Source organism: Romboutsia sp. BSD2780061687b_171204_C1, assembly GCF_015560225.1.
In the GTDB taxonomy this organism is placed as follows: domain Bacteria; phylum Bacillota; class Clostridia; order Peptostreptococcales; family Peptostreptococcaceae; genus Romboutsia_C; species Romboutsia_C hominis.
Map to the genome: position 1 here is coordinate 1 of NZ_JADMRK010000010.1, position 57,671 is coordinate 57,671.

The 57,671-nt window shown below is 28.2% G+C and carries 50 protein-coding genes and 3 tRNA genes; 45 read left to right on the forward strand and 8 right to left on the reverse strand.

The features are described from left to right. Nucleotides 1-257 precede the first annotated feature (257 nt). Both I2H23_RS12865 and I2H23_RS12870 read left to right on the forward strand, forming a co-directional pair. Nucleotides 258-1,355 (forward strand): YkvI family membrane protein, encoded by a 1,098-nt coding sequence (locus I2H23_RS12865; protein ID WP_195581717.1) that lies wholly within the window; start codon nt 258-260, stop codon nt 1,353-1,355. Between the two features lie 45 nt (nt 1,356-1,400). Continuing rightward, nucleotides 1,401-2,267, forward strand: a complete 867-nt coding sequence (locus tag I2H23_RS12870) for a hypothetical protein (RefSeq protein ID WP_092923105.1) — start codon at nt 1,401-1,403, stop codon at nt 2,265-2,267. Nucleotides 2,268-2,419: 152 nt separating this feature from the next. On the opposite strand, the gene I2H23_RS12875 is transcribed toward I2H23_RS12870, so the two are convergent. Next, nucleotides 2,420-2,740: a hypothetical protein gene (locus I2H23_RS12875; RefSeq protein WP_195581718.1), complete on the reverse strand. Its 321-nt coding sequence runs from the start codon at nt 2,738-2,740 to the stop codon at nt 2,420-2,422. A gap of 209 nt (nt 2,741-2,949) precedes the next feature. Between I2H23_RS12875 and I2H23_RS12880 the strand changes: the two genes are divergently transcribed. Both I2H23_RS12880 and I2H23_RS12885 read left to right on the forward strand, forming a co-directional pair. After that, nucleotides 2,950-4,134, forward strand: coding sequence for a M20 metallopeptidase family protein (locus tag I2H23_RS12880; protein WP_092923111.1), 1,185 nt, complete (start codon nt 2,950-2,952; stop codon nt 4,132-4,134). A gap of 310 nt (nt 4,135-4,444) precedes the next feature. After that, on the forward strand, nt 4,445-5,473 hold the full coding sequence (locus I2H23_RS12885) for a BMP family lipoprotein (RefSeq protein WP_092923114.1): 1,029 nt from the start codon (nt 4,445-4,447) through the stop codon (nt 5,471-5,473). Nucleotides 5,474-5,547: 74 nt separating this feature from the next. Here I2H23_RS12885 and feoB read toward each other — a convergent pair whose 3' ends face one another. Together feoB and I2H23_RS12895 are read right to left on the reverse strand one after the other, a co-directional pair. After that, nucleotides 5,548-7,674, reverse strand: coding sequence for a ferrous iron transport protein B (gene feoB, locus I2H23_RS12890; RefSeq protein ID WP_195581719.1), 2,127 nt, complete (start codon nt 7,672-7,674; stop codon nt 5,548-5,550). Between the two features lie 29 nt (nt 7,675-7,703). Further along, entirely contained in the window at nt 7,704-7,931 is a 228-nt protein-coding gene (locus tag I2H23_RS12895; protein ID WP_092923120.1) for a FeoA family protein, read from the reverse strand. Between the two features lie 145 nt (nt 7,932-8,076). Between I2H23_RS12895 and I2H23_RS12900 the strand changes: the two genes are divergently transcribed. Together I2H23_RS12900 and I2H23_RS12905 are read left to right on the forward strand one after the other, a co-directional pair. After that, nucleotides 8,077-8,544: a metal-dependent transcriptional regulator gene (locus tag I2H23_RS12900; RefSeq protein ID WP_092923123.1), complete on the forward strand. Its 468-nt coding sequence runs from the start codon at nt 8,077-8,079 to the stop codon at nt 8,542-8,544. 110 nt (nt 8,545-8,654) lie between these two features. Further along, on the forward strand, nt 8,655-10,316 hold the full coding sequence (locus I2H23_RS12905) for a ribonuclease J (protein ID WP_195581720.1): 1,662 nt from the start codon (nt 8,655-8,657) through the stop codon (nt 10,314-10,316). Between the two features lie 90 nt (nt 10,317-10,406). On the opposite strand, the gene I2H23_RS12910 is transcribed toward I2H23_RS12905, so the two are convergent. Continuing rightward, a complete protein-coding gene (locus tag I2H23_RS12910; protein ID WP_166504857.1) occupies nt 10,407-11,201 on the reverse strand; it encodes a tetratricopeptide repeat protein in 795 nt (264 codons plus the stop codon). 656 nt (nt 11,202-11,857) lie between these two features. Between I2H23_RS12910 and I2H23_RS12915 the strand changes: the two genes are divergently transcribed. The 5 genes from I2H23_RS12915 (at nt 11,858) to I2H23_RS12935 (ending at nt 16,965) form a co-directional block, all read left to right on the forward strand. After that, entirely contained in the window at nt 11,858-12,037 is a 180-nt protein-coding gene (locus I2H23_RS12915) for a hypothetical protein (RefSeq protein WP_092923302.1), read from the forward strand. 324 nt (nt 12,038-12,361) lie between these two features. Next, nucleotides 12,362-13,870, forward strand: coding sequence for a DUF1846 domain-containing protein (locus tag I2H23_RS12920; RefSeq protein WP_092923132.1), 1,509 nt, complete (start codon nt 12,362-12,364; stop codon nt 13,868-13,870). Between the two features lie 280 nt (nt 13,871-14,150). Further along, entirely contained in the window at nt 14,151-15,263 is a 1,113-nt protein-coding gene (gene dinB / locus I2H23_RS12925; protein WP_092923135.1) for a DNA polymerase IV, read from the forward strand. Nucleotides 15,264-15,381: 118 nt separating this feature from the next. Further along, entirely contained in the window at nt 15,382-16,263 is an 882-nt protein-coding gene (locus tag I2H23_RS12930; RefSeq protein ID WP_092923138.1) for a cation diffusion facilitator family transporter, read from the forward strand. 33 nt (nt 16,264-16,296) lie between these two features. Next, complete coding sequence (locus I2H23_RS12935) at nt 16,297-16,965, forward strand: copper homeostasis protein CutC (RefSeq protein ID WP_092923141.1); 669 nt, start codon at nt 16,297-16,299, stop codon at nt 16,963-16,965. Nucleotides 16,966-17,024: 59 nt separating this feature from the next. Here the strand turns inward: I2H23_RS12935 and I2H23_RS12940 are convergent, their stop codons facing one another. Next, nucleotides 17,025-17,663, reverse strand: coding sequence for a Crp/Fnr family transcriptional regulator (locus I2H23_RS12940; protein ID WP_240276161.1), 639 nt, complete (start codon nt 17,661-17,663; stop codon nt 17,025-17,027). Nucleotides 17,664-17,768: 105 nt separating this feature from the next. Here I2H23_RS12940 and hcp point away from each other — a divergent pair, with 105 nt between their 5' ends. From hcp to I2H23_RS12995, 11 genes are all read left to right on the forward strand, one after another. Continuing rightward, a complete protein-coding gene (hcp, locus tag I2H23_RS12945) occupies nt 17,769-19,493 on the forward strand; it encodes a hydroxylamine reductase (RefSeq protein WP_195581721.1) in 1,725 nt (574 codons plus the stop codon). 262 nt (nt 19,494-19,755) lie between these two features. Then, a complete protein-coding gene (locus I2H23_RS12950) occupies nt 19,756-20,433 on the forward strand; it encodes a nitrite reductase (RefSeq protein ID WP_092923150.1) in 678 nt (225 codons plus the stop codon). Then, on the forward strand, nt 20,433-20,618 hold the full coding sequence (locus I2H23_RS12955) for a DUF1858 domain-containing protein (RefSeq protein ID WP_092923153.1): 186 nt from the start codon (nt 20,433-20,435) through the stop codon (nt 20,616-20,618). Before I2H23_RS12950 ends, I2H23_RS12955 begins: the two co-directional genes overlap by 1 nt. 180 nt (nt 20,619-20,798) lie before the next feature. After that, a tRNA-Cys gene (locus tag I2H23_RS12960) sits at nt 20,799-20,872 on the forward strand. An 11-nt stretch (nt 20,873-20,883) separates the two neighbouring features. Further along, nucleotides 20,884-20,959 (forward strand) — tRNA-Asn (locus tag I2H23_RS12965). Between the two features lie 4 nt (nt 20,960-20,963). Further along, nucleotides 20,964-21,038, forward strand: a tRNA-Thr gene (locus tag I2H23_RS12970). A gap of 173 nt (nt 21,039-21,211) precedes the next feature. Then, nucleotides 21,212-22,612: an MATE family efflux transporter gene (locus I2H23_RS12975; RefSeq protein WP_195581722.1), complete on the forward strand. Its 1,401-nt coding sequence runs from the start codon at nt 21,212-21,214 to the stop codon at nt 22,610-22,612. A 99-nt stretch (nt 22,613-22,711) separates the two neighbouring features. Then, nucleotides 22,712-23,407, forward strand: a complete 696-nt coding sequence (gene sfsA, locus I2H23_RS12980; RefSeq protein ID WP_166504863.1) for a DNA/RNA nuclease SfsA — start codon at nt 22,712-22,714, stop codon at nt 23,405-23,407. 122 nt (nt 23,408-23,529) lie between these two features. Further along, a complete protein-coding gene (locus I2H23_RS12985) occupies nt 23,530-24,795 on the forward strand; it encodes a 30S ribosomal protein S1 (protein ID WP_166504864.1) in 1,266 nt (421 codons plus the stop codon). 229 nt (nt 24,796-25,024) lie between these two features. Beyond that, a complete protein-coding gene (locus I2H23_RS12990; RefSeq protein WP_092923166.1) occupies nt 25,025-25,735 on the forward strand; it encodes a phosphatase in 711 nt (236 codons plus the stop codon). A gap of 148 nt (nt 25,736-25,883) precedes the next feature. Next, nucleotides 25,884-27,203, forward strand: a complete 1,320-nt coding sequence (locus tag I2H23_RS12995; protein ID WP_195581723.1) for a hypothetical protein — start codon at nt 25,884-25,886, stop codon at nt 27,201-27,203. 76 nt (nt 27,204-27,279) lie between these two features. Here I2H23_RS12995 and I2H23_RS13000 read toward each other — a convergent pair whose 3' ends face one another. Further along, nucleotides 27,280-28,593 carry a conjugated bile salt MFS transporter gene (locus I2H23_RS13000; protein ID WP_166504866.1) on the reverse strand — a complete coding sequence of 438 codons (1,314 nt, stop codon included), beginning with the start codon at nt 28,591-28,593 and terminating at the stop codon, nt 27,280-27,282. A gap of 323 nt (nt 28,594-28,916) precedes the next feature. Between I2H23_RS13000 and I2H23_RS13005 the strand changes: the two genes are divergently transcribed. The 10 genes from I2H23_RS13005 (at nt 28,917) to ybaK (ending at nt 42,755) form a co-directional block, all read left to right on the forward strand. After that, the gene (locus I2H23_RS13005) at nt 28,917-30,419 is read left to right on the forward strand and encodes a helix-turn-helix domain-containing protein (RefSeq protein WP_092923175.1); all 1,503 of its coding nucleotides are present in this window, start codon (nt 28,917-28,919) and stop codon (nt 30,417-30,419) included. A 438-nt stretch (nt 30,420-30,857) separates the two neighbouring features. Next, the gene (locus I2H23_RS13010) at nt 30,858-32,213 is read left to right on the forward strand and encodes an alanine:cation symporter family protein (RefSeq protein ID WP_092923177.1); all 1,356 of its coding nucleotides are present in this window, start codon (nt 30,858-30,860) and stop codon (nt 32,211-32,213) included. A 101-nt stretch (nt 32,214-32,314) separates the two neighbouring features. Next, complete coding sequence (locus I2H23_RS13015; RefSeq protein ID WP_092923180.1) at nt 32,315-33,967, forward strand: amidohydrolase; 1,653 nt, start codon at nt 32,315-32,317, stop codon at nt 33,965-33,967. 367 nt (nt 33,968-34,334) lie between these two features. Further along, entirely contained in the window at nt 34,335-36,308 is a 1,974-nt protein-coding gene (locus tag I2H23_RS13020) for a YgiQ family radical SAM protein (protein WP_195581724.1), read from the forward strand. A gap of 214 nt (nt 36,309-36,522) precedes the next feature. Then, nucleotides 36,523-36,909 carry a hypothetical protein gene (locus I2H23_RS13025; protein ID WP_092923186.1) on the forward strand — a complete coding sequence of 129 codons (387 nt, stop codon included), beginning with the start codon at nt 36,523-36,525 and terminating at the stop codon, nt 36,907-36,909. A gap of 292 nt (nt 36,910-37,201) precedes the next feature. Beyond that, nucleotides 37,202-37,759, forward strand: a complete 558-nt coding sequence (locus I2H23_RS13030) for an ECF-type riboflavin transporter substrate-binding protein (protein ID WP_195581725.1) — start codon at nt 37,202-37,204, stop codon at nt 37,757-37,759. A gap of 19 nt (nt 37,760-37,778) precedes the next feature. After that, nucleotides 37,779-39,485: an ABC transporter ATP-binding protein gene (locus tag I2H23_RS13035; RefSeq protein WP_092923192.1), complete on the forward strand. Its 1,707-nt coding sequence runs from the start codon at nt 37,779-37,781 to the stop codon at nt 39,483-39,485. Continuing rightward, entirely contained in the window at nt 39,482-40,312 is an 831-nt protein-coding gene (locus tag I2H23_RS13040; protein WP_092923195.1) for an energy-coupling factor transporter transmembrane component T family protein, read from the forward strand. Before I2H23_RS13035 ends, I2H23_RS13040 begins: the two co-directional genes overlap by 4 nt. A 169-nt stretch (nt 40,313-40,481) precedes the next feature. Beyond that, nucleotides 40,482-42,272 (forward strand): aminopeptidase P family protein, encoded by a 1,791-nt coding sequence (locus I2H23_RS13045; protein ID WP_092923198.1) that lies wholly within the window; start codon nt 40,482-40,484, stop codon nt 42,270-42,272. Between the two features lie 3 nt (nt 42,273-42,275). Beyond that, nucleotides 42,276-42,755 (forward strand): Cys-tRNA(Pro) deacylase, encoded by a 480-nt coding sequence (gene ybaK, locus I2H23_RS13050; protein ID WP_092923201.1) that lies wholly within the window; start codon nt 42,276-42,278, stop codon nt 42,753-42,755. A gap of 74 nt (nt 42,756-42,829) precedes the next feature. Here the strand turns inward: ybaK and I2H23_RS13055 are convergent, their stop codons facing one another. Next, on the reverse strand, nt 42,830-43,042 hold the full coding sequence (locus I2H23_RS13055; protein WP_092923204.1) for a DUF378 domain-containing protein: 213 nt from the start codon (nt 43,040-43,042) through the stop codon (nt 42,830-42,832). Between the two features lie 172 nt (nt 43,043-43,214). Between I2H23_RS13055 and I2H23_RS13060 the strand changes: the two genes are divergently transcribed. From I2H23_RS13060 to I2H23_RS13070, 3 genes are read left to right on the forward strand one after another with little or no spacing between them, the layout of a single operon-like run. Continuing rightward, complete coding sequence (locus I2H23_RS13060; protein ID WP_166504869.1) at nt 43,215-44,054, forward strand: fumarate hydratase; 840 nt, start codon at nt 43,215-43,217, stop codon at nt 44,052-44,054. A gap of 9 nt (nt 44,055-44,063) precedes the next feature. Then, nucleotides 44,064-44,612: a Fe-S-containing hydro-lyase gene (locus I2H23_RS13065; protein WP_166504870.1), complete on the forward strand. Its 549-nt coding sequence runs from the start codon at nt 44,064-44,066 to the stop codon at nt 44,610-44,612. Between the two features lie 16 nt (nt 44,613-44,628). Continuing rightward, nucleotides 44,629-45,807 (forward strand): NAD(P)-dependent malic enzyme, encoded by a 1,179-nt coding sequence (locus tag I2H23_RS13070; protein ID WP_092923210.1) that lies wholly within the window; start codon nt 44,629-44,631, stop codon nt 45,805-45,807. Between the two features lie 45 nt (nt 45,808-45,852). Here the strand turns inward: I2H23_RS13070 and I2H23_RS13075 are convergent, their stop codons facing one another. After that, entirely contained in the window at nt 45,853-46,695 is an 843-nt protein-coding gene (locus I2H23_RS13075; RefSeq protein WP_195581726.1) for a CvfB family protein, read from the reverse strand. Nucleotides 46,696-47,033: 338 nt separating this feature from the next. Here I2H23_RS13075 and I2H23_RS15505 point away from each other — a divergent pair, with 338 nt between their 5' ends. The 10 genes from I2H23_RS15505 to I2H23_RS13125 all read left to right on the forward strand — a co-directional run bounded on the left by I2H23_RS15505 (nt 47,034) and on the right by I2H23_RS13125 (nt 57,504). Then, a complete protein-coding gene (locus I2H23_RS15505; RefSeq protein WP_092923217.1) occupies nt 47,034-47,768 on the forward strand; it encodes a GntR family transcriptional regulator in 735 nt (244 codons plus the stop codon). Between the two features lie 11 nt (nt 47,769-47,779). Further along, on the forward strand, nt 47,780-48,910 hold the full coding sequence (gene nagA / locus I2H23_RS13085; RefSeq protein WP_092923220.1) for an N-acetylglucosamine-6-phosphate deacetylase: 1,131 nt from the start codon (nt 47,780-47,782) through the stop codon (nt 48,908-48,910). An 18-nt stretch (nt 48,911-48,928) separates the two neighbouring features. Beyond that, on the forward strand, nt 48,929-49,678 hold the full coding sequence (gene nagB / locus I2H23_RS13090; RefSeq protein WP_195581727.1) for a glucosamine-6-phosphate deaminase: 750 nt from the start codon (nt 48,929-48,931) through the stop codon (nt 49,676-49,678). A 340-nt stretch (nt 49,679-50,018) separates the two neighbouring features. Next, on the forward strand, nt 50,019-50,792 hold the full coding sequence (locus tag I2H23_RS13095) for a leucine-rich repeat domain-containing protein (protein ID WP_195581728.1): 774 nt from the start codon (nt 50,019-50,021) through the stop codon (nt 50,790-50,792). Between the two features lie 29 nt (nt 50,793-50,821). Continuing rightward, nucleotides 50,822-52,852 carry an immunoglobulin-like domain-containing protein gene (locus I2H23_RS13100; protein WP_330615417.1) on the forward strand — a complete coding sequence of 677 codons (2,031 nt, stop codon included), beginning with the start codon at nt 50,822-50,824 and terminating at the stop codon, nt 52,850-52,852. Between the two features lie 375 nt (nt 52,853-53,227). Beyond that, nucleotides 53,228-53,767: a helix-turn-helix domain-containing protein gene (locus I2H23_RS13105; protein WP_092923256.1), complete on the forward strand. Its 540-nt coding sequence runs from the start codon at nt 53,228-53,230 to the stop codon at nt 53,765-53,767. 17 nt (nt 53,768-53,784) lie between these two features. Further along, nucleotides 53,785-54,828, forward strand: a complete 1,044-nt coding sequence (gene potA, locus I2H23_RS13110) for a spermidine/putrescine ABC transporter ATP-binding protein (RefSeq protein WP_092923259.1) — start codon at nt 53,785-53,787, stop codon at nt 54,826-54,828. A 2-nt stretch (nt 54,829-54,830) separates the two neighbouring features. Next, the gene (locus I2H23_RS13115; protein WP_195581730.1) at nt 54,831-55,670 is read left to right on the forward strand and encodes an ABC transporter permease; all 840 of its coding nucleotides are present in this window, start codon (nt 54,831-54,833) and stop codon (nt 55,668-55,670) included. A 104-nt stretch (nt 55,671-55,774) separates the two neighbouring features. Next, nucleotides 55,775-56,452, forward strand: a complete 678-nt coding sequence (locus tag I2H23_RS13120) for an ABC transporter permease (RefSeq protein ID WP_092923305.1) — start codon at nt 55,775-55,777, stop codon at nt 56,450-56,452. Then, a complete protein-coding gene (locus I2H23_RS13125; RefSeq protein ID WP_195581731.1) occupies nt 56,449-57,504 on the forward strand; it encodes an ABC transporter substrate-binding protein in 1,056 nt (351 codons plus the stop codon). Before I2H23_RS13120 ends, I2H23_RS13125 begins: the two co-directional genes overlap by 4 nt. The last annotated feature ends 167 nt before the right edge of the window (nt 57,505-57,671 follow it).

Below are 57,671 nucleotides of genomic sequence, written 5' to 3' on the forward strand. Positions count from 1 at the left end.
TAGAACAGATATAGATTTACCATGGGAAAGAACTGATAAAGCAGAGCTATTAAGAAAAGAAGCATTAGGACAATAATAAATAAAGAGGTAATCTTTTAAAAGATTACCTCTTTATTTATTATTGATTCCAATGATTTCATCATAAAAATAGGCTAAATAATATAAACCTTAATATTATTTAGACAAGTAGTTAATATTTATATAGTAAACAAGCATATATATGTAATGAGATTTAATATCTATAAGGAGGAATTACTATGGGAGGTAAAAGTAGTATTAGTGAGATAATTAAATTTGCAGGAACATATATATCTGTATGTATAGGGTCTGGATTTGCTACCGGACAAGAAATAATGCAATTTTTTTCAGCACATGGGATAGTTAGTATATTGTCAAATTTAATATGTATGGGTTTACTAGCATATTGTGGATCTAGTTTATTAGAAATCGGGAAAACTCAAAAACTAAGAAGTAGCAATGATATATTTACATATTTATGTGGAAATTATATAGGTGGATTTTTTAAATTATTTATGCCTATATTTTTCTTTTGTAGCTTTATGGTTATGATATCAGGGGCAGGAGCATCTATAAATCAATATTATGGGATAGATAAACAAATAGGTTCCATAATAATAGGATTACTAGCATTAGTATCTGTACTTATGGGAATGAATAAGGTTATAGATATCTTGGGTAATATAGGTCCAATTATAGCTATAATGTCAGTAGGAGTTGGAGTAGTAACTATTGCAAGAAATTATGAATCTCTTTGTGCTGTTAATCAAATATTAACAACGATAGATGTTACTAAACCAGTAGATCACTGGTTAACTACAAGCATAATATACACAGGACTAAACCTAATAATAGCTACACCATTTTTAGTTGGAGTAGGTTCTACAGCAAAAAAGAAAAGCAGTTGTATATGGGGAGGCATTATTGGTGGAGTATTATTTATGGCAGCTGCTATAGCTCTTAATTTAGGAATAATGTCTGATATAGAAAATATATACATAACTGAAATACCTACTTTATACATGGCTGACAAAATTGGTCCAATCGTAGGGGCTATGTTCTCACTTATGTTAATTGCGGGAATATATACAACTGCAGTTCCGTTATTATGGACTGTATGCACAAGCTATTTTAAGGAAAAGAGTAGTAAGTTCACAGGCATAGCAATATTTTGTACTGTATTAGGAATAATCGGAGGAAGATTACCTTTTGCAACACTAGTAAAACTTATATATCCACTATCAGGTATGTTTGGAGTTATAATACTAATATCCATATTTGTAAATGAGATAAAAAATAATGTATTTGGTATTAATATTAAATATAAAGGTTTATAATATTTGATATAATAAATACATAATTAAAATACTAAGGAGAAAGATATGACAAAACAGCTAGAAATAGATTATGCATTTGGATATGTTTACGACAAAAGCAAGTTAGTAGTAATGTATCCAGTAGGAAGTAATATAATAGATGAAAACGAATATGAGATGGAAGTTGAAGTTGCTTTCTTAGAAGATGGAATAGAGGTTGCATTTGAAGAAAGTGACATAAAAGAAGCAAATGATACTATAAAACCATTAGAAATGTTTTTGATGAAACCAAGCAAAATAATACCATTTGTAACAAGTATAAAAGACTATGAAAGTAAAGAAGAAAATAAAAAATTATTAAAAGAATTTGATGAAGAATATAAAGTAAAGGAAAGTTACATAAATAAAGGATATGAGATAAGAGATGTATATCATGTATTTGAGAATGTGGTAAAATATATACCTCAAGAAAATTTAGATACTTTAAACATATTAAAAATAGAAAAAGAAAAATTTGATATGGACAAATTCATAGAAACTACTAAAAATAATTTAGATGAGGCTATAAACAGTGAATTAATACCTGTTAATATGGAAAAAAGTAACCTAACAAATAGATTATTCCTTAAAACATCAAAAGATACAAGTGCTAAATATGTAGTATTTGGAACAGATATAAGCACATATTCAGAAGGAATACTTTGTGCAAATAAAGAAATAATAAAAGATATGGATGTAGATATGGGAGATCTTGAATTATCAAATACAAAAGATGTTGGATATCTTATTGAAGAAGTTGATGGATACCTAACATTTAAAATATCAAATTATAATAGTCAAACACCTAATGGGAATCAATTAGCACAAATAGTAGATTATAGCGGCGTATTTAAGAAAATGATGATTGATTTTATAGGTCAATTTATAAAATAAAGTTATTGGTAAAATATTATAAAATTAAAAATATATTTACATAAATAAAAAATAGAAAAAGTGTCTATATTCATAGATACTTTTTCTATTTTTAATAAAAAAATTAGACATTATTAAAATATAAAGTAAGCTAACATTGATTATTCCAAAGTTTATCTATTATCATGTATTAATAATAAATAAGCTCCACCAGCTAGTTGATTATTGCAATCTATTCTTCCAACTAAATCATTTCCTTTAGATATATAACCATCAGAGTTAACTTTACCAATAGGCGAATTATTTATATGGTGAGAATGAATAGTACCATCTTCTTCTACTCTCCCAATTGGATTATCACTAAGATCATACATAACATTATCACAAACTTTGCCAATAGGACAGTCATGATATAAATGATTATGGACAATGTTATTAGCATCTAATCTTGCAACAGGTCTAGCATTATAAGGAAATTTAACCATTTCAAACATACTTATCACACCTCTCAAAATAAATGTAAAAATTTTGAAAATTAATACAATAATAAAATTCTATATTTATTAACTTACACCTTTTAAATAAAACAAAAATATATAATACATGAATTTAGGTATAAACAACAATATATATAAAATATATTTCTTAAAAAGTATTTTAATACATATATTTTTATGTAAATTATTTTTATAAAGGAGACTTTATGTATACTGAAAATATTAAAAGAAAGGTAGAAGATATAGAGAATTGGTTAATAGAGGTGAGAAGAGAGTTTCACAAGTACCCAGAATTATCATTAAATGAATACAACACTAAAAATAGAATATTAAATTACTTAAAGAAAATGAACATAGAGTATACAGAATTTGAAAAACACAACGGAGTTATGGCTTACATTATAAAACCCAAAAATAATATAACTATAGGAATTAGAGCTGATATGGATGCGTTGCCCATAAATGAAGAAAACGAAATTAATTATAAATCAAAAAATAAAGGTGTAATGCATGCTTGCGGACATGATGCTCATATAGCTATGCTACTTGGAGCATGTAAAATTTTAAATGATATGAAAGATGAGTTACATGTAAATGTAAAATTTCTATTTCAACCAGCAGAGGAAACAGTAGGAGGAGCAAAATTTTTAGTAGAAGATGGATGTATGAAAAATCCAGATGTAAATTATATGTTTGGATTACATGTAATGCCATATTTAGAGACTGGATATATAGAGACAAAATATAATATATTAAATGCAAGCACTGATAGTTTAAAAATTATTATAAAAGGTAAAAAATCTCATGGAGCATACCCAGAATCAGGAAAGGATGCTATAGTAGTAGCTTCTAGTATAATTTTAGCCCTACAAAGCATAGTAAGTAGAAATATATCACCATTAGATAGTGCAGTTTTGACAATTGGCAAAATTATGGGAGGAGAAGCTCAAAATATTATATGTGAAGAGGTTTCAATGAATGGAATATTAAGAACAATAAACAAAAATACAAGAAAAGAAATGATAAAAAGGATAGAAAATATAGTATCAGATATATGTAGAGCATTTGATTGTAAAGGAGAAGTATTATGGGGAAGCGATGGGTATCCTCCTGTAGTAAATGATGATTGTCTAGTAGATATAGTAGCTGAAAGTACAGAAAAATTATTTGGAAAAGATAGATTTATACTAAAGGAGAAGCCATCTTTAGGAGGAGAAGATTTTTCTTATTATTTAGAAGAATGTAAAGGTGTTTTTTATCATATCGGTTGCAGGAATAGTAATCAAGAGGTTACTCAGCTTCATACTTCTACATTTAATATAGATGAAAGATGCTTAGCAGTAGGAACTCTAATGCATATAGCAAATGTTTTATATTTTAATAAAAATTAATTATAAAATTTTGTATATAGAAAAATTAAATAGTTAAACTTAAAAAATAAAATTTAAATTTATTTGTTGTTTTATATATTGACAACTATGTATAAAAATGTAATAATAAATAAAAATGAAAACAAAATAATACTAAATCAGCTTTAAAATAGTCCAGAGAGACTAAAAAGATATTAATGTTTACACTAGTAGTATAGAAATTACTATCCTTTTATCATGCTGATAAAAGGATTTTTTTATGAAATAAAAAAGTTTTATCTTTGGACAACTTAAAAAGGCGGGGTTTTGAATAAAACTAGGAGGATTTATCATGACATTTAAAAAGTTAGTATCATTAGCAACTGTAACTGCATTATCAGCATCATTATTAGTAGGATGTTCAGGCGGAGAAAGTGAAAAGAAAGATGATGGTAAATTAAAAATAGCTATGGTAACAGATGTAGCAGGAGTAAATGATCAATCATTTAATCAATCTGCATGGGAAGGTCTAGAGAAGGCAAAAAAAGATTTAGGAGTAGATGTTACATACTTAGAATCAAAGCAAGATTCAGACTATGCAAGTAACATAGAAACTTTAGTAGACCAAGATACAGATTTAATACTAGGGGTAGGTATGAAATTAGCACCAGCTATAGAAGAAGCAGCTAAAATGTATCCAGACCAAAAGTTTGCTTTAATAGATGAAACATATAAAGAAGTACCTAAAAATGTAGAAGCAGTGCAATTTAACTCAGAACAATCTGCATATTTAGCAGGTATAGTTGCTGGTAAAATGACTAAGACTAATAATGTAGGATTTATAGGTGGTATGGAGTTACCAGTTATAGAAGCATTCCAATATGGATATATGGCAGGGGTAAAAGCTACAAATCCAGAAGCTAAAATACAAGTTCAATATGCAAACTCATTTACAGACCAAGCAAAAGGTAAGGCTATAGCTAAGCAAATGTATTCTCAAGGTGCTGATATAATATTCACTGCAGGTGGAGATGTTGGTACTGGAGCTATAGAAGCTGCCAAGGAAGAAGGTAAATATGCTATAGGTGTTGATAGAGATCAAAGTTCTCTAGCGCCTAAAAATGTATTAACTTCAGCTATAAAAAGGGTTGACGTTGGTGTATATGATGTAGTTGAGAAGTTAAAAGAAGATAAGTTTGAAGGTGGAACAACAACAGTATATGGCCTAAAAGAAGGTGCTGTTGGATTACCTGAAAGTACTAAAAACTTAGTACCACAAGATGTAATGGATTATGTAAATCAACAAATTGAAAAGTTTGAAAAAGGTGAATTAAAAGCACCTAAAAATGAAAAAGAATATAATGAAATGGTAAATCAATAGAATAATTTTTAATCTACTATAACTATAAAAAGAGAGCTATCTTATAAGATAGCTCTCTTTAGTATTTATTAATATTAAGCTAAGCCTAAAATGTTAAATAAGCAAGTTGTCATAAAGCAAATTGTAAATGCTATTACAGTAGGTAGTAAAAATCCGATTAAAGTCCATTTAGCACTACCTGTTTCCTTTTTTATAGTGATTAAGGTAGTAGCACAAGGCCAATGAAGTAAGCTAAATAACATAACATTAAGTGCTGTTAGATAAGTCCACCCATTATCTCTTAAAACTGTTCCTAAAGCTGAAAGTTCATCTAATTCAATCATTGAACCTGTAGCCAAATAAGACATTAATAAAACTGGTATGACTATTTCATTTGCAGGTAAACCAAGTATAAAGGCCAAAAGAATAAATCCATCAAGACCTATAAATTTAGCTATTGGATCAAGGAAATTTGCTACATGAACTAGAATACTCATGTCTCCTATATAAATATTAGCAAATACCCATGTTACAATACCAGCAGGTATGGCAACTATAATTGCTCTGTATAAGACAAATAAAGTTCTATCAATTATAGATGTATATAAAACTCTTCCTACTTGAGGAGTTCTGTATGGTGGAAGCTCTAGTGTAAAAGTAGAAGGAACTCCTTTTAATAGTGTCTTTGACAACCCATAAGAGACTAAAAGTGTTATTAATACACCAAATACTACTATCAAAGCAATGCAAAGAGCAGTTACTATACTTGTAGAAGTGGAACTTGCAATGGCTGAAGAGAAAAATATTGTAGCTACAGCAATCAAAGTTGGAAATCTACCATTACAAGGAACAAAGTTATTGGTAAGTATTGCAATTAGTCTTTCTCTTGGAGAATCAATTATTCTACAACCTATAACACCAGCAGCATTACAACCAAATCCCATACACATAGTAAGACATTGTTTACCATGACAACATGCTTTTTTAAATAAATGATCTAAGTTAAATGCAACTCTAGGAAGATACCCAAAATCCTCAAGTAAAGTAAATAGTGGGAAAAATATTGCCATAGGTGGCAACATTACAGAAACAACCCAAGCCAGAGTTCTATACATACCAAAAGTAAGCATTTCATTTAACCAAACAGGTAGATGTATAGTTTCTAAAAAATTATATATATGTGGTTCTATACCAAAAAGTACATTAGATATCATCTGTGAAGGATAGTTTGCACCTTGTATAGTTAACCAAAGTATAAAAGCAAGACACAATAGCATTAAAGGAATTCCAAATACTTTAGATGTAATAATCTTATCTATTTTATCATCTCTCTTGTACTTTATATCACTTTTTATATTTATAGATAAATTATATAGTTCAGAAGCATATTCATAATTAGTCTTACTTATACTATCTCTTATTGATTTTTTATCTATATTTAGTGGAAGTTTTGATTTAATTAAATCAATTGATTTGTTACAGTCACCATCTACATAGTCATTCATAGATTTATAAATACTATTATCTCCATCAATAAGCCTTAAAGCAAGCCATCTAGATTTTATAAAAGGAATATATTCTTTTAAGTCTTTTTCTATAATACTTACATAACTCTCAATTTCTTTATTATATTTTATAATTTTATTATTATACTCGTATTGATTTAATACTACTTTATCTAAAGTACATAAAAGTTCATCAATTCCTTTTTTATTTCTAGCTGATGTCAAAACAACAGGTATTCCTAGATATTTTTCTATTTTGTCCTTATTAATAGAAATACCTTTTTTCTCAGCTTCATCAATTAGATTTATGCAAAGTATAACTTTATCAGTTAATTCCATAATTTGAAAAACTAGATTGAAATTTCTTTCTAAAGATGTAGCATCAGCAACAACAATAACTGCGTCTGGATTTCCAAAACAAGCAAAATCCCTAGCCACCATTTCTTCCTGTGATGCAGCAAATAGAGAGTAAGTACCTGGTAAATCTACTAAAGCATATTCTTTATTATTGTATTTAAAATCCCCACGAGCAGTGCAAACTGTTTTACCAGGCCAATTGCCAGTATGTTGCTTTAAGCCGGTTAAAGTATTAAAAACAGTACTTTTACCAGTGTTAGGGTTACCAGCTAAGGCAATGACATACTGGTTGGGCTTTCTTTCAATGTCAAACATATCTTTTAAGGATTTTGCTTTTGTAGAGTCATGAGTTAAACCCATAATAAATCCCCCCTTTATAAAACTAAAAATTAAATTCTAGAAACAATAATGTTATCTCCCTCTTCTTTTCTAAGGGCTATTTTTGCTCCTCTTATATCGTATACTGTTAAATTATTTTTAGGTCCTTTTCTTATAACATGAACTAATGCACCATCTGTAAGACCTAGAGCAAGCATTCTTTCTCTTATATATCCATCAGTTAAAAGTTGTTTAACTATAACTGTAGAGTTTATATCTATATCACTGAGCTTAGTCATAATGCACCTCCATAAAATTCAAACTTAGTCTAAGCTAACTTTCACACTAAATACTATGAAAAAATTATAAGAAATGTTACATAAAAGTACTATTAAAAATAGGCATTTAATATATTTAATATAAGACACATAGGAGGTTAAAACAATGAATAATGAGTATTACACATTTAATGAATATATAAAAAATAATAAACTTAGTCCTAGCGAAGAAGACTATATTGAGATGATATATAGATTATATCTAGAAAATAAGAAAATTAAAGTTGCTGAAGTTGCATTAGCGCTAAATGTAAAAATACCATCAGCAAGTAAGATGGTAAAAAGGCTGAGTGGTAAAAATTTATTGGAACATGAAAGATATGGATGTATAAATTTAAGTCGTGAAGGCAAGAAAATTGGAGAAAAATTATTAAAAAGGCATGACACTATAGAATCGTTTTTAAAAATTATAGGTGTTCAAAATAATCTTCATGAAGAAACTGAAAAAATTGAACATACTATTAGGGAAGAAACATTAGAAAAAATAAGTTTATTAGTAGGATTTTTAGGTGAAAATAAATCTATATTGAAAGAGTTTAAAGACTATATATTAGAAAAAGGCGATGCATATTAATAAAAATAACTAATAATTAAATATATATTGTTAAAAATAACTTATAGAATGATTGAATACAAAATATTAAATTTAACATAAATTGAACAAAAGAAAAGGAGACATACTTTATGAATAAGGATAGCATAAAAGTTATTCCACTTGGAGGTCTTGGAGAAATAGGAAAAAATATAACTGCGATAGAGTATAATAATGAAATAATCATTATTGATTGTGGGATATCTTTTCCGGATGAAGATATGTATGGAGTAGATTTAGTTATACCAGATATACGATATCTGTTAGATAAAAAAGATAAAGTAAAGGGAATGTTTTTAACACATGGACACGAAGACCATATAGGAGCTATACCATATATATTAAAACAGTTAAATATACCAGTATACGGAACGAAACTTACAATAGGACTAGTAGAGAATAAGTTAAAGGAACATGATTTGTTAAATCATGTAGATTTAAACCCTGTAAAAGCTGGTCAAAGTATAAAATTAGAAAATATGAAAATAGAATTTATCAGGGTGACTCATAGTATAGCCGATGCGTGTGGATTAGCCATACACACACCTTTAGGTATAATACTTCATACAGGAGACTTTAAGATAGATTACACTCCTATAGATGGGCGAATGACAGATTTAAACAGAATAGCTACACTGGGCAAAAAAGGTGTACTACTTTTAATGGCAGATAGCACAAATGTTGAAAGAAGTGGACATTCTATATCTGAAAAAACTATAGGAGAAACATTAAATAGAATTTTTACAAATGCTAAAGGAAGAATAATTGTAGCTACATTTGCTTCTAATATTCATAGAATGCAACAGATAGTAAATGCATCTGTAATGCAAAATCGTAAAGTAGTATTTAGTGGGAGAAGTATGGAAAATATATCTCAAGTAGCTATGGAACTAGGATATTTGCATATACCTACAGAATACATAGTAGATATAGATGATATAAGTAAGTATCCAAATAATGAAATAACTATAATAACAACAGGAAGCCAGGGAGAACCAATGGCGGGTCTTTCTAGAATAGCTTATGGATCACATAGAAAGATAATTATAGAACCAGACGACTTTTTTATAATATCTGCATCACCTATACCTGGTAATGATAAGTTAGTTTCTAGGGTTATAAACCAATTATTTAAAAAAGGTGTAGATGTTATATATGAGGATTTAGAAGAAATCCATGTGTCAGGACATGCCTATCAAGAGGAGTTAAAGCTTATTCATAGCTTAGTTAAGCCTAAGTACTTTATGCCAGTACACGGAGAATATAGACACTTAAAACATCATAAAGATTTGGCTATAAAGTTAGGAATGAAGCCTCAAAATGTATTTACCTTAGAAACTGGACAAGTGTTAGAAATAACTAATGAAGGGGTAAATGCAAATAAAAGAGTTCATACAGGGGTTATATTTGTAGATGGTTTAGGAGTTGGTGATGTAGGAAATATTGTACTTAGAGATAGAAGAGATTTAGCTAAAGATGGAATGGTAACTATTGTAGTTGCTATAAATAGAGATAGTTATAGTATAGTAGCAGGTCCAGACGTAATAACTAGAGGATTTATATACGCTAGAGAAGCAGAGGATTTAATAAATAAAATAAAGGAGGTATCAAAAGAAGAGATAGAAAAATGCCTAGAACAAGAAATATTGGAGTGGCAAATACTAAAAACAAATATTAAAAGATCCATAGAACAATTGATATACCATAAAACTAAAAGAAGACCTATTGTTTTCCCTATAATAATGGAAGTATAGTATATAAAGATATATTAAATAATATAACAAAAAATTAAAAAGCCTTCTATTTGTTTATTTTAAACTAATAGAAGACTTTTTAATTTTTTACTACTTATTAGAGTTAGAAAGTGCTTTTGAGTACCACTTTAAAGATTTAGTATAGTCTTTTTCAATACCAAGTCCATCTTTATACATATTAGCTACTTTTATCTGTGCATATCCGTTCCCACCTTCAGCTAATTTAAGGTATATATCAAATGCTTTAGTATAGTCGATTTTACCTAAAGTCCCATTATAGTAGTTATCAGCATCTATTAGTCTTTTATCCTCAATATCATCGCTAAAATTAGAATTTTCAATAACTAACTCTTCAAAGTTGCCAAAATCTTCAATAGTGTAAGGAATATTAATATCATTATTCATATTTATATTAGAAAAATCTAAGATATCATTATTAATCCAATAATTTAATGCTTTATTATAGTCTTTATTTTCTCCATAGCCATTATAGTATAAATAGTCCAAAACATCTTTGGCTAATATATAGCCTAAATCGACAAGTTTCTCTAAATAGGCATGAGCTTTACAATAGTCTTTTTTATCTTCAGAGAAAACATAGATTAATGCTAGGTTAAACATAGCAGTTAAATTTCCTAAATCCTTAGCCTTTTCAAAGTAATATACACTATCTTCTAAATTTTTATTTACCCCTTCTCCATTAAAAGATAAAACACCGAGCATGTTAAAAGCTTCAGCTATATTAAAAGTGGAAGCTTTTAAATATAAACCAAATGCTTTTTTAAAATTTTTTTCTACATCTAGACCATAATAGTATATATTTCCTAAATTAAAAAATCGAATCCCATTATTTATATATTTATTTTCTGTATTTATAAAACTCAAATATATCTCCTCCAATAAAGTTACATAAGACTTTAACACTTATTATATTACTAAATATAATATGAATGAAATTTATAAAGGGTGAATTAAAATATACTATATGTAGGACTATAGTGGAATTGTTTACGATATAGAAATTACCATATAAAATGAAAAAGGTTAAGGTTATAGGCATAGCTGAGAATTATGTATCTCATTATGTTTAGATGTTTAACAAATACTATATAAAGTTTAAATTATGTAGTTATTATAATGACAGTATCAATAGGAGCTTTAGCCTTTATGCTTCTTTATAAACTGGCAAATGTAAATATTTCAGAAATAATGAGAAAAGTAATTACGATAAAAGTCTTGGGATTTTATGATAATGAGGTAAGTATTTATATACAGAGAAAGTACAATGTTTGGTAGAATAGCAGGTTACAAAAGTTATATAATTGCATTTATATTTAAAATAGTATTATGATTAATTATCAATATATCCATGTATCATAATTAAAAAATGTAGAAATAGTGGAATTTCTCAAATCTGTCGATTAATGATGTAAATTGCAAATATAAAATTATATCAAAAATAAACTGTCCTACATAATATATCTTAAGAGTATAAAAACTCTAAAATATAAATGACAACAGGAGGTAAATATATGAGTAATATGTTAGACAGATTCTTTGGAGGCTGTGAAGGTGGATTTGGAGCATGGTGGATAATAGTACTATTTTTCTTATTCCTAGCATTTGGAGATGTATGGTGTGAAATAGATATATGTTCATGGATACCATTTTTAATATTATTATTAATAATATGTGGACAAGAAGGATTCTTTGATTGTTAAATTAAACTAAATATAATTAAATTAAAAGCTAAGAGTAAAATCTTAGCTTTTTAAATTATTTTAAAACAAAACTTAAAAAAATAAGTATTTTTGCTGATTTACTTGTATATTTTAATATATTTGTGAATACTTAATATATATAAATATATATATTAAAAATACAAAAAATAATCTTGAAATATTGAAAAGTTGAATGTATAATATAACCTTAAAGTGAAAATAAGAGAAAAAATATTACATTTTTAAACAAATTTCACTAATACGAATAAAAATATATATAAAAATACGGTTATCAAAAATTAAATAATTTAGTGAGGTGCAAAGATGAAGATAGGATTCGATCACAAGAAATATCTAGAAGAGCAATCAAAATATATCTTAGAAAGAGTTAATAATTTTGACAAACTTTATTTAGAATTTGGTGGTAAGCTAATAGGAGATTTACATGCTAAAAGAGTATTACCAGGTTTTGATGAAAATGCCAAAATAAAAGTACTTCAACACATAAAAGAAAAAGTAGAAGTTGTGATATGTGTTTATGCAGGAGATATAGAAAGAAATAAGATAAGAGGAGACTTCGGTATAACTTATGATATGGAAGTTCTAAGACTTATCGATGATTTAAGAAGTTACGAATTAGATGTAAACAGCGTTGTTATAACAAGATATGAAGGACAACCTGCTACAACAGTTTTCATAAATAAATTAGAGCGTAGAGGAATAAAAGTATATAAGCATGCCCCAACAAAAGGTTACCCAACAGATGTTGATACAATAGTAAGTGATGAAGGATATGGAGCAAATCCATACATAGAAACTACTAAGCCTATAGTTGTTGTTACAGCTCCAGGTCCAAATAGTGGTAAGCTTGGTACTTGTTTAAGTCAGTTATACCATGAAAATAAAAGAGGAAATGCTGTTGGATATTCTAAATTTGAAACATTCCCAGTATGGAATGTACCTTTAAAGCATCCTTTAAATATAGCTTATGAAGCAGCTACAGTAGATTTAAAAGACGTAAATATGATAGACTCGTTCCATCTTGAAAAATACGGTGAAATGTCTGTAAACTACAATAGAGATTTAGAATTATTCCCAGTTCTTAAAAAAATAATCGAAAAAATAACAGGAAAAGAATCTATATATCAATCACCAACAGACATGGGTGTTAATAGAGTTGGATTTGGTATAGTAGATGATGAAGTTGTACAAGAAGCATCTAGACAAGAAATAATAAGAAGATATTTCAAGACTGCTTGTGAATACAAAAAAGGACAAGTTGATAAAGGTGCTTTTGAAAGAATACAAGTTATAATGCAAGGACTTAACTTAAAGCCAGAAGATAGAACAGTTGTTATGCCAGCAAGAGAGTACAGCAACAAATTAAAAGAAGCTGCAAATAAAAATGATATGTGCCCAGTTGTTGCAATAGAATTAAATGATGGGGTAATACTTACAGGTAAAGGTTCAGAATTAATGGATGCAACTGCAGCAGCAACATTAAATGCTATAAAACATTTAGCAAATATAGATGATGAATTACATCTAATATCACCAGCTATACTTGAGCCAATTGTAAACTTAAAAACTAAAACTTTAGGAAGTAGAAATCCAGAGTTAAGTTGTGAAGAAGTTTTAACTGCACTTAGCATATGCGCTGTTACAAACCCAACTGCACAAGTTGTACTTGACAAATTACCTTTATTAAAAGGAGCTCAAGCACACTCAACAACTATATTAAGTAAAAGTGATGAACAAACATTTAGAGAACTTGGAATAGATGTAACATCTGATCCAGAGTATCCATCGCAAAATCTTTACTACGCAAATTAAAAATTGATATAAAAAATCAGACCATATTACAAATAGTAGTATGGTCTTTTTGTATACAATTACAAAATAAAAATAAATATAAAAATACGGTCATCAAGAACTAAAAATAACTTAGTTCCTTGGAATAACTATTTTAAAGGTTTTTTCAAAAATTTGCAAGTTATTTTTTAAAAAACTTTAAATAATATATAAAAAGCAGAATTGAGGCAAATAAAATATAAAAATAAACCAAAATTAATGTAAGATATATATATAAATCAAGATTTAAAAGGTGATTAAATTGGTAGATAATAGAAAAATAATTCATATAGATATGGATGCCTTTTATGCATCTATAGAGCAAAGAGATAACCCAAGTTTAAGAGGGAAACCTGTGATAGTTGGAGGGAGACCAGAAAGTAGAGGAGTTGTAGCTACTTGTTCATATGAAGCTAGAAAATTTGGGATTCACTCAGCTATGCCATCAAAAACTGCATATAAGAGGTGCCCATATGCATATTTCATAAGGCCTAGATTTGAAGAATATCATAAAGTATCACAAAAGATAAGAAATATATTTTATAGATATACAGATTTAGTAGAGCCTTTATCTTTAGATGAGGCATACTTAGATGTTACTAAAAATAAAAAAGGAATAAAATATGCAACACAAATAGCTAAGATGATAAAGAAAGATATTTTAAGAGAAGTTGGATTAACTTCTTCTGCAGGGGTATCTTATAATAAATTTTTGGCTAAGCTAGCATCAGACTACAAAAAGCCTAATGGATTAACGGTAATAACACCAGAAAATAAACAAGAATTTTTAGACAAGCTCCCAATAAACAAATTTTTTGGAGTTGGCAAGGTAACAGCAAAAACACTAAATAATTTAGGAATAAAAAATGGATATGATTTAAGGCAATTAGATATTAGTGAATTAGAATCAATATTTAAAAATAGAGGTTATGTATTTTATCAATTTGCAAGAGGTATTGATTATAGAGAAGTTAAACCGCATAGAGAAAGAAAATCAGTTGGTTCAGAAACTACTTTAAAAAATAACTTAAGTATAGATGATGAGGAAGTTTTAGAGAGACTTTCACAAATATGTGAAGATGTATCACATAGACTATCATATTCTAATAATTTAGGAAAAACTATAACTTTAAAAATAAAGTATGATGACTTTAGTCAAATAACAAGGAGCTTAAGTTTAAGAAATCCAATATATAAAAAAGAGGATATTAGAACTAATGTATATGAATTATTAAAAAATGTGGATACTAAAAATAAACAGATAAGATTACTAGGAGTAACCGTATCTAATTTAGTAGATTCTAAAAAAGAATGCACAAATGTAACTATATTTGAATATATAAATAATATGAATAACAATACTAATTTAAATTAAAATCCATGAAAAGCATAAATATGCTTTTCATGGATTTTTTAGTTTAAAGGTAAATGATAGTTATTACCAGATTTTAAGAGATTTCATATAATTTTATTTATTACTAAAAGGAGGCACTATGAATAGTAATCTAAGAGAAGTAAAAAAAATATTATGGATAATTTTATTTGCAAATTTAATCGTAGCTTTGTTGAAGATAATAATAGGAGGTTTTATTAAAAGTGCTAGTATGATGGCTGATGGATTTCACTCCTTATCAGATGGAGCGTCAAATGTGGTAGGAATAGTAGGCATAAGTATAGCCATAAAGCCTAAAGATAGAGAGCATCCTTATGGACATAGGAAGTTTGAAATTCTTGCAAGTATGTTTATAGGAGCTATGTTAACTCTGGTAGGAATAAATATAATCATAGAGTCTATAGATAGATTTAAAAATATTGTAGAACCATCAATTACAATTGAAAGTCTACTTATATTAATTTTCACATTATTTATAAATATATTGGTGAGTAAATATGAGTATAAAATGGGAAAAAAATTAAATAGTCATATCCTAATAGCAGACTCAATGCATACAAAAAGTGACGTGTTTGTGTCGATAGGAGTTTTAATAACTTTATTTGGTATAAACATGGGTCTTCCTCCAATTATTGACCCGATAGTATCAGTAGTAGTAGCTTTATTTATACTTCATTCCGCATATGAAATACTAATATCGTCTATAGGCGTATTAGTAGATAAAGCTATTATAGATGAAAAAGTTATAAATGATATTGTAATTAGATTTGATGAAGTTAAAGATGTGCATAAAATTAGAAGTAGAGGAAGTCAAAATGATATTCATATTGATATGCATGTATTAGTAAATCCAAATTTAAGCACAGAAGAGGCACATATATTAGGTCATAAGATAGAAGATGTTATAAGAAAAGAAATAAATGAAAATTGTCAAGTTATAGTTCATACAGAACCTTATTATAACGATAGAATTAATGTATAATAGTTATAAATTATACTTAAAAAGGGAGAGAATATGTTAGAAATAATAGGGATGTCAGTTGAAGACGCTAAAACTATAGAAGCTTGTGGAGGTGATAGAATAGAATTTATTAGTGCGCTAACAGAAGGAGGTTTAACTCCAAGTTTTGCTACTATAGAAAAGGTAGTAAATAACGTAAATATACCTGTTAACGTTATGATAAGAAATCATGCAAATAGTTTTGTATATAGTGAGTATGATATAGAAATAATGGAAAAAGATATAGAGATAGCTAAAAGTTTAGGTGTAAATGGAGTAGTGTTGGGGCTTTTAGACAAAGAAAATAATATAGATGAAGTAAATCTACAAAGATTGCTTAAAAAATGTAAAGGAATTGATGTAACTTTCCATAAGGCTATAGATTTTACAAATGTGATTAAAAGTACTGAGATATTAAATAAATATAATATAACAAATATATTAACAGCAGGTGGTACTAAACGTATAGATTATAATATAGAAAAAATAAAGTCTATGATAGAAGTATCAAAAGATATAAATATACTACTAGGTGGGGGACTCAACTTTGAAAATATAAACACAATAAAAGAATCAACAAATGCCACGGATTACCACTTTGGGACAGCTATAAGAATTGATAATAGTCCTTTTGGTAGAATAGATGAAAATAAATTAAAAGAATTAATTAAAATAATAAAATAGACAATAAAATATAAAAGAGCAAAGAAGACATAATTGTTAAGTCTTACTTTGCTCTTTTTTTACTCCATTAATAACTCTTCTAAAGTTTCTATATCCAATATTTTAATTGTATCTTTTGAATAATCTATAAGTCCATCAGATTTCATTTTCATAAGCTCTCTAGATAAAGAAGGTCTAGGGATACCAAGCATTTCAGAAAGCTTTTGTTTTGTTATGCCAAGTTTTATAAATTTACTTTTCTGGATAGTATGTTGTGTAATTAGATAGTTACTTAGTTTTTGACGTATACTTGAAAAAGATAAATTTTTTATAGAATTATTAAGTTGTATAATCTTATTACTTAAGTCATTTAAAAACATATCTAAAAAATCTGGATTTTTAGTACAAAAGATTATAAATGAAGTTTTATGTATAAACATTATTTCACAATTACTAGATGCCATTATAGTAGCAGGGTACGCATTAGTATCTGAGAACGCTATAATTTCTCCAAAAAAGTTACCTACAGATAAAGAAGACATATGTATAACATTATTACTGGTTAATATACGTTTTACATCAATACTACCTTGTAATATTAATCCTACTTTGTCGCAAGGAGAACCTTCAATAGCTATAATATCATTTTTATTATATTTAGATATGGTATAAGTTGAATCTTTAAAAAAATGTAATGCTTCCTCTCTAGTTTTAAACAAAAAATCACCTACTTTTATAATTTTTTTATTAGTGTAACGTATGTTACAGAAATATATACTATTATAACATATAATTATCACATAAAATAAAGAGGAGGACATGAAATGGAAAATAAAATGTTTTGTTTTCAGTGTCAAGAAACAGCAGGATGTACAGGATGTACAAAATTTGGAGTATGTGGAAAATCACCAGATCTAGCAAGAATGCAAGATCTATTAATATATACAACTAAAGGATTATCAGAGGTTACTACTAGACTAAGAAATGAAGGAAAAAAAATAGATAGTACTATTAACCATCTAATAACTATAAACTTATTTACAACAATAACTAATGCAAATTTTGATGATGAAATATTCTATGAAAGAGTAAAACAAACTTTAAAAACTAAAGAAGAATTATTATCAAAATTAAAGAACAAAGAAAATTTATCAGAAGCAGCGTTATGGAATGCATCAAATAATGAAGAATTAGATGCTAAAGTATCTGTATTATCTAAACTAAAAAACATGATACTAGGAAGTGGTAAGAAAGAAGTAGAAATAGATACAATACTAGACGAAAAATCAACTAAAGTTGGTGTATTAGCTACAAAAGATGAAGATATAAGAAGTTTAAGAGAACTTATAATATATGGATTAAAAGGCTTATCAGCATATATGAAGCATGCTAATGCTTTAGGGTATGACAATGAAGAAGTTAATGCATTTTTACAAAGCACTTTAGCTAAAACATTAGATGATAGCCTAACTATTGACGAATTAATAGCATTAACATTAGAAACAGGTAAGGTTGGGGTAGACGGAATGGCTTTACTTGATAGTGCAAATACTGGAACTTATGGACATCCAGAAATAACTAAAGTTAATATAGGTGTTAGAAATAATCCAGGTATATTAGTATCAGGACATGATTTAAAAGATTTAGAATTATTACTTAAACAAACAGAAGGAACAGGAGTAGATGTATATACTCATTCTGAAATGTTACCAGCTCATTATTATCCAGCGTTTAAAAAGTATCCACACTTTGTAGGTAACTATGGAAATGCTTGGTGGAAGCAAAAAGAAGAATTTGAAAGCTTCAATGGTCCAATATTAATGACTACAAACTGTATAGTTCCGCCAAAAGATAGCTATAAAGATAGATTGTATACTACTGGATCAGCAGGATTTGCTGGATGTACACATATAAAAGGAAATGCAGAAGATGATAAAGATTTCTCTGTTATAATAGAACATGCTAAAAAGTGTAAAGCTCCTATAGAGATAGAAACTGGAGAAATAATAGGTGGATTTGCACATAATCAAGTTTTCGCTCTTGCAGATAAAGTAGTAGAATCAGTTAAAACTGGTGCTATTAAGAGATTCTTTGTAATGGGTGGATGTGACGGAAGAGCTAAGTCAAGAAACTACTACACAGAATTTGCTAAGGCTTTACCACAAGATACAGTTATATTAACAGCAGGATGTGCTAAGTATAAATATAACAAGCTACCTTTAGGAGATATAAATGGTATACCTAGAGTATTAGATGCAGGACAATGTAACGACTCTTACTCATTAGCACTTATCGCATTAAAACTTAAAGAAGTATTTGAATTAGAAGATATAAATGATTTACCAATATCATTTAATATAGCTTGGTATGAACAAAAAGCTGTAATAGTATTATTATCATTATTATATCTTGGAGTTAAAAATATACATTTAGGACCAACATTACCAGCATTCTTATCACCAAATGTTGCTAAGGTTTTAGTTGAAAACTTTGGAATAGGTGGGATAACAAATGTTGAAGATGATTTAAATATGTTCTTAGGAAACTAATTTTAATAAAGAAGATACCATATAAAATGGTGTCTTTTTTATATAAAATATTTTATGCTAAGCTAAAACTATTTATAACTCATACAGACGATACAATACACTTTAAAATATTAATGAAAAAAAATTTCATATTTACAGTAATAATTTGAGTTTTATGTAACATATGTTACACAAGTTTTACGAAAAATAGGATATAATAAGGTTAAATAAAATTTAAATAGATGTAACTTAACTTTATAAGAAAGGTAAAGTGTAGATATAGATGAGTAATTATGGGAATTTACAAAAAATAAGGGATGGTAAAAGAACATATGGAATAACTCCTCATATACCAGGAGGGTTTGTATTACCAGATACTCTTATAAAAATAGCTAATGTAGCTAAAAAATATAATGGAGTATTAAAAATAACATCAGGTCAAAGAATATTAATAACTAATTTAAAAGAAGAAGATCTAGATGATATATGGAAAGAACTTGATATGAAACCAGCAGTTACAAATCAATATTCTGTAAAAAATGTAGAGATGTGTCCAGCAAATTTTTGTAAAAGGTCAAAGTATCCAACGATAGGTATAGCTATGAGAATAAGTAAAAACTTTCATGGAATGCCACTTCCAAACAGAACAAAAATAGGAGTTGCGGGATGTAGAAATGCATGTACAAGTGTATATTCTAAAGACATTGGAGTTTTAGTAGATATTGATGGAACTTTCTTTGTATGTGCAGGAGGAAGTGCAGGTTTTTATCCAAGAATAGCTGATATAATAACTAAAAAATTATCAGAGAAAGAAGCATATACCTTAGTTGAAACTTTACTTAACTACTATAATGAGCATGGTCAAATGGGCGAAAAGTTAGGTGAATTCATAGATAGAATAGGTATAGAAAGTTTTAGAAAAGATGTATTAGAAATAGCAAATTTAAAGGAGGAATTATAATGATAACTAAAGATTCTATAATAGGAGATATAATAAAAGAAAAACCAGAGGCAGTAAAAATACTTATGGACTATGGTATGGGATGCTTAGGTTGCCCTTCAGCTGCAATGGAGAGATTAGAACAAGCTTGTGAAATACATGGAATAGATTTAGATGAGGTTTTAGCTAAGATAAATAGCCTTTAATATTAAAATAATAAATATATCAGTAAGAAATGTACATATATTTCTTACTGATATATGAAATTATCACACATATTATAAAGCTCTAAAATAGTCGAAAAAAGTATAAAAATTTAATTAAAAAAATAATGAAAACAGTTGCAAAAAAATGTTTAAAATAATATAATAGTATTGTGTTGATAAGGCGACATAGCCAAGTGGTAAGGCAGTGGACTGCAACTCCTTGATCCCCAGTTCGAATCTGGGTGTCGCCTCCAATTTAATATATGGGAATATGGCTCAGTTGGTAGAGCAATTGACTGTTAATCAATGGGTCACAGGTTCGAGTCCTGTTATTCCCGCCAATATGCTGGTGTGGCTCAACGGTAGAGCAGCTGACTTGTAATCAGCAGGTTGTAGGTTCGATTCCTATCACCAGCTCCAATTTGAATAACTCTAATCATATGATTAGAGTTATTTTTTTATAAAATAAAAAATATTTTAAAATTAAATAATTATGTATTATAATTAAAAGTATTAGTAAAATAGTATATATTTAAATTTGAAATAGTTGACAATGTAAACTTAAAATATAATAAATCTAGGAGGGAATTTGGATGAGTAATAATGTCACGGACTTGGGAAAGGGAAGCATTCCTAAATTAATATTTAAGCTAGCAACACCTGCAATAATAGCTCAACTAGTAAATGTACTATACAATATAGTTGATAGAATATTTATAGGGAGAATGCAAGGTGGAGATATAGCAATGGCTGGTGTTGGAGTTGCATTCCCAATAACATTAATAGTAGCAGCTTTTGCGGCTTTAGTAGGGATGGGGGGAGCTCCATTAGCTGCAATAAAAATGGGTGAAAAGGATAATGATGGCGCAGAAAAAATAATGAGCAATAGTTTTTCTACACTTGTACTGTTAGCAATATTACTAACTCTAGTATTTTTAGTATTTAAAGAACCATTACTTTGGGCGTTTGGAGCAAGTGAAGCTACTATAGGTTATGCAATGGATTATTTAAGTATATATCTAATAGGAACTATATTTGTTCTCGTTGCACTTGGTATGAATCCATTTATAAATACACAAGGTTTCGCAAAAATAGGTATGATGACAGTATCTATAGGTGCGGCTATGAATATAATACTTGATCCAATATTAATATTTGGATTAGATATGGGTGTTAGAGGTGCTGCTACAGCTACAATTATATCTCAAGCAATATCAGCAATGTGGGTAATAAGATTTTTACTAAGCGGTAAGACAACATTAAAAATAAGAAAAAAATACTTAAAAATAGATTTTAGAATAATGGGAAGAGTAATGGGGCTTGGAGTTGCACCATTTATAATGCAAGCTACGGAGAGTTTAGTTTTAATAACATTAAATACAAAGCTTCAAATGTATGGTGGCGATTTAGCTGTAGGTGCAATGACTATAATGAGTAGTATAATGCAGATAATAATGCTTCCGACAATGGGAGTTACTCAAGGTTCTCAACCTATAATGAGTTACAACTATGGAGCAAAACAAATTGGTAGAGTTAAAAAGGCTTTTAAATTAACGATATTAATTACTTTAGGATATACGGCAACAATGTGTACAGCGCTTATGATAATGCCGGAGATGTTTGTTAGGATATTTAATAGTGATCCAAAATTAGTTGAAATAACAGTTTGGAGTATAAGGATTTATTTTGTTGGAATAACTATATTTGGAATACAAGTAGCATGTCAAAATACACTACTTGCATTAGGGCAAGCTAAAATTTCTCTGTTTTTAGCATTACTTAGAAAAGTAATTTTATTAATACCATTAATATATATACTACCAACATTTATGGAAAATAAGTTATTTGCAGTGCTTTTAGCACAACCTATAGCAGATATAACGGCAGTTATAACAACAGCAATATGCTTTATGGTGTTTTATAAGAAAAATTTAAGCAATATAGAAAGTAAAAGTATAAACACTAATGATAAAGAAAGCTTAAATACAAATTAATAGAGTTAAAAAATCTCTTATGGATATATATATTTATAAGAGATTTTTTATTGTAAATAATTATTGTAATAAAATTGAATTTTCATTAAGGAGAGATATATGAAGTATAATAAAATCGTAAAGGGAAAATTTATAGAAAGGCCAAATAGATTTATAGCTTATTGTGATATAGATGGAAAAGTAGAAAAAGTACATGTTAAAAATACAGGGAGATGTAAAGAGTTATTAATAGAAGGTTGTACTGTATATTTAGAAGAGAGTGATAATCCAAATAGAAAGACAAAATATTCACTAGTTTCAGTTGAAAAAGGAAAACGTCTAATAAATATGGATTCTCAGATACCAAATAAAGTAGTATATGAAGCATTAGAGAAGGGTTTAATACAACTTCCTGGCCTTAATGAAGAAATAACCTATATTAAGCCTGAACAGAAATACCATGATTCAAGATTTGATATATATTTAGAAACTAAAAATAAAAAGGTGTTTATAGAGATAAAGGGAGTAACACTAGAAGAGAATAGTGTGGTGATGTTTCCCGACGCAAAAACTGAAAGAGGAGTAAAACATATAAATGAATTAATAAAAGCAAAAGATGATGGATATGAGTGCTATATATTTTTTTTAGTTCAGATGGATAATGTAAAATATTTTACTCCTAATAAAAAAATGCACTTTGAATTATGGGAAGCATTAAAAAGAGCAAGAGAAAAAGGTGTAAATATAGTATCCTATGATTGTAATGTAGATAAAGAAAGTATAGTCATAAAAGAAGCTGTAGAAGTTATTTTATAAAATAACATATTTTTAAAATTTAGCATATAACTTTAAAATGTTGTAAGAAAAATATAAGTATTTGAAATATTAATGGTATAATATTTGTATATGATATTTATTATGAAAGGAAGTTTATAACTATGACGAATAATTTATCAATGCAAGAACTTTTAGAACAACAAGAAAAAGAACTAAACAACATAAAAGTTGGGGAAACTATAAACGGTAAAATATCTAAGGTAAGTAATGACGGTGTTAGCTTAGAACTTAACTTTGGATTTGATGGGATAATACCTACAAACGAATTAAATCTTCCTAAAGGAAAATATACTAGTGATGTATATAATGTAGGAGATGAAATAAGTGCTGTTATAACAAAGGTTAACCATAAAGATGGAACGATACAATTATCAAAATTAAGATTAGATAAAGAAGCAGATATAAAAGAATTAGAAAAAATACATAATGAACATAGAATAATAACTGTTAATGTAAATAAAAACATAGAAAGAGGAGTATTTGCTACTTATAAAACGCAAACGTTATTTATACCAATATCTCAATTAGATACTAAGTTTGTAAATGATACAAAAGAGTATGTTGGACGTAATTTAGAAGTATATATAAAAGAGCTAGATTTAAAGAAAAATAGATTAGTAGCTAGTCATAGAGAAGTATTACAAGAAAGAATTGATAAAGAAAGAGAAGAAAGAAGAGCAAGAATAAAGGCGGAAAAAGAAGCTGAAAGAGCTAGAATTAAAGCTGAAAGAGAAGCTCATATAGCAAAAGTTAAAGCGGATAAAGAAGCTTTATTTGAATCTTTAGAAGTTGGACAAAAAAGAGACGGTAAAGTTGTTAAAATGATGCCTTATGGAGCTTTCGTTGATATCGGTGGAATAGAAGGTTTACTTCACCAAAACAATTTATCTTGGGAAAGAGTAGAGTCTGTAGAAGATGTAATTCAAGAAGGACAAGAAGTACAAGTTTATGTATTAGATATAGATAAAGAAAACAAAAAGTTTGCATTAGCGTTAAAAGATATAAACAATGATCCATGGGAATTAATAAAGCAAGAAGTGCAATTAGATGATATAATAACTGGAACTGTAGTTAGAACTATAGAAAAAGGCGCTATTGTTAAGATAAGAGAAGGTGTAGAGGCATTCTTACCAATATCTGAATTAAGTGAAGAAAGAGTTATGAGAGTTAATAATGTAGTAAATGTTGGCGATGAAGTTAGCGCTATGGTTATAGAATTTAAGCCAAAGAATAGAAAAATGATATTATCTATAAAAGAAGCTAATAAAGAACCAGAAGAAGATTACTCAGAATTTTTAGAAGTTGAAGAATCATTAGGTTCATTAGGCGAATTATTTAAAGATAAATTTAAAAATTTACAAAAATAACATTATATGAAGAGCCATGTTGTGAAACAATATGGCTTTAACTGTATATTATTAGGGGGATATAATATTTACACCGAGTAGTTCTAAGTTTGAAACGATGTTATTTATAGTATTTGATTTTTTGGGAATAATGAGTTTAGTAGTATTAGGATTAATTTTATTAATATTATTATGGTCTTTATTTAAGAAAATAACACAGTAAAAATTATAATTTATAGGGAGAATTTAAATGAAAGCATTAATAGATTTACATACACATACAATAGTAAGTGGACATGCATATAGTACAGTACAAGAAAATATACAATCGGCTATTGATAATGGATTAAAGTATTTAGGGTTATCAGAACATGCACCAAATATGCCAGGTGGACCACACCCATATTACTTCCATAATATTTATTGTATACCAAGAGAAGTTAATGGACTTAAGGTACTTAGAGGAATAGAAGCAAATATTGTAGATTTTGAAGGAAATACAGATGTAGATGATGACATGCTTACACATATAGATTATGTTATAGCTAGCTTACACACACCATGTATAGATGCTGGAAGTGTAGAAGAAAATACACAAGCTGTACTTAATGTAATGGATAAATCAAAAGTTAAGATAATAGGACATTTAGATGATAGTAGATATCCAGTTAATTATGAAAAAGTAGTAAAAAAGGCAAAGGAGAGAAACATAGCATTAGAAATAAATAATTCATCTCTAAAGCCGACGACTTTTAGACAAGGGGCTTGGGATAATGTAACTACACTACTTGAATGTTGTAAAAAATACAATGCAAAAGTAATACTTGGAAGTGATGCACATATATCTTATGATGTAGGTAAATTCCCATATTCTGAAAAGGTAATAAATGATGTGAAGTTTCCTAAAGAGTTAGTTATAAATTATAGTGAAGAAAGTATAATAGAGTTTTTAAATTTATAAATATATGATAGATTAAAGTTAAGTAAATTTAGGAAATAAAGAGTATAAAAGAAGGACAAACTATATTTAAAATATAGTATAATATAAGAGTAACACTTATTGATAAGTGTTACTTTTATTATGCTTTAATTTAAAGGAGAGAGTTGACATGGAGTATATTGCAAGGGTAGTATCTAATGTTGTTTGGCCTATGTTTATACCTTTTTTGCTTTTGCTTGGGACATACATATGTTTGCAAGTTTTTTTTAACATAAGGCAACGCATTACGACAAAGGGGAAAATAAATTACAAGTACATAATTCCACAGAGTACCGTAGCCTTGGGGACTATGATGGGAACAGGAACAGTCGTTGGTTTTTTAACTGGACTTAGTAAGCTTTCTATAAGTGGGCAAATATATGTTGAATCAATTGCTATATGGGCATTACTTGGATCGATAATATTAATACCTATATCATATTGTGAAACTTTAATATCTAAAGTTGTGAGAATGCAACCCAAAGAATATATAAAAGCATTTATATCAACTAAAGCATCAAAATTGTATGTTGCATCTTTAGTTTTATTATATATATTTGCTATAGGGGGAATACAGTTAAGTGGGATAGATGCAGTAGCAACTACTAGTATAAATAAAATAGTAAGTTTAGAATTTAATGAACTACAAAGATATATGTATATTGTTATTCCAGTAATAATTATATTAATAACCATTATACTTAAAAACAGACAGAGTATATTTTTAAGAATTTTAGTGACTATGGTAATATTATCATTTTCAACTTATTTATTATCATTTTTCATATTTCTTTATAAAACACAAGAGTATATACCTATATTTGTAGAGCGTATTATTATAGGATTTAAAAATCCTGTATCCGTGTTGTTTGGAATACCACTAGGTCTTATATTTGGACTTCAGAGAGTTATACAAATAGCAGAACCAGGTCTTGGAACACTTGCATTAGCATCTATGAAATCAAATGCTAAACCAAGGGAAGCTGCTTTAATATCTTCTATACTAACAACAGTACTTATTGTTATATCGGTATTAGTTACTTCATATATAGCATCTTATGGACTTAGTGAAGGAATAATAAATTTTTCAGTTAATGGATACGAGAAGCTAGTGTCATACTTTGATACTATAATTAGTGTAACGGGTAAATTTGGGATATTAATACTATTTACATTTATAGCTTTATCTGCATTAACCACCTTATTAGGAGGGTATCTTGTACTTATAAATGTAGCCAATTTTAATGTTAAAAATAATTATCTTGTTTATGTAGGTTTATTGATATTAGGAGGTGCATTATCTGTATTTAATGTAGAATTAGTATTTTTACTATTAGAGATATTATTATTTATATCAACATCTATTAATATTATGGCACTTGCTATGTTCACAGAGTTTGAATGGAAAAAATATAAAATAAGAAATTTAGAAATTAGGAAAGCTGCATAAAAATATGCATTAAATCATAATTAAATATAAAATAAAAATTAAAAAGGAGTGTATTTTATACACTCCTTAATTATTATTAAGCAACTCCTTGAGAAGAAGCATCTTTTTGTAATTTAGCTATTCTTTCTTTGTTTAACTTAGACATACCTATAGAAGCAGTTATTAAAGATACATAACATACAACTATAAATGTTAAAACGAATATCCAAGCTACGCTGTATCCCATTTTATCAACTAATAATCCAAATATTGATGAACCAGCAGCAAATCCTACTGCGAAGAATATTTGAACTACACCAAGTATAGCACCAAATTCTTTTTTACCGAAGAATGATCCTGCAAGTAAAGAAGGTCCCATCATGTAAGCGAATACTGATAATCCTTTTAAAGCCGCAAATATTGGAGCTAACATAGGTATTAAACCTGCATTCATTAGAGCTAAACAAGAAGTAGCAGCTAATGCAAAGGCAACCATAAGCCCTTTAGTTATACCTAATTTATCAAATATTACTCCACCAAATAAGTTTCCTCCAAGAGAGAATATAGCGAATGTAGAACCTACCATACCAACTATCATAGGATCAACTTTTAAGAAGTTCTTTAAGTAAGCAGGATATTGTACAGCAAGTACAGAAACATACATACCTAAGAAGAATAATCCTAAAGCAAATAACCAGAAGAATTTAACATTTTTAACTTCTTTTAAAGAGTATCCCCAATCAACTGAAACAGTACTTTGCTCTTTTTCTTCTTTTCCATTGTCTTTTTTCTTACCTCTAACTATTTCGCTATCATTCTTTGGCATTCTTAAGAATAATAAAGTTATAGGTATACCCACGATTAATGATAAAGCACCAAACATAAAGTATGATTTAGATATACCGAAATTAGTTAATGAATAAGCAGTCATACTTTGAAGGAATATATTACCTATAGATCCTCCAGCGAAAGCAAGTCCCATTGCCTTACCTTTTGATAGTTCATCGAACCATCCATTTATTAATAACGGAACCCCGATTGAAGATATAGCAGCTGTACCAACTTGAACTATACCAGCAACAAGGTAAAATTGCCATAATTCTTTACACATAGAGAATGCTAAGAATCCTCCACCTGAAAGTATAGAACCCATTAAGTACATTGTTTTAACACTAACTTTATTAAACATTGCTCCTATAAATGGAGATGCTATAGCAGATACAACTGTACCTAATGTAAATATTAATGAGAATCCAGCTTGTGTAAATCCATATCCTGAATCAGGAGATAGGATGTAAGCCATAAATTGTGGTTGGATATTTGCAGCAACTCCAAATGGTATAGCTTGTATAAGCATACATGCAACTACTATTAACCAACCAGTTGCGAATTTTTTACTTTTAGTGTTCATTGTATGATTTCTCCTTTGTTGTTGTTTTTTGTAAATAGACACATTAAAATGGATATAAATGTAAAATTTAAGGTTAAAATGAAATATATCCTAGAAAAAGGATATCATAAGTGATATATTAAAAACAAAGGAAGGTTGATGAACAAAATTGAAACTTGATTCAAGAATATTCAACAACTTCAATTAAAAATCAACTTTGATTAATTTATACTTAGTATGTTATTGTCAGATATACTATAAAATGGAGTCATAGTAATAAATAAAATATATAATAATATTAAGAAATCATAAAAGAATGAGCGAAAAAAAGGATGGTGAATAGGTTGAAAAATATTGCATTTGGTCAACTACTAGAAAAGTTACTTTATTTATCAAATCAAAAAAAGAGTACATTAGCAAAAGAGTTAGGATACGATATATCTTATATAAGTAAATGGATTAATGGGAGAAACCTACCAACTCAAAAAAGTATATCTAGTATATGTAAAATTACATCAGAGTTTATAGTTAAATCTTTAAATTCTACATCAAAGCAAGAACTTAAACACTACTTTGAAATAGAGGTAGAAGTAAAAGACGATACTGTATTAGCTCAATATATAGAAAGAAGTTTAAAAGAATCATATATGGTTACGGCACAAAAAAGTTCTTCTAATATATATAAGAATACACATTCTGAAGATAATTATAATAGTATGATGCATATAAACCCAAGGCTTAGAAAACAGTATTTAGCAAAGGATGCAATACTTCATATAAGTAAATCGAGTAAGCTAGATCTAATATTATCTGCAAACCTATATAGACTTAATGGAAATGATAAAGTTTCTATATCAGAAATGAAAACAGCGTTATATAGCATACAAAAAGACAAAGAAGTAAAAGCAAGGGTATTAACTGGGTTTGAAGGGAATCAAAATGATAAGGTACTAAATACACTACTTATAATTGACATGATAACAACATATCCTAATTTAGATTTTGAAGTATATAACTGTAATGTAGATAATAGTAACATTTTAGCTGTTATAAAGGATAGAATTTTCCATAGTGCCATATTTGCAAGTAATGGACAATGCTTATTTACAAATATGTCTAAAGAAAAGGCTATCATAGATGAAGTTTATTATAGTTTAGAAGAAATATTAAAAAATCAAGGTAAATTGCTTGTAGAGAAAGAAACTCCACTAGATTTATTAAAGAATAAAACTTATATACAATATATAATGGGGCAAGACTTAAAGTGGGTATTAGGAGTTATGAATGAATTCTTTATGCCATCTGATTTATTTATAGAAATTGCAGAAGATGTATTTGGAAATGACAAAGAGTTATTGCAAGAGTTGCGTCAAATAAATGCATTTTTACAAAATGTAACATATCAATCTAACATAAAGGTATTAATTTATGAAGCAAAACTAATGAAGTATATATCGACAGGAGAAATAACATTCTTTAATAAACCAGTAAAATTGACTTTAGAACAAATGGAGAGACATATAAAAAATATAGAAAAAATAATAAAAGAACATGAAAATATAGAAATTAAACTTATTGAAAATAGCTCCATAGAAGAATTTGATTCAGGTTTAAGTCCATCTATGTATTTATCTAAGAATCTAAAGTTAATAAAAACACATCCTATGGATGGGGTAAATGATTATGCAATTATTAAAGATAATGAATTCAAAAAAATATGCGATGAAGTATTTGATATTGTATGGAGTGAAAAAGAAAATATGCTAGTAAGTGAAAAAGAAGAAATTTTAGAAAAAATATCAAAAGCATTAGTTTACACTAGAATAATAAATGGTGAAATTAATTAATAATTTACTAGAAATTATGTTGACGAATTTCAAAAATATTTGAATTTGTTGAAAAAAGAAAATAAGGGTCAAAATAATTTATTGACTTAAATAATAAAAAATTGATATTGTAGTAACTGTAAATAGGCACTAACAAAATCATTAATGATCCAATAATTTTATATAGTTAATCTTAAAAGTTTTATAATTTTTATTTAAGTTTTATAATTTTTATTTAAATCTTAAAACTGCTATAGATATACCGTTATTATTTAATTAATAAAATACGTAAGAATAGTCAGTTTTTTGATGGAAAAATACAATGGATAAGATTAACTTTTATAAATTGTTGTATTTCTTAATGAATGTGAAGCCTATTTTTTTTGTATATTTTAAAGGGGGAGATATACAAAAAACAAATAAAAATCAAAATAAATATTTACAAGGAGAACATAAAAGATGCTACATCAGTTAGAAGTTGCAATAACAAAAGTATCTGAAGCTATATGGCCAGTATTCTTACCATTTATATTAGTTGTTGGCGCTACAATGGCTATAAGAACAATCTTCATGATACAAAAACAAGCTACAAAGCCTGCTAAATTACAAATGAAAAATGTAATCGGGCCAGCTTCTATATCTTTAGGGGCAATGATAGGTACAGGAGCAATAATAGGTGTTCTTGGTGCATTATCAAAATTATCAGCAAGTGGGCAAGCAAATATAGAAGCTATGGCTATATGGGCGTTAATAGGTTCATTAATAATGCTTCCTGTTTCATATTCTGAAACATTAAACTCAAAAATAATGGGGAAAACTCCAAAGGAGTATATATCTACTCTAATAAGCCCTAAATTAGGAATAACATATGCTGTATGTTTCGTTGCATTAGCAGTATTCGGATTTGGTGGATTCCAATTTAGTGGTATAGATTCAGTTTTTGCTACAGTATTAAATGATAAGTTTGGAATCGAATTATCATTAGTTCAAAGATATTTATTTATAGTTATACCAGTAATAGCGGTAGTTGCTGCATTAGTATTATCTAAAAAGCATGAGTTATTCATGGGAGCAATGACTTATATGATAGGAACAGCAGTTGCTGGATACTTCATATTCTTTACAATGTTTGTTCTTAAGACTTCTGATTACATACCTACTTTCTTTGGAAGTATGATAAAAGGTATGATGAATCCAGTTAATGCAATGATGGGTGTGCCATTAGGATTTATATTAGGTATGCAAAAGGTTATACAAACAGCAGAAACTGGTCTTGGAGCATTAGCAATGGCTGCTCAAGAATCTGACTCACAACCAAGAGAAGCAGCTATGATATCGTTATTACCAACAGCTGTAACAGTATTCGTTTCTATAGTTGTTACTTCATATATAGCTTCTTATGGAGTTGAGGTAGGAACTTTAGCATTAGTTGATGCTAATGGAAATGCAGCAGGTACTGTTGCAAGATTAGGTGGATACTTTGCTACTGCTGAGCATGTAGTTGGTATATTTGGATTAATTGTATTAGCAGCATTCACAGTATTATCAGCATTAACTACAATACTTGGATCTTACTACTACATGACAAAGTTATTTAAGCAAAATCCAGTTAACAAAAATATAGCAATATATTTAGTATTAATAATAGCTGCTGGTACTTTAGCAGTATTTGGAGCTAACGTGGTATTTGAAGCTGTTGACTTATTATTATTTGTACTTTCAGGAATAAACGTAACAGCACTAGCTATATTTACATTCAAACATTGGGAAGCTTACAAGTTAAGTGGATCAGTTAAAAAAGACAAAGTAGCTTAATGATATACTAATTATTTAAATAAGCTAAAAAGCTACTTGCTATATTAGTAAGTAGCTTTATATATATACATTAAAACTTGCCTGGTGAAGGGAGAAATACAATGACTAAAAAGATTTACTTCAATGGAACAGTGGTAACTGTTGATAAAAATGAATCAATAGCACAAGCTATATTAGTTGAAGAAGGAAAAATAAAAGCAGTAGGAAGTAATGAAGAAGTTCTTGCGTTAGCAGATGAAACTACTGAAAAAATAGACCTAGATGGGAAAACAATTCTTCCAGGGTTTATAGATCCTCATGGACATGTAGTTGCTGTAGCTCAAACTTTAATGATAGTAACATTAGGAGATGTAACTTCTAAGGAAGAACTATTATCTAGACTAAAAGAAGCCTTCGAAAGTGATCCTCCAACAGATGGAAACTGGTTAATAGGATTTGGATATGATAACACTAAATTTGAAGGTGGAGAACATCCAACTAAGTTTGACTTAGACCAAATAAGTACAGAAGTACCGATAACTGTTTCTCATGCATCAGGGCATTTATCAGCTGTAAACTCTAAAGCATTAGAATTATATGGATATGTAGGTGATGACTATATAGTTCCAGAAGGTGGAGTTGTAAGAACTGTATCACCTGACTCAAAAGAACCAAATGGAGTATTAGAAGAAAATGCTATATTAGATAGTGAAAAGAAAAAAGTTATAAAAGCTCCAGGATTCGAAGAAGTTTTAAAGGCTGTTGTTAAAGCTCAAAAGATATATGCATCATTAGGTATTACAACAACTCAAGATGCTTCAGTAGAAGAAGCTAATCATTATAATCATATATTAGGAGCATGTGCTCAAAATAATATGTTAATGATAGATATAGTTGGACTTGCTACTCAGCCATCAACAATGAATTTAATGAAAAATGAAGGAACTCCAAAGAGAGAATACTTCAATCATTATAAGTTAGCAGGAGCTAAGACTTGGTTAGATGGATCTCCACAAGGATTTACTGCTTGGTTAAGTAAGCCTTATCACGTTGTGCCAGAAGGTCAACCAGCTGATTACTGTGGATATGGAACTCAAACTGATGAAGTTGTAACTAATTACTTTGTTGATTGTATAAACTTAAATGTACAAGTTCATACTCATGTAAATGGTGATGAGGCTTGTGCTCAATTCTTAAGATGTTACAAAAAAGCTTTAGAAATAACAGGAAGTAAAGCAGATTTAAGACCTGTTATGGTTCACTGTCAAGCATTAAGAGAAGACCAATTAGATGATGTTAAAGAAATAGGTGCAATACCAACATTCTTCAATGATCATGTAAGATTCTGGGGAGATTTACACCATGATCAAGTATTTGGACCAGAAAGAGCTCAAAATATATCTCCAATAGGATGGGCGTTAGAGAAGGGTATAAAGTTTACGCTACACCAAGATCCACCAGTAAAAATGCCAAACCAAATAATAGCTATGCATACAGCTGTTAATAGAACTACAGAATCAGGAAGAGTATTAGGAGCGCATCAAAGAATATCAGTTATGGAAGCTATAAAAGCTGTAACTATAAATGGTGCATATCAATACTTCGAAGAAGATGTAAAAGGTAGTATAGAAGTTGGTAAATTAGCTGACTTAGTTATATTAGATAAAAACCCTCTTGAAGTTGATACTATGGAAATAGAAAACATAAAAGTATTAGAAACTATAAAAGAAGGTAAAACTATATTTGTTAAAGAAGCTGAATTACAAAACGCATAATATAAAAAATAGCGATGAGATATCTCATCGCTATTTTAAATTTTAAGCAAATTAAAAATTTTTTATAGCCTAAAAACTAATAAATAAACATTTTAACTAATACTTTTGTTTGATATTTATATTAAGTGGTTAATAATAATTAAGAGTATCTATTTTGTGTAGTAAAATATAAAATGAGACAGTAAGCATAAATATTTTCCAGGAAATTATATAAAATTACCATACTTATTTTAATTTTGATAAAAATAAACAAATAATGATTAAAAATAAAGTAAATTAATGATATAATTAAATCTTAAGACCTAAAGACAGAAAATGAATTTTTAATATGTTAAAATAGACAAATATAGATTAAGCAGGTGATAAAATGGAAAACAAATTTTTACCTATATACAAGCAAGATATGATAGATAGAGGATGGGAACAACTAGATTTTGTTATAGTTACAGGAGATGCTTATGTTGACCACCATAGCTTTGGTACAGCTATAATATCTAGAGTATTAGAAAATGCAGGGTATAAAGTAGGAATAATAGCACAACCAGATTGGAAAAGTACTGATGATTTTATGAAGTTAGGAGAACCAAGGCTAGGTTTCTTAGTTAATTCAGGAAATATGGACTCGATGGTTAATCACTATTCAGTAAGTAAAAAGCGTAGAGACAAAGATATGTACTCTCCAGGTGGCAAAATGGGACTTAGACCTGATAGGGCAGTAATAGTTTATTGTAATAAAATTAGAGAAGCTTACAAAGATGCTAACATAGCAATTGGAGGGCTTGAAGCAAGTTTAAGAAGATTTGCCCATTATGATTATTGGGGAGATAAAGTAAGAAAGTCTATACTAATAGATAGTGGTGCAGATTTATTAGTTTATGGTATGAGTGAAAGACAAATAGTAGAAGTAGCTAATGCTTTAAATGATGGATTTGATCCTAAATATATAAGACATATAAATGGAACTTGTTATATAGCAGATAGTAAAGAAGAAATATATGATGATTATGTAGAGATACCATCATATAAAGATGTATGTTCAAGTAAAGAAGAATATGCAAAAGCATTTAAAATTCAATATGATGAGCAAGATCCATATAGAGGAAAAGTTATAATACAAAGACATGGTGATAAGTACTTAGTTCAAAATAAACCAGAACCACCATTAAATAGAGAAGAGCTAGATAAAGTTTATGCACTACCTTATGCTAAAGATTATCATCCTATATACAAAGAAATGGGTGGGATACCTGCTATAGAAGAAGTTAAATTTGGTATAGTAAGTTCAAGAGGTTGCTTTGGAAGCTGTTCATTCTGTGCGATAACATTCCATCAAGGTAGAGCAGTACAAAGTAGAAGCCATGAGTCTATACTAGATGAAGCTAAATATATAACAGAACTTCCAGATTTTAAAGGATATATACATGATGTTGGAGGACCTACAGCAAACTTTAGACATGAAGCATGTAAAAAGCAAATAACTAAAGGGGCGTGTAAGCATAGACAATGTTTACACCCAGATCCATGTAAGAACTTAAAAGTTGACCATACAGATTTCTTAGAATTATTGAGAAAAGTTAGAAATTTACCTAAGGTTAAGAAGGTATTCGTACGTTCAGGAATAAGATATGACTATGTAATGGCTGATAAAAACGATAAGTTCTTTAAAGAGCTTGTTGAACATCATGTTAGTGGGCAATTAAAAGTTGCTCCAGAGCATATAGCAGAAGAAGTTTTAGAACATATGCAAAAGCCAGCAGGAAATACTTATGATAAATTTAGAGAAAAATTCTTTAGATTAAGTGAAAGAGCTGGCAAAAAACAATATATTATACCTTATTTAATGTCGTCTCATCCAGGTTCAACATTAAATTCAGCTATAGAGCTTGCAGAGTACTTAAGAGACATTAAATATCAACCAGAGCAGGTACAAGATTTCTATCCAACTCCAGGGACATTATCAACTACGATGTTCTATACAGGAATAGATCCGTTAACTATGAAACCAGTATATGTTCCTAAGTCTAAACAAGAAAAGGCTATGCAAAGAGCATTACTTCAATATAGTGCTCCAAGAAACTATGATTTAGTGCATGCAGCATTAGTTGAAGCTGGAAGGGAAGATTTAATAGGATTTAATCCAAGATGTTTAATAAAACCAAGAGAAGCTAGAGGGTATTCAAATAGAAGCATGAATTCTAAAAATTCAAATAATAAGGTTTCAAGAGGAAGAAATTCTTCAAGAAATAATGAATCAAAATCTAGAGGTAAAAACGATAGAAATAATCAGTCAAGTAAAAAGTTTTCTAAAAGTTCTAAGCCTATGAAAAAGAAAAGAAGATAAATATATAAAGGATATGACATAAGTTCATATCCTTTTATTATCTTTATAGTATTTTATATAAATTAATGATAAAAGTTTATTGAAATATTGGAAATTTAAATTAATAGCAAAAAATGTAAAAAAAGTCGATTAGTGTAACGAAATTTTATCTAAAACATATTATATTAAAGGACAAGCAAATAAGCTGTCCTAATTAAAAGGAGGTTAATATAATATGTGCAGAAATAATAATTGTGAATATTTCCAAAGAGACGATTTTGAGGATATAAGAGATGAAGTATGTGATATAGAAAGTAGATGCTGTGAAGGATTTGTTAAGGAACAATTTACTATAAGATCAACTGCTACACCTGCTGGAGTAGTTGTTTATGACTCATCTGATCCAGCTACTACACGTGCTACAATAAAGATTAGAAACTTATCAAGAACTGTAAGTATTAGAGTTCAAGCAAGTCCTATTGACATTGTCATAGCACCAAATCAAGAAGCGGTAATTTCAGTAGCTCAATTAAATGCTGTTGTAATTACAGCATTATCAACAACTATGACTGCAAGAGTATTACTATGCTTTGATTTACAATTTGACTCACTTGGAAATTAATGCTGTTATTTATTATCTAATAAAATAAATAAGTTACCTTAAGAATAAAATCAATAATTTCTTAAAGGCAGAGATTTTTCTCTGCCTTTTTTGTTTTTGTTATAAGCATAAAATATATTAATTATTTAATTAAAAGATTAAGTATTTATAAAAAATAACGTAAATAATAAAGGTATAAATATGGTTAAAAAATCGACTAACATTGACATTTTTTTTAGTAAGGGTTATACTAAAATTTGTGTTTAATTTAAATAAATATAAATGTATACATCTAAAATAGAGAGGTATAAGTATGAATAAAAGTAAACTTTCAATAAAAACTATAGTTGCTATAGGAATTGGAGCTGCTGTATTTATGATATTGGGAAGATTTGGTTCTATACCAAGTGGTATACCAAACACTAACATAGAAACAGCATATGCTTATCTAGCGTTAATGGCAGTACTTTATGGTCCTATAGCAGGATTTTTAATAGGGCTTATAGGACATGGATTAAAAGATTTAGTGTTTTATGGAATGCCTTGGTTTAGTTGGGTAATATCATCGGCTATAGTGGGTCTTATAATAGGTATAATGTATAAAAGAATAAAAGTAGATGAAGGAGATTTCTCCATTAAACAAATTATAATTTTTAATATAACTCAAATTGTAGCAAATATAATAGCTTGGTTTGTTGTAGCACCTACTTTAGATATAGTTATATATGCAGAACCTGCAAATAAGGTATACATACAAGGAGCTATAGGTGGAATATCAAACATGGTTACAATAGGTATATTAGGAACATTAATATTAAAAACATACTCTAAAACAAAAATAAAGAGCGGGAGTTTAAGAGTAGAAGAATAATAGGCGAAAGGAGGCATTTATGAAAAAGAAAATAATTGAGTTTAAAGACTTCAATTTTAAATACAGAGTTCAAGCTGAGCCAACATTAAAAAATATAAACTTGACTATTTATGAAGGTGAAAAAGTATTAATAGTAGGACCATCAGGTTCAGGTAAAAGTACTTTAGCACATTGCCTTAATGGGCTAGTACCATTTTTCTATAGTGGAGAGATGAGTGGAGAATTAAGAATAAATAATGAGGATATAAAAAATAAAAATATATTTGAATTATCTAAAGTAGTTGGGACTGTTCTTCAAGATCCAGACAGCCAGTTTATAGGTCTTACAGTAGGAGAAGATATAGCATTTAAACTAGAAAACTATTGTGTAGAGCAAAATGAAATGATAGATAGAGTTAACAAAGCTGCTAAGTTAGTTGATATAGATAAGGAATTAGAAGCATCACCATACAAATTATCTGGGGGTCAAAAACAAAGAGTAACTTTAGCTGGAGTAACAGTAGATGAAGTTAAAGTATTACTATTTGATGAGCCTTTAGCAAGCTTAGATCCTGCGACAGGGAAAAGTGCTATGGAACTTATAGATAGTATACAACAAAAAGAAAATAAAACAATGGTAATAATAGAGCATAGATTAGAAGATGTTCTTCATTGTAAAGTAGATAGAATAGTAGTTATGGACAAAGGATGTATAGTAGCAGATACTACTCCAAATGAACTCTTATCAACTAACATCTTAGAAGAAGTTGGGGTAAGAGAGCCTTTATATATAACTGCTTTAAAATACTCAGGTTGTGAGATAAGTAAAGACTTAAAACCTGAAAGTATAAATACATTAGATATAGAAAAGTGTAAAGATAAAGTCAATGACTGGTATGAGAATACTAAAAAAGAAGAATCTAAAACTAAAAACGACTATATATTAGAACTAGATAACATAAACTTCTCATATTCTCCTGAAAAACAAATACTTAAAGATGTATCTTTTAAGATAAGAAAAGGTGATATAGCAAGTATAGTAGGTAAAAATGGTGCAGGTAAATCTACTATATCAAAATTAATATGTGGTTTTTACAAACCTACTAGTGGAAGAATATTATTTGATGGGAAAGATATAAAAGATGAATCTATAAAAGAGCGTTCGGAAAAAATAGGATTTGTTATGCAAAATCCTAATCAAATGATATCTAAGACTATGGTATTTGATGAAGTAGCTTTTGGTTTAAAGATAAGAGGATATAATAAAGAAGAAATAAAAGAAAAAGTAGAAAATGTACTTAAAACTTGTGGACTTTATGGGTACAGAAATTGGCCCATATCAGCACTTAGTTTTGGTCAAAAGAAAAGAGTTACAATAGCATCTATATTAGTATTAAATCCAGAGGTAATAATACTAGATGAGCCTACAGCAGGACAAGACTTCAAGCATTATACAGAAATAATGGAATTTTTAGTAGAGTTAAATAAAAAGGGTGTTACTATAATTATGGTAACTCATGATATGCATCTTATGCTAGAATATACAAGTAATGTAGTAGTTTTATCAAATGGTCAAAAAATAGGTGATGATAAATCAACTAAGATATTAACAAATAAAGAGATAATAGAAAAAGCAAATTTAAAAGAAACATCACTACAAGAACTAGCTATAAAATGTAAAATAAAAGATTCTGTAGAATTTGTAAATAGATTTATTGATTATGATAGGAGGGTTAGAAACATATGAATACAGAAATGTTGTCATATATAAAGAAAGACTCACCTATTCATAGGTTAACTGGAGCTACAAAGTTAATATGTTTTTTACTTTGGACAATAGCGGCAATGATAACATATGATACAAGAGTTTTACTTGGACTTTTTATTGTTGGAATAGTAGTATTTAAAATGTCAAAAATTGAATTTAAAGAAGTATCTTTTGTGCTTTATTTTATATTATTTTTCTTACTACTAAACGCACTTTTAATATTTATATTTGCTCCATATCAAGGTGTAGAAATATATGGAAGTAGGACGGATTTACTTCACTTAATAGGCCCATATACAATAACAAAAGAACAACTATTTTATGAGTTAAATGTAGTATTGAAATACTTTGCAACAATACCTATGGCGCTTTTATTTATACTTACAACGGATCCAAGTGAATTTGCAGCATCATTAAATAAGCTTGGTGTAAGTTATAAAGCTGCATATACAGTATCAATCGCTCTTAGATATATACCAGATGTTCAAAGGGACTATAAGGATATATCTTTTGCTCAGCAAGCAAGAGGAATTGATTTATCAAAAAAAGAAAAGTTATCTAAAAGAATAAAAAATTCGGCAGCAATACTTATGCCTTTGATATTCTCTAGTTTAGAAAGAATAGATAAAATAAGTTTAGCTATGGAGCTAAGAGCTTTTGGAAATAACAAAAAACGTACTTGGTTTAATAGAAGAAAATTTGAAAAAAGAGATTATATATCTATACTAGTGTTAATAATAATTTTATTAATATCTATAGTTATGATTAAGGTCGATGGTTCGAGATTTTATAATCCTTTTATATAATATAAAATTGCCAGATATATACTATTTAAAATCCATAGATGATAGCCTATATGAAATTTCATATAGGCTATTTTATATTTGATAAATTATAATATAAATTAATTAGTTAAAATTACTAAATAGTGTTAAAATAGTACATAAGATAATCAAAATTGAAAGGAGTAAGACTATGATAAAAGAAAGAATCAATAAATTAAGAGCGTTAATGAACGACAAAGGGATATATGCTTACCTAATACCATCTTCAGATTATCACCAAAGTGAATATGTAGGTGATTACTTTAAATCAAGAGAATATATATCAGGATTTACAGGTTCAGCAGGTACAATAGTAATTACTCAAGATGAAGCAGGTTTATGGACAGATGGAAGATATTTCATACAAGCTGAAAATGAACTTAAAAATAGTACTATAAAGTTATTTAAAATGGGAGAAGAAGGTGTCCCTACTATAGAAAAATATCTAATAGATAATATGAAAAAAGATTCAAAACTAGGTTTTGATGGTAAAGTAGTATGTGCAAAAGAAGGAAAAAATTTAAAAGATAAATTAGAATTTAAAAATATTGATATAGAATATAACTATGATTTAGTAGGTCAAATATGGGAAAATAGAACGGAATTACCAAAGGAAAAAGCTTTTTTATTAGATGTTAAATACACAGGAGAAAGTTTTTCAGAAAGGTTAAAAAGAGTAAGAAATGCTATGAAAGAAAAAGAAGCAAGTGTGCATATCATAACAACATTAGATGATATAGCGTGGTTATTTAATATAAGAGGTGGAGATATAAAACACAATCCAGTAGTATTATCTTATACAGTTATAACTTTAGATGAAGTTTATTTATTTATAGATGAAGACAAATTAGATGAAACTATAAAAAATGAATTAAATAAAGAGAAAGTACAAGTTAAACCATACGACTCTATATATGAATTTGTTAAAACTATAGATGAAAAAGAAGTTGTGTTACTTGATTCAAATAAAGTAAATTATGCTATTTATAACAATATATCAAAATCTATTAGAAAGATAGATACACAAAATCCTACTATTATGTTTAAAGCAATAAAAAATGAAATAGAGCTAAAGAATATAAGAAATAGCCATATAAAAGATGGTGTAGCTTTCACTAAATTTATGTATTGGCTTAAAACTAATGTAGATAAAGAAGAAATAACTGAAATAAGTGCGGCTCAAAAACTAGAAGACTTAAGAAGAGAACAAGATAAATTTATAGAACCAAGTTTTAATACTATAGCTGCATATAGAGAACATGCTGCTATGATGCATTATAGCGCATCAGAAGAAAGCAACTATAAACTAGAACCAAGAGATTTATTCTTAATAGATTCAGGTGGGCAATATTATGATGGTACTACAGATATAACAAGAACTATAGCATTAGGTGAAATAACAAGAGATGCTAAGACTCATTTTACAAATGTGGTTAGAGGTATGATTAGATTATCTAAAGCTAAATTTTTATATGGATGCAGAGGGTATAATCTTGACATATTAGCTAGAGGTCCACTTTGGAATTTAGGAATAGATTATAAATGTGGAACAGGTCATGGTATAGGATTTGTACTAAATGTTCATGAAGCTCCAAATGGATTTAGATGGAGAGTAGTGCCAGAAAGAGATGATAGTTGTGTGCTTGAAGAAGGTATGGTAACTACTAATGAACCAGGGGTATATATAGAAGGTTCTCATGGTATAAGAATAGAAAATGAAGTAGTTACAAGAAAAGCTGAGAAAAATGAATATGGTCAATTCATGGACTTTGAGGTTATAACTTTTGCGCCAATTGATTTAGACGCAGTAGATGCAAGTTTAATGTTAGAAGATGAAAAGAAATACTTAAACAATTATCACAAAGAAGTATTTGATAAAATATCACCATTCTTAAGTAAAGATGAGTGTGAGTGGTTAAGAAATTATACAAGGGAGATATAATAAGTGAGTAAGGTAAAAACTAATGTATGTAGAATACTAGACTCTAAAAAAATAAAATATAATATGTACTCTTATGAATTCAAAAAAGGAGAACATGTAGATGGAGTTGAAGTAGCTCAGAAGATAGGTAAAGATGTTAGCATAGTATATAAAACATTAGTAGCTATATCTCAAAGTAAAAACATATATGTATATGTTATACCTGTAAATGAACATTTAGACTTAAAAAAAGCAGCAAAAGTAGCTAACGAAAAAAGTATAGAGATGATTAATGTAAATGATATAAATAAGTTTACTGGATATATAAGGGGGGGATGTTCACCTATAGGTATGAAAAAACTTTATAAAACTTTTGTAAATGAAAGTGCAAAAGAACTTGATAACATTATAGTTAGCGCTGGTAAAATAGGTTACCAAGTAGAGATTTCACCAAAAGATTTAAAAGATATAATTAATTTAGAGTTTAGAGATATTATAAAATAAAAAAGAGGGTAAATACCCTCTTTTTTATTTTATATAAAAAATTATGTTTTTATAAAGTTAGGTAAATATAAATTTTACATCATAGCCATAAAGTAATCTATTGCTATATAAATCCCTGAAAGTCCTACTAAGCCGTATACTATTTTGCTTAAAGTATTTATATTACCAAATCTTCCTCCACCAGCACAAATTGCTGCAACTAAATCAAAATTAGCGATACTTACTAGACCCCAATTTATAGCACCAATAATAACTAGTATAAGAGCTATATCATATAACATATCCATAGTTATACCTCCAAAAAAATTATTTGTATATTATATGATTAACAAATAATTACATTTTATACATAATATTAAAATAATTAAAATATAAGCAATATATTGTTAAAATTTGTAAAAAATGATAAAGTCTAATTGTGTTACGAATATTAAAAATAAAAATGGGGTGTATGTTCGAGTGAGAGAAATTAAATCTCATAAAATTACAGAAGTAGTAAAAAAAATGTGTATAGACGCTAACATAAATTTAGGAGAGGATGTTGTATGCGCTATACATAATAATTTAGAAAAAGAGGAAAGTGAATTAGGGAAGAATATATTACATGTACTTTTAGAAAACATACAAGTAGCAAATGAAAAAAAAATACCAATCTGTCAAGATACTGGTATGGCAGTGTTTTTTGTAAAAGTAGGTCAAGAAGTATTAGTAAGAGGAAGTACAATAGAAGTTGCTATAAACGAAGGTGTTAGACAAGGATATGAAGAAGGATACCTTAGAAAATCTGTAGTAGATCCTATAAATAGAATTAACACGAAAGATAATACTCCAGCTATAATACACTATGAAATGGTAAAGGGAGATAAGATAGAGATAGAATTTGCTCCTAAAGGTTTTGGTAGTGAAAATATGAGTAAAATGAAGATGCTAAAACCATCTGATGGGGTAAAGGGGATAAAAGAATTTATAATAAATACAGTATCAGAAGCTGGTCCTAATCCATGTCCACCTATAGTTGTAGGTGTTGGTGTAGGTGGTACTATAGATAAGTGTGCTCAAATATCAAAAAAAGCTTTACTTAGAAACATTGGAGAACATAGTAAAGATAGATTTATAGCAGAATTAGAGAGGGAATTATTAGCAGAAATCAATAAATTGGGAATAGGACCACAAGGTTTAGGTGGAAATACGACAGCTCTTTCTGTAAATATAGAAACATTTCCAACTCATATAGCAGGTCTTCCTGTTGTAGTAAATATAAACTGTCATGCTTCAAGACACAAAAAAGTTATAATATAGGGGTGGTTTATGATTAAATTAAATATGTCGTTATCCAATGAAGAAATAATCAAGTTGAGATGTGGAGATGTAGTAAGTTTAAGTGGAACTATATATACTGCAAGGGATGCTGCTCATAAAAGACTTATTGAAACTATAGAAAGAAAAGAAAAAATGCCTTTTGATATATGCGGACAGGCTATATATTATGTTGGACCAACTCCAAATAAGCCAAATGAGGTGATAGGTTCAGCAGGGCCAACTACAAGTTATAGAATGGATGACTTAACTATTCCTCTATTAGAAAGGGGTCTTAAGGTTATGATTGGAAAAGGCAAAAGAAGTGAAGCTGTAATAGAAGGTATCAAAAAACATAAGGCTGTATACTTTGCGGCGATAGGTGGTGCAGGTGCTTATATATCAAATTCTATAAAATCTTGTGAAGTTATAGCTTATGATGATTTAGGTGCAGAGGCAATAAGAAGATTAGAAATAGAAGATTTGCAATTAATTGTAGCTATAGATAGTTATGGTGAAAATATATACGAAAAAGGTAGGAGACTTTATTGTAAAAGATAAAACACGGAGGTAGAATATGTCTAAAGATTATGCACAATTAGCTTTAAAAATGCACGAAGAAAACAAAGGGAAAATAAGTGTAGTAAGTAAGGTAAAAGTAGAGAATAGAGATGAATTAGCAGTAGCATACACTCCAGGTGTTGCCAGACCTTGTCAAGAAATACATAAAAATAAAGATGATGTTTATAGATATACATCAAAAGGGAATATTGTTGCGGTAGTTAGTGATGGAAGTGCTGTTTTAGGACTTGGGAATATAGGTGCAGAAGCATCTATACCTGTTATGGAGGGAAAAGCAATATTATTTAAAGAGTTTGCGAATGTAGATTCATTCCCTATATGTCTTAAAACAAATGATGTAGATGAAATAGTAAATACCGTAAAATTAATGGAGCCAGTATTTGGAGGAATAAACTTAGAGGATATAAGTTCTCCTAGATGTTTTGAAATAGAATCTAGATTAAAAAAAGAAATGGATATACCTGTATTTCATGATGATCAACATGGTACGGCTATAGTTGTTGCATCAGCTATAATAAACTATTCAAAATTATCTGGTAAAAATATCGAGGATTTAGAAATAGTAATAAACGGACCGGGAGCTGCAGGATTAGCTATAGGAAAGATACTATTAAGTATGAAGGTTAAGAATGTAATATTCTGTAATGAATATGGTGCTATAAATGAAGAAATGGACAATCTAAACTGGGCACAGAAAGATATGTTAGATATAACGAACATTAGAAATGAAAGAGGAACTTTAAAAGAAGTAATAAAAGGTAAAGACGTGTTTATAGGTGTATCTGCGCCAAACTTATTAGATAGAGAAGATATAAAAACTATGGCAGATAAGTCTATGGTTTTAGCTATGGCAAATCCAATACCTGAAATAATGCCAGATGAAGCTAAAGCAGGAGGGGCTCTTGTAGTTGGAACAGGAAGGTCAGATTTTCCTAATCAAGTAAATAATGTATTGGCATTTCCAGGTGTATTTAGAGGAGCATTAGATGTTAGGGCTAGTGATATAAACGAAGAAATGAAAATTGCGGCAGCTTATGCAATAGCAAATACAATAGGAAAAGAAGAAATATCTTCAGAAAATATAATACCAGATCCGTTCAATAAAGATGTTACTAATAATGTAGCAAATGCTGTTAAAAAAGCTGCTATAAAAACTAAAGTTAATAGAATCTAATAAAAAATGGAGTTTACAATTAAGTAAACTCCATTTTTTATATTTTTATTTTAAATATGTTCCATTTTCATTTTGATATATATAATCTTTTTTCATTAGTACTCCAAGAGCACGTTTAAAGTTTTTCTTACTGCTTTTAAATTCTTTTGATATATCTTCTGGAGAACTTTTATCATTAAAATTCATATGACCATCATTACTCTTTAAATAATCTATTATTTGAGACTCAAGAGAATCTAGTTCATTTTTTCTTTCTTGTCTAGGAGTAAGTCCTAACTTTCCATCTTCATAAATCTTTATAACTCTTAGATTTTCAAGTTTATCTCCATGTTTTAAATCTGTAAAGTATTCATTAGCAAGTATAACTGCAGCATATTTATTATCTACACATACCATAGCGCTATTATTAGTTTGGAATCCATAAACTATACCAGAAACTGTATCTCCTATATTATAACTGTGGTCTGTTGTTAATAAACTATCTATATCTGTCGTAGCAGCAAGCCTACCTGTTTTATCAAGATATATATTGAATAAATATCTATTCCCCTTTTCTAAATCGTAAGTTTTAGCTTTAAAAGGAACTAATATATCTTTTGGAAGTCCAATATCTATAAAGCTACCTATTTTAGTGTGAGCAACAACTTTTAAGTAGCATATTTCATCTATTTTACCTTTAGGAGGTATAAGTGTAGCTGTACGTCTACCTTCTGAATCTATATAGATAAATGCATTTACTACATCTCCAAGTTCTATTTTGTTATGTCCTATAAATCTTTTATGAAGTAAAATATCATCCTTTGAATTAGATGTTTTTCCATCTAAAAAATAACCAAAGCTTGTTTCTCTCTTAACTTTAAGTTTATTGAAATCACCTATTTTTATCAAGTTTTATCATCTCCTTAAATTTTGATTTAATATATACGATTAAAATAATTAAATACTATGCTTTTATTAAAATTAAAATATGTAAGTTTAATAGTGTATCTTAATATAATACCATAGAAAGCACACATGTTAAACAAAATATTACATATAACATATAAAGAACATGATGCAAAAACATTATTTTTATCGTATAATGAATTATTTAAAATTTGTCATTGTATATACTTAAAAATATTTTATGCAAATTTTAAATAAACTATTGAATAGATAGATAGAAATAAAGTACAATTGGTATATACCAAAATAAATATTACAACATAAAAAGAGTGGTGAAAAATATGGAAATAGTAGATAAAAATATTACCACTCCACTTCACATACAATTAAGTTCTATAATTAGAAAAATGATAGAAGATGGAGAATTAAAAGAAGGAGACGCTATAATACCTGAAAGAGAGCTTTGTTCTAGACAAAATGTAAGTCGCATGACTGTCAATAAGGCGATTATGGGTCTTGTAAGTGAAGGAATATTATATAGAGTACAAGGTAAAGGTACATTTGTTGCTAAGGAAAAGAAAAAATATGAGTTCTCAAATGTAAAAGGATTTACAGATGTAATGAAAGAAAAGGGTATAAACATAAGGACTGATATACTATCTTTTGAAATGGAAGTACCAAGTGACTTAATAAAAAATAAATTAAACATAAAAGATGAAAAGACTAATGTATATAAGGTAGTTAGACTAAGGTATACAGATGGAGAGCCATTTGGTATAGAAACTGTTTATCTGTCGGAGCAAATGTGCAAAGGTTTTACTAAAGGGATGTTAGATAATAATTCGTTATATAAAATGCTAAGTGAAAACTATAACTATAAGATAACAAAAGCTAGGCAGACTATGGAGCCAGTGATTTTATCAGAAGAAGAATCTAATATATTAGATACAGAAGAAGGATCATTAGCACTTAAGCTTCAAAGAAATTCATATAATACTGAAGGTAAGCCAATAGAATATACAATATCTATATTTAGAAGTGATAAGTATCAATATGAGTTAATATTAAGTGAGTAGGGGTGATAAGTATGAAATGTATAGTTAATGGAAAAATAGTTTTAGAAAATCAAATATTAGAAAATAAAGTACTAGTATTTAATGAGAAGATAATCAATATAGTTAATGAAGCACCAAAAGATTGTGAAATAATAGATGCCAATGGAAATTATGTATGTCCTGGATTAATAGATATACATATACATGGCAACATGGGAAAAGATACAATGGATGGCACTGATGATGCTATTTGTACGATAGCTAAATCCATAGCAAGACATGGTGTAAGTTCATTTTTACCAACAACAATGACTATGGATGAAAAGAGTATAACAAATGCCATAGACACTATAAAGAAATATATGGATAAAGATACTAAAGGGGCCCAAATTATAGGGACTCATTTGGAAGGGCCATTTATAAATAAAGATTATAAAGGAGCTCAAAATGAAAAATTTATAGTTGCTCCAACTTATGAATTTATAGAAAAATACAAGGATGTAATAAAGATAATAACTTATGCGCCAGAAAAAGATGTAGATATGGAATTTACAAAAAAAATTAAAGCTAACACAGACATAGTTTTATCAATAGGTCATAGTAAAGCTACGTATGATGAAGCAAAAGAAGCTATAAATATGGGAGCGAGTAATATAACACATACATTTAATGGAATGAGCGGACTAAATCATAGAAATCCTGGGGTTGTTGGAGCTGCTCTTACAACTAATGTATATTGTGAGGTAATAGCTGATGAGATACATATAATGAAGGATTTATTCCAATTTATCTTGAATAATAAAGGTGAAGATAAGATAATTCTTATAACGGATTCAATAGAAGCTGGTGGATTAGAAGATGGAGAATATTCTTTAGGTGGTCAAAAGGTCATTGTTAAAAGTAATCAAGCAAGGTTAGAAAGTGGAAGTTTGGCAGGAAGTGTTATGCCTCTTAATAAGATGGTTTACAATTTTATGAATAATACTAATTTAGATATGAGAAAAGTTATAAAATTAGCATCAATAAACCCTGCCAAGTCAATAGGCATAGATAACAAAAAGGGTAGTATAGAAATAGGAAAGGATGCAGATATAGCTATATTTGATAAGGATATAAACTGTCATATGACTATAAACTGTGGAAAAGTAATATACAAAAAATAGATGAGGGGATAATTTATCATGAGAATATTAGTATGTAAAGATTACAATGAAATGAGTAAAAAAGCTGCACAAATGATAGCGAGTCAATTAACACTAAAGCCAGATTCTGTTTTAGGATTAGCTACAGGAAGTACTCCAATAGGAATGTATAAAGAATTAGTAAGTATGTATGAAGAAGGTCTTATAGACTTTTCTGAAGTTAAAACATTTAATTTAGATGAATACTTTGAACTTCCAAAATCTAATGAGCAAAGTTATGACTATTTTATGAGAGAAAATTTATTTAATCATATAAATATAAAAGAAGAAAATATACATATACCAAATGGTATGACTGATAATATAGAAAAAGAATGCAAAAACTATGATGAGGCTATTAAGGAAGCTGGAGGAGTAGATATACAAGTGTTAGGTATAGGTCACAATGCCCATATAGGATTTAATGAACCTACAATAAACTTTGAAAGAGGAACTCATCTAGTTAATTTAAAGGAAAGTACAATAGAAGCTAATGCAAGATTTTTTGATAGCATAGAAGAGGTACCTAAAAAGGCTATAACTATGGGGACTGGTTCAATATTTAAGTCTAAAAAAATAATGCTTTTAGCATCAGGGGAAGGAAAAGCAGAAGCTATATACAATACAGTTTACGGAAAAGTTTTACCAGAAGTACCAGCATCAATATTACAATTTCATAATGATATAGTATTAATCTTAGATAAAGACTCAGCAAGTAAGTTAGATCCAAAAGATTATAAGTTAGTATAAAAAATAACACCTCATATGAGGTGTTATTTTTTATTAATTAAAATTATATTTTAAGTATTTATATTTCATTAAATGGTATAAAAAATTGTACAACTGGGTTTTAGATGATTATTTAACCAATAGAGAAATTTTTTGAACCTATACTAATTTTCATATGAATTTAAGTATTATAAATCTATATATGAATATTAGGTATCAATAATTTTATTTTTTGAAATTTGATTTTAAAAAGTTTTTAGGGGTAAGAATGGTAAGTAGCAATAATTTCCATTATTTTATAATGTTCTATTTAATAAAACTTTTATTTGAATCTTAATTAAATAAAGGGGGGAAAAATCTAATGAGCAAAAAAAATAATATTAAAAAGACATTTGTATTAGTAATTACAACAACGGTGATTATACAATCAATGATGGTAAATGTACTAGCAGATGAAATAGAGTCTAGTAATAAAGATACAACTGGAATTGGTTTGAATAAAGAAGAACATTTAGATCCAATTTTTATAGATAAAAAAAATGAGCCATCTACAGCAATTTCTAATCAAGAAAGTATAGGTACTAAAAATGAAATTAAAGATAATAATTTAAAGATTGAAAATAAACCTATAGTAAATAGCGATGTTAAATCTGTAGATGAAAAGGTTAAAGAAAGTAAAATAATTGATATTAAAGATATAAATTTAAAAAGAGCAATAAATAAACAGTTAAGAAAGAAAGATTTGGATGCAGATATAAGTAAGTCTGAATTAGAGTCATTAAAAAGATTAACTGTAATTGATTCAAAAATATCAGATTTAGAAGGACTGCAATATTGTGTGAATTTGACTTACTTATACTTAGATGGAGATCAAATAAATGATATAAGTCCTATAAAAAACTTATCTAAATTAACTATTTTGCACTTAAATAATAATCAAATAAGTGATATAAGTCCTATATCAAAATTAACTAATTTAGTTACTTTGAACTTAGCTAGAAATCAAATAAGTGATATAAGTCCTGTATTAAATTTAACTAATTTAGCTGATTTGGATTTAGCTAATAATCGAATAAGTGATATAAGTTATGTATCAAATTTAACTAAATTAACTAATTTATCTACTTTGACTTAACTAATAACCAAATAAGCGATATAAGTCCTATATCAAATCTAACTAATTTAGTTACGTTGCGCTTAACTGAAAATCAAATAAGTGATATAAGCCCTTTATCAAAATTAACTAATTTAAATTATTTATATTTAAATCACAATCAAATAAGTGATATAGCTCCTTTGTCAAACTTAACTAAATTACATGGCTTGCATTTGTCTTACAATCACATAAGTGATATAAGTTCTATAGGAGGATTGACTAAATTAGCAGGATTATATTTAAGTGATAATGAGATAAATGACATAAACTCTTTAGAAAATTTGACTAATTTAGATTTTTTAAATTTAAATAATAATCAAATAAGTGATATAACTCCTTTATCAAATTTAACTAAATTAACTATCTTGCACTTAGCTAATAACCAAATAAGTGATATAAACATCTTAGAGAGATTATCTAAGTTAATTATTTTAGATTTAGCAGATAATAAGATAAGTGATATAAGTCCTATAGCTAATCTAAATAAACTGATTTTTTTAAAATTAAACAATGATCAAATAAGCAATATAACTCCTTTAGCTAGTTTGAACCATTTAAATTACTTACAATTAGATAACCAAAATATAAAATCAAAATCAAAAAAAGTAAAGCAATTGGGGTCAATAGAAATTGATGACATAATAGTAGATGAAAAAGGAAATAAAATAGAACCATCAAATATTTCTGAAAATGGATTATATAATAAAGATACTAACAAAATCTTATGGAAAGATATAAATGTTAATAGTGAAAATTACTCTTTTTCAAAGAATGTAAATATTGGTAAATGTAATGCTGAATTTTCAGGTAATGTAATTCAACCAATCGAACTTATAGTAAATAAAGCACCAACGATAAATGCAGAGAATAAAACAATAAAGGTTGGAGAAAAGTTTAATCCATTAACAGGAGTAACTGCTAATGATAAAGAAGATGGAAATATTACTGACAAAATTAAAGTAGTGGAAGATACAGTTAACACAAATAAGGTAGGTACTTACACAGTTAAATATGAAGTAACAGATAATGAAGGAGCAACAGCTACTAAAACAATTACAGTCACAGTAAAAAGTAATGATAAACCAGTAATAACTGGAGTTGATAATATAAGTATAAGAGAAGGAACGGAATTTGATCCAATGGCTGGAGTAACTGCTACAGATACTGAAGATGGTAATATAACTAAAGATATTAAAATAACAGGAAATGTAGATGTTAATAAGCCAGGTAAATATGAATTAATATATACGGTAACAGACAGTGATAGAAATACTACTACTGTAAAAAGAGTGATTATAGTTAATCCTAAAATGGTAGAAATAAATGCAGTGCCAACGATAAATGCAGAGAACAGGATAATAAATGTTGGAGAAAAGTTTAATCCATTAACAGGGGTAACTGCTAATGATAAAGAGGATGGCAATATTACTGATAAAATTAAAGTAGTGGAAGATACAGTTAACACAAATAAGATAGGTACTTACACAGTTAAATATGAAGTAACAGATAGTAAAGGAGCGACAGCTACTAAGACAATTACAGTTACAGTAAAAAGTAATGATAAACCAGTAATAACTGGAGCTGATAATATAAGTATAAGAGAAGGAACGGAATTTGATCCAATGGCTGGAGTAACTGCTACAGATACTGAGGATGGTAATATAACTAAGGATATTAAGATAACAGGAAATGTAGATGTCAATAAGCCAGGTAAATATGAATTAATATATACGGTAACAGACAGTGATGGAAATACTACTACTGTAAAAAGGATAGTTACCGTTTTACTAGATTCTATTAAAAATGATACAAATAACAATCAGACTGAAAATAAATCAGAGTCAAATGAAAGTAGTGTAAGCTCAAATAGTATTGTAAGCGCGAATAAACCAAGTAGTTTACATCAACCTAATAAAATCGAGATAAACGATAATTTTAATCCTCAAACAGGAGATACAGGTAGTTTAGGATATATTGCTTTAGTACTAGTAGCATTATTAGGACTAGTTGTAAATAAAATAAAAAAAAATAAGGCTTAGTTAAGCCTTATTTTTTTTTATTTTAACCTAAATTATTTATGCGATTTTATTTTACATTAGTATAGGGTTTACAAATTTAAGGAAAATAGATGATATATATACTTTAAGAAAAATAAAAAATATAAAAGAGTTAAAATTTTTTAGATTATAAAAGTGAGTTAGAGATACTAAACTTTATGAATATTAATATAAACAAATGTAGAGGTGTTTTACATATAAAACCAGTAAAATACTTGATTTATATGTAATGCTTTAAAAATGAAAAAATTAAAAAAACTATTGAATTATATATAGAAGTTTTATATAATAAACTTTGATGTTTAGGTATTTTAAACAATATGTTTACTAAAAATATGAAAATTAGGAGGTGGAAAGATGGATATAGGTGAGAAAATAAAGAGAATGAGAATTGAAAAGCAATTGACTCAAGAAGAATTAGCTAATAGATGTGAATTATCAAAAGGATTTATATCTCAATTAGAAAATAATTTAACTTCACCATCCATAGCTACACTTATAGATATATTAGAAATATTAGGAACAAACTTGAGAGAATTTTTTAATGAAATAGATGATGAAAGAATTTGTTTTACAAAGGATGATATGTTTGAGACAGAAGATGAAGATCTTAAATATACATTTAAATGGTTAGTTCCAAATTCACAAAAAAATGAAATGGAGCCTGTAATAGTAACTCTAGAACCAGGCGGTAGGTATAAGGAAGAAAAGCCACATGAAGGTGAAGAGTTTGGCTATGTTCTTTCAGGAGCCATATACCTTCATATAGGAGATAAATATAATAAAGTAAGAAAAGGAGAGAGTTTTTACTTTAAGCCAAGAGCTAATCACTACATATCAAATGCAGGAAAAACTACTGCAAAAGTGATTTGGGTATCAACTCCTCCATCATTCTAGGAAAGAGGTGTTAATAATTGGGTGAAAATATAATTGAATTAAGAAATCTATCAAAACAATATGATGATTTAAAAGTTTTGGATGATTTATCTTTAGATATAAAGAAAAATGAATTTTTAACGTTACTAGGTCCAAGTGGATGTGGTAAGACTACAACGCTTAAAATAATAGCAGGGTTTGAGCAGGCAGATGAAGGTAGTGTATTATTTGAAGGAAAAGAGATTAATGAAATACCTCCATACCAAAGACCTGTAAATACAGTTTTCCAAAAATATGCATTGTTTCCTCATATGAATGTATATGAAAATATAGCATTTGGACTTAAGATAAAGAAAATGCCTAAAGATAAAATAGATGAAAAAGTAAAAGAAATGTTAAAATTAGTGGCATTAGAAGGAAAAGAAAATAGAAAGGTTGATTCACTAAGTGGAGGGCAACAACAAAGAATTGCTATTGCTAGAGCATTAGTAAATGAACCTAAATTATTATTATTAGATGAACCTTTAGGGGCGTTAGATTTAAAGCTAAGACAAGAGATGCAAATAGAATTAAAGAGAATGCAAAAGAAGTTGGGAATAACTTTTATATTTGTAACTCATGACCAAGAAGAAGCTCTTAGTATGTCAGATACTATAGTTGTAATGAACAAAGGTAAGATACAACAAATGGGAACACCAGAAGATATATATAATGAACCTAAAAATTCATTTGTTGCAAGATTTATAGGAGAAAGTAATATATTTGATGGAATTATGTTAGAAGATTATAAAGTTGAATTTTGCGGTAAAGTATTTGAATGCGTAGACAAAGGGTTTGAAAAAAATGAAAATATAGAAGTAGTAATAAGACCAGAAGATATAAAAATGGTAAATCCAGAGGATTCAATGTTAAAAGGGACAGTTACATCTAGTATATTTAAGGGTGTTCATTATGAAATAGAAGTTAAAGAAAATGATAGAAAATGGATTCTTCATAATACTAAAAATGCACAAGTTGGATCAGAATTAGGAATGGATATATATCCAGAAGATATCCATATAATGAGAAAAGAGCAAAATTAATTATGAAAAATAAAAAATCTATACTAGCATATCCATATATAGTATGGAGTGCAATATTTATTGTAATCCCTTTAATACTAGTATTTGTTTTTAGTTTTACTATAGAAACAGATAATGGTCGAGTGTTTTCTTTAGCTAACTACAAAGAATTGATGGACCCTATTTATTTTAAAGTATTTTTTAGATCGATAACATTAGCTGGAATATCTACAATTATATGTCTTTTAGTAGGATACCCAGTAGCATATTTAATATCAAAAGCAAATGTAAATAGAAGAGGAACATTAATATTATTATTTATACTTCCTATGTGGATGAACTTTTTATTAAGAACTTATGCATGGGTTGCTATACTTGGTAAAAATGGACTTTTAAACTATTTATTAGGAATATTTGGAATAGAACCTGTTAGCATATTATATACTAATGTAGCAATATTACTTGGAATGGTTTATAATTTCTTACCATTTATGGTTTTACCTATATATACATCTTTATCTAAGATGGATAATGATTTAATAAATGCTGCAAGAGATTTAGGAGCAAATAGTTTAGAAGTATTTACCAAAGTGATATTCCCATTAAGTTTGCCAGGCGTAGTTTCTGGAATAACAATGGTATTTATGCCATCTGTAACAACATTTGCTATATCAAGATTACTTGGTGGTGGTAAATTTATGTTAATAGGTGATTTAATAGAACAACAATTTACTGTTGTAGGAGATTGGAACTTTGGTTCAGCAGTCTCTATATTTATGATGATAGTAATACTTATATCAATGGCAGTAATGTCTAAAGTTGATGATGAATCAGATAAAGAAGGCGGTGGGTTATTATTTTAAAGTTAAAGAAAGTAATATCTAATGTATATTTGTTTTTGGTATTCTTATTCTTATATGCACCAATATTTGCACTAGTTGTATTTTCATTTAATGATTCTAAATCAATGGCTCACTGGAGTGGATTTACGTTTAAGTGGTACCAAAGATTAATACATGATGAGAATATAATGAGTGCACTATACTACACTATAATAGTTGCTTTAATTTCATCTATAATAGCAACTATAGTAGGAACTATAAGTGCAATAGGAATACAAAAGATGAGAACAAGAGGAAGAAAGGTAATGTTAAATGTAAACTATCTTCCTATGCTAAACCCAGATATAGTAACAGCAGTAGCTCTAATGAGTTTATTTGCTTTTTTAAACATAGAGTTTGGTTTTACAACTATGTTATTAGCTCATATAATGTTTAGTATACCATATGTAATATTGTCGGTTCTGCCTAAGGTTAGGTCGATGCCACAAAACATAGAAGAAGCAGCAATGGACCTAGGTGCTACACCTATGTATGCACTTAGGAAAGTAATACTTCCTCAAATAAAACCAGGAATAATATCAGGATTTTTAATTGCATTTACGATGTCAATAGATGACTTTATAATTAGTTTCTTTAATACAGGAAATGGAGTTAGTAATCTTTCTATAGAAATATATGGTATGGCAAGAAGAGGTATAAAACCAGAAATAAATGCTTTATCTACTATAATGTTTACAGTAGTATTAATATTGCTTTTAATATCAAATAAAAAACAATCTATAGTAGCAGGGAGTGACAAATAGTGAAAATAAGAAAAAAGATAATATCGCTTTTAACTATAGGTATAATAAGTTCAGTAGCATTAACTGGATGTAAAAGTTCTACAGATTCTACAAAAGTACTTAATGTATACAATGTTGGGGATTATATAGACGAAGATCTTATAGCTAAGTTTGAAAAAGAAACTGGAATAGATGTATTATATGAGACTTATGATACAAATGAGATGATGTATCAGAAAGTTAAAAGTGGAAGTACTAATTATGACTTAGTTTTCCCTTCAGATTATATGGTTGAGAAAATGAGAAATGAGGACTTACTTCAAAAGATAGACTTTAAAAATATACCAAATATGAAATATATAGATAAGAGTTTTTTAAATCCAGTATATGATCCAGATAATGAGTACAGCGTACCATATATGTGGGGAACATTTGGAATATTATATAATAAGAAAATGGTAAAAGAGCCTGTTGATAGCTGGGACATATTATGGGATCCAAAATATAAAGGAAACATAATGATGTTTGACTCAGTTAGGGATACTATGGCAATAGCATTAAAAAAACTTGGATACAGTATGAATACTACAAATCTAAAAGAAATAGAAGAAGCAAAAGAACTTCTTATGAAGCAAAAAGATTTAGTTTTAGCATATGTTAATGATGAAGGTAAAGATAGATTATTAGGCGAAGAAGTTGCTATGGGAATAATTTATTCTGGAGATGCAGTTACCTTAATGGAACAAAATCCTAACTTAGCTTATGTAATACCAAAAGAGGGAACTAATAAATGGGTAGATGCTATGTGCATACCCAAAACAGCACAAAATAAGAAAGAAGCTGAAATGTTTATTAACTTTTTATTAGAACCTGAAAATGCTAAGCAAAATGCTGAATATATTGGATATTCTATACCTAATACGGGAGCAATAGAGCTATTAGATGAACAAACAACTGAAAATCCAGTTGCATATCCACCTAAAAAGTTACTGGATAAATGCGAGACATTTATAGATTTAGATGACAAAATAAAATTATATGATAGAGCTTGGATTGAGTTAAAATCAAAGTAAAAGAGTAGAGTATTCTACTCTTTTTTTTGAAAAGAAATTATACTTTATGTTAATTTATAAATAGATAAAACTTAATACATAATTCTTATTGTTTATATATAAAAATAGTTTCTTTTGTAGTTTGTTTTATAAACTCTTCCAGAACATTATTTATTATATCTCTTGAT

Bases quoted from the DNA above. Each gene is read 5' to 3' on its own strand.
- I2H23_RS13120 (WP_092923305.1), top strand. From the start codon at position 55,775: ATGGCTCACTGGAGTGGATTTACGTTTAAGTGGTACCAAAGATTAATA.
- I2H23_RS12920 (WP_092923132.1), top strand. From the start codon at position 12,362: ATGAAGATAGGATTCGATCACAAGAAATATCTAGAAGAGCAATCAAAA.
- I2H23_RS12930 (WP_092923138.1), top strand. From the start codon at position 15,382: ATGAATAGTAATCTAAGAGAAGTAAAAAAAATATTATGGATAATTTTA.
- I2H23_RS12935 (WP_092923141.1), top strand. From the start codon at position 16,297: ATGTTAGAAATAATAGGGATGTCAGTTGAAGACGCTAAAACTATAGAA.
- hcp (WP_195581721.1), top strand. From the start codon at position 17,769: ATGGAAAATAAAATGTTTTGTTTTCAGTGTCAAGAAACAGCAGGATGT.
- I2H23_RS12995 (WP_195581723.1), top strand. From the start codon at position 25,884: ATGGAGTATATTGCAAGGGTAGTATCTAATGTTGTTTGGCCTATGTTT.
- I2H23_RS12880 (WP_092923111.1), top strand. From the start codon at position 2,950: ATGTATACTGAAAATATTAAAAGAAAGGTAGAAGATATAGAGAATTGG.
- I2H23_RS12955 (WP_092923153.1), top strand. From the start codon at position 20,433: ATGATAACTAAAGATTCTATAATAGGAGATATAATAAAAGAAAAACCA.
- I2H23_RS13095 (WP_195581728.1), top strand. From the start codon at position 50,019: ATGAGCAAAAAAAATAATATTAAAAAGACATTTGTATTAGTAATTACA.
- I2H23_RS12870 (WP_092923105.1), top strand. From the start codon at position 1,401: ATGACAAAACAGCTAGAAATAGATTATGCATTTGGATATGTTTACGAC.
- I2H23_RS13070 (WP_092923210.1), top strand. From the start codon at position 44,629: ATGTCTAAAGATTATGCACAATTAGCTTTAAAAATGCACGAAGAAAAC.
- I2H23_RS13105 (WP_092923256.1), top strand. From the start codon at position 53,228: ATGGATATAGGTGAGAAAATAAAGAGAATGAGAATTGAAAAGCAATTG.
- I2H23_RS12985 (WP_166504864.1), top strand. From the start codon at position 23,530: ATGACGAATAATTTATCAATGCAAGAACTTTTAGAACAACAAGAAAAA.
- I2H23_RS12950 (WP_092923150.1), top strand. From the start codon at position 19,756: ATGAGTAATTATGGGAATTTACAAAAAATAAGGGATGGTAAAAGAACA.
- I2H23_RS12915 (WP_092923302.1), top strand. From the start codon at position 11,858: ATGTTAGACAGATTCTTTGGAGGCTGTGAAGGTGGATTTGGAGCATGG.
- I2H23_RS12905 (WP_195581720.1), top strand. From the start codon at position 8,655: ATGAATAAGGATAGCATAAAAGTTATTCCACTTGGAGGTCTTGGAGAA.
- I2H23_RS13015 (WP_092923180.1), top strand. From the start codon at position 32,315: ATGACTAAAAAGATTTACTTCAATGGAACAGTGGTAACTGTTGATAAA.
- I2H23_RS13025 (WP_092923186.1), top strand. From the start codon at position 36,523: ATGTGCAGAAATAATAATTGTGAATATTTCCAAAGAGACGATTTTGAG.
- I2H23_RS12885 (WP_092923114.1), top strand. From the start codon at position 4,445: ATGACATTTAAAAAGTTAGTATCATTAGCAACTGTAACTGCATTATCA.
- I2H23_RS12900 (WP_092923123.1), top strand. From the start codon at position 8,077: ATGAATAATGAGTATTACACATTTAATGAATATATAAAAAATAATAAA.
- I2H23_RS13040 (WP_092923195.1), top strand. From the start codon at position 39,482: ATGAATACAGAAATGTTGTCATATATAAAGAAAGACTCACCTATTCAT.
- sfsA (WP_166504863.1), top strand. From the start codon at position 22,712: ATGAAGTATAATAAAATCGTAAAGGGAAAATTTATAGAAAGGCCAAAT.
- I2H23_RS13030 (WP_195581725.1), top strand. From the start codon at position 37,202: ATGAATAAAAGTAAACTTTCAATAAAAACTATAGTTGCTATAGGAATT.
- I2H23_RS13065 (WP_166504870.1), top strand. From the start codon at position 44,064: ATGATTAAATTAAATATGTCGTTATCCAATGAAGAAATAATCAAGTTG.
- I2H23_RS13010 (WP_092923177.1), top strand. From the start codon at position 30,858: ATGCTACATCAGTTAGAAGTTGCAATAACAAAAGTATCTGAAGCTATA.
- I2H23_RS13045 (WP_092923198.1), top strand. From the start codon at position 40,482: ATGATAAAAGAAAGAATCAATAAATTAAGAGCGTTAATGAACGACAAA.
- I2H23_RS13055 (WP_092923204.1), bottom strand. From the start codon at position 43,042: ATGGATATGTTATATGATATAGCTCTTATACTAGTTATTATTGGTGCT.
- I2H23_RS12990 (WP_092923166.1), top strand. From the start codon at position 25,025: ATGAAAGCATTAATAGATTTACATACACATACAATAGTAAGTGGACAT.
- feoB (WP_195581719.1), bottom strand. From the start codon at position 7,674: ATGGGTTTAACTCATGACTCTACAAAAGCAAAATCCTTAAAAGATATG.
- I2H23_RS13020 (WP_195581724.1), top strand. From the start codon at position 34,335: ATGGAAAACAAATTTTTACCTATATACAAGCAAGATATGATAGATAGA.
- I2H23_RS13000 (WP_166504866.1), bottom strand. From the start codon at position 28,593: ATGAACACTAAAAGTAAAAAATTCGCAACTGGTTGGTTAATAGTAGTT.
- I2H23_RS15505 (WP_092923217.1), top strand. From the start codon at position 47,034: ATGGAAATAGTAGATAAAAATATTACCACTCCACTTCACATACAATTA.
- I2H23_RS12865 (WP_195581717.1), top strand. From the start codon at position 258: ATGGGAGGTAAAAGTAGTATTAGTGAGATAATTAAATTTGCAGGAACA.
- I2H23_RS12975 (WP_195581722.1), top strand. From the start codon at position 21,212: ATGAGTAATAATGTCACGGACTTGGGAAAGGGAAGCATTCCTAAATTA.
- nagB (WP_195581727.1), top strand. From the start codon at position 48,929: ATGAGAATATTAGTATGTAAAGATTACAATGAAATGAGTAAAAAAGCT.
- nagA (WP_092923220.1), top strand. From the start codon at position 47,780: ATGAAATGTATAGTTAATGGAAAAATAGTTTTAGAAAATCAAATATTA.
- I2H23_RS12895 (WP_092923120.1), bottom strand. From the start codon at position 7,931: ATGACTAAGCTCAGTGATATAGATATAAACTCTACAGTTATAGTTAAA.
- I2H23_RS13115 (WP_195581730.1), top strand. From the start codon at position 54,831: ATGAAAAATAAAAAATCTATACTAGCATATCCATATATAGTATGGAGT.
- I2H23_RS13035 (WP_092923192.1), top strand. From the start codon at position 37,779: ATGAAAAAGAAAATAATTGAGTTTAAAGACTTCAATTTTAAATACAGA.
- I2H23_RS12875 (WP_195581718.1), bottom strand. From the start codon at position 2,740: ATGTTTGAAATGGTTAAATTTCCTTATAATGCTAGACCTGTTGCAAGA.